General features: G+C 61.1%; 54 protein-coding genes, 1 other RNA gene and 1 pseudogene. 20 read left to right on the forward strand and 36 right to left on the reverse strand.

Features of this window, described 5'->3' with window-relative positions:
* Positions 1-249: 249 nt before the first annotated feature.
* Positions 250-1,305, reverse strand: a complete 1,056-nt coding sequence (locus tag FBY02_RS09705) for a haloacid dehalogenase-like hydrolase (protein WP_144926573.1) — start codon at positions 1,303-1,305, stop codon at positions 250-252.
* 241 nt (positions 1,306-1,546) lie between these two features.
* Between FBY02_RS09705 and FBY02_RS09710 the strand changes: the two genes are divergently transcribed.
* Positions 1,547-2,938 carry an L-cystine transporter gene (locus FBY02_RS09710; RefSeq protein ID WP_144926578.1) on the forward strand — a complete coding sequence of 464 codons (1,392 nt, stop codon included), beginning with the start codon at positions 1,547-1,549 and terminating at the stop codon, positions 2,936-2,938.
* 108 nt (positions 2,939-3,046) lie between these two features.
* Here FBY02_RS09710 and FBY02_RS09715 read toward each other — a convergent pair whose 3' ends face one another.
* A complete protein-coding gene (locus FBY02_RS09715; RefSeq protein ID WP_144926581.1) occupies positions 3,047-3,559 on the reverse strand; it encodes a dihydrofolate reductase in 513 nt (170 codons plus the stop codon).
* Between the two features lie 95 nt (positions 3,560-3,654).
* Between FBY02_RS09715 and FBY02_RS09720 the strand changes: the two genes are divergently transcribed.
* Together FBY02_RS09720 and FBY02_RS09725 are read left to right on the forward strand one after the other, a co-directional pair.
* Positions 3,655-5,022 (forward strand): DUF2868 domain-containing protein, encoded by a 1,368-nt coding sequence (locus tag FBY02_RS09720; RefSeq protein ID WP_144927021.1) that lies wholly within the window; start codon positions 3,655-3,657, stop codon positions 5,020-5,022.
* Positions 5,015-6,388, forward strand: coding sequence for a GTPase/DUF3482 domain-containing protein (locus tag FBY02_RS09725; RefSeq protein WP_144926583.1), 1,374 nt, complete (start codon positions 5,015-5,017; stop codon positions 6,386-6,388). Before FBY02_RS09720 ends, FBY02_RS09725 begins: the two co-directional genes overlap by 8 nt.
* A 42-nt stretch (positions 6,389-6,430) precedes the next feature.
* On the opposite strand, the gene FBY02_RS09730 is transcribed toward FBY02_RS09725, so the two are convergent.
* Both FBY02_RS09730 and FBY02_RS09735 read right to left on the reverse strand, forming a co-directional pair.
* The gene (locus tag FBY02_RS09730; RefSeq protein ID WP_144926586.1) at positions 6,431-6,910 is read right to left on the reverse strand and encodes a DUF523 domain-containing protein; all 480 of its coding nucleotides are present in this window, start codon (positions 6,908-6,910) and stop codon (positions 6,431-6,433) included.
* A 2-nt stretch (positions 6,911-6,912) separates the two neighbouring features.
* A complete protein-coding gene (locus FBY02_RS09735) occupies positions 6,913-7,545 on the reverse strand; it encodes a 2OG-Fe(II) oxygenase (protein ID WP_144926589.1) in 633 nt (210 codons plus the stop codon).
* Between the two features lie 140 nt (positions 7,546-7,685).
* On the opposite strand from FBY02_RS09735, the gene FBY02_RS09740 reads away from it, so the two are divergent.
* Entirely contained in the window at positions 7,686-8,429 is a 744-nt protein-coding gene (locus tag FBY02_RS09740; protein ID WP_144926592.1) for a DUF2059 domain-containing protein, read from the forward strand.
* A 127-nt stretch (positions 8,430-8,556) separates the two neighbouring features.
* Here FBY02_RS09740 and FBY02_RS09745 read toward each other — a convergent pair whose 3' ends face one another.
* On the reverse strand, positions 8,557-9,504 hold the full coding sequence (locus FBY02_RS09745; RefSeq protein ID WP_144926595.1) for an alpha/beta hydrolase: 948 nt from the start codon (positions 9,502-9,504) through the stop codon (positions 8,557-8,559).
* Between the two features lie 107 nt (positions 9,505-9,611).
* On the opposite strand from FBY02_RS09745, the gene FBY02_RS09750 reads away from it, so the two are divergent.
* From FBY02_RS09750 to FBY02_RS09760, 3 genes are all read left to right on the forward strand, one after another.
* Positions 9,612-10,196 (forward strand): DUF6436 domain-containing protein, encoded by a 585-nt coding sequence (locus FBY02_RS09750; protein ID WP_144926598.1) that lies wholly within the window; start codon positions 9,612-9,614, stop codon positions 10,194-10,196.
* Positions 10,197-10,205: 9 nt separating this feature from the next.
* Positions 10,206-12,614, forward strand: coding sequence for a penicillin acylase family protein (locus FBY02_RS09755; protein WP_144926601.1), 2,409 nt, complete (start codon positions 10,206-10,208; stop codon positions 12,612-12,614).
* Positions 12,615-12,716: 102 nt separating this feature from the next.
* Positions 12,717-13,058, forward strand: a complete 342-nt coding sequence (locus tag FBY02_RS09760; protein WP_144926604.1) for a carboxymuconolactone decarboxylase family protein — start codon at positions 12,717-12,719, stop codon at positions 13,056-13,058.
* Position 13,059: 1 nt separating this feature from the next.
* Here the strand turns inward: FBY02_RS09760 and FBY02_RS09765 are convergent, their stop codons facing one another.
* Positions 13,060-14,025: a GlxA family transcriptional regulator gene (locus tag FBY02_RS09765; protein WP_144926608.1), complete on the reverse strand. Its 966-nt coding sequence runs from the start codon at positions 14,023-14,025 to the stop codon at positions 13,060-13,062.
* A 192-nt stretch (positions 14,026-14,217) separates the two neighbouring features.
* On the opposite strand from FBY02_RS09765, the gene FBY02_RS09770 reads away from it, so the two are divergent.
* The gene (locus tag FBY02_RS09770) at positions 14,218-14,865 is read left to right on the forward strand and encodes an HD domain-containing protein (protein ID WP_144926611.1); all 648 of its coding nucleotides are present in this window, start codon (positions 14,218-14,220) and stop codon (positions 14,863-14,865) included.
* A gap of 207 nt (positions 14,866-15,072) precedes the next feature.
* Here FBY02_RS09770 and FBY02_RS09780 read toward each other — a convergent pair whose 3' ends face one another.
* The 7 genes from FBY02_RS09780 to FBY02_RS09810 all read right to left on the reverse strand — a co-directional run bounded on the left by FBY02_RS09780 (position 15,073) and on the right by FBY02_RS09810 (position 23,420).
* Positions 15,073-15,960, reverse strand: coding sequence for an ABC transporter permease subunit (locus tag FBY02_RS09780; RefSeq protein ID WP_144926614.1), 888 nt, complete (start codon positions 15,958-15,960; stop codon positions 15,073-15,075).
* Complete coding sequence (locus tag FBY02_RS09785) at positions 15,957-16,877, reverse strand: ABC transporter permease subunit (RefSeq protein ID WP_144926617.1); 921 nt, start codon at positions 16,875-16,877, stop codon at positions 15,957-15,959. The genes FBY02_RS09780 and FBY02_RS09785 overlap by 4 nt, the downstream gene beginning before the upstream one ends.
* The gene (locus FBY02_RS09790) at positions 16,874-18,016 is read right to left on the reverse strand and encodes an ABC transporter ATP-binding protein (protein ID WP_041021471.1); all 1,143 of its coding nucleotides are present in this window, start codon (positions 18,014-18,016) and stop codon (positions 16,874-16,876) included. Before FBY02_RS09790 ends, FBY02_RS09785 begins: the two co-directional genes overlap by 4 nt.
* A gap of 60 nt (positions 18,017-18,076) precedes the next feature.
* Entirely contained in the window at positions 18,077-19,174 is a 1,098-nt protein-coding gene (locus tag FBY02_RS09795) for a polyamine ABC transporter substrate-binding protein (protein WP_144926619.1), read from the reverse strand.
* A gap of 184 nt (positions 19,175-19,358) precedes the next feature.
* On the reverse strand, positions 19,359-20,456 hold the full coding sequence (locus tag FBY02_RS09800) for a polyamine ABC transporter substrate-binding protein (RefSeq protein ID WP_041021473.1): 1,098 nt from the start codon (positions 20,454-20,456) through the stop codon (positions 19,359-19,361).
* Between the two features lie 181 nt (positions 20,457-20,637).
* Complete coding sequence (locus tag FBY02_RS09805) at positions 20,638-22,002, reverse strand: aspartate aminotransferase family protein (RefSeq protein WP_144926622.1); 1,365 nt, start codon at positions 22,000-22,002, stop codon at positions 20,638-20,640.
* Positions 22,003-22,061: 59 nt separating this feature from the next.
* Complete coding sequence (locus FBY02_RS09810; protein WP_024780478.1) at positions 22,062-23,420, reverse strand: glutamine synthetase family protein; 1,359 nt, start codon at positions 23,418-23,420, stop codon at positions 22,062-22,064.
* Between the two features lie 616 nt (positions 23,421-24,036).
* On the opposite strand from FBY02_RS09810, the gene FBY02_RS09815 reads away from it, so the two are divergent.
* Together FBY02_RS09815 and FBY02_RS09820 are read left to right on the forward strand one after the other, a co-directional pair.
* Positions 24,037-25,413: a glutamine synthetase family protein gene (locus tag FBY02_RS09815; protein WP_144926625.1), complete on the forward strand. Its 1,377-nt coding sequence runs from the start codon at positions 24,037-24,039 to the stop codon at positions 25,411-25,413.
* A gap of 225 nt (positions 25,414-25,638) precedes the next feature.
* The gene (locus tag FBY02_RS09820; protein ID WP_144926628.1) at positions 25,639-26,274 is read left to right on the forward strand and encodes a TetR/AcrR family transcriptional regulator; all 636 of its coding nucleotides are present in this window, start codon (positions 25,639-25,641) and stop codon (positions 26,272-26,274) included.
* Between the two features lie 3 nt (positions 26,275-26,277).
* On the opposite strand, the gene FBY02_RS09825 is transcribed toward FBY02_RS09820, so the two are convergent.
* From FBY02_RS09825 to FBY02_RS09865, 9 genes are all read right to left on the reverse strand, one after another.
* Positions 26,278-27,492: a type II toxin-antitoxin system HipA family toxin gene (locus tag FBY02_RS09825; RefSeq protein WP_144926631.1), complete on the reverse strand. Its 1,215-nt coding sequence runs from the start codon at positions 27,490-27,492 to the stop codon at positions 26,278-26,280.
* On the reverse strand, positions 27,492-27,809 hold the full coding sequence (locus FBY02_RS09830; RefSeq protein WP_256662506.1) for a transcriptional regulator: 318 nt from the start codon (positions 27,807-27,809) through the stop codon (positions 27,492-27,494). Before FBY02_RS09830 ends, FBY02_RS09825 begins: the two co-directional genes overlap by 1 nt.
* A gap of 213 nt (positions 27,810-28,022) precedes the next feature.
* Positions 28,023-28,238, reverse strand: a complete 216-nt coding sequence (locus FBY02_RS09835) for a molybdopterin-binding protein (protein WP_024780485.1) — start codon at positions 28,236-28,238, stop codon at positions 28,023-28,025.
* A 90-nt stretch (positions 28,239-28,328) separates the two neighbouring features.
* Positions 28,329-29,135, reverse strand: coding sequence for an aliphatic sulfonates ABC transporter ATP-binding protein (gene ssuB / locus FBY02_RS09840; protein WP_144926634.1), 807 nt, complete (start codon positions 29,133-29,135; stop codon positions 28,329-28,331).
* Positions 29,132-29,914 (reverse strand): aliphatic sulfonate ABC transporter permease SsuC, encoded by a 783-nt coding sequence (ssuC, locus tag FBY02_RS09845; protein WP_144926636.1) that lies wholly within the window; start codon positions 29,912-29,914, stop codon positions 29,132-29,134. Before ssuC ends, ssuB begins: the two co-directional genes overlap by 4 nt.
* A 7-nt stretch (positions 29,915-29,921) precedes the next feature.
* Positions 29,922-31,070, reverse strand: a complete 1,149-nt coding sequence (gene ssuD, locus FBY02_RS09850) for an FMNH2-dependent alkanesulfonate monooxygenase (protein WP_144926639.1) — start codon at positions 31,068-31,070, stop codon at positions 29,922-29,924.
* Between the two features lie 25 nt (positions 31,071-31,095).
* Positions 31,096-32,061, reverse strand: coding sequence for a sulfonate ABC transporter substrate-binding protein (locus FBY02_RS09855; protein WP_144926642.1), 966 nt, complete (start codon positions 32,059-32,061; stop codon positions 31,096-31,098).
* Between the two features lie 90 nt (positions 32,062-32,151).
* The gene (gene ssuE / locus FBY02_RS09860; RefSeq protein WP_144926645.1) at positions 32,152-32,745 is read right to left on the reverse strand and encodes an NADPH-dependent FMN reductase; all 594 of its coding nucleotides are present in this window, start codon (positions 32,743-32,745) and stop codon (positions 32,152-32,154) included.
* A gap of 317 nt (positions 32,746-33,062) precedes the next feature.
* The gene (locus tag FBY02_RS09865) at positions 33,063-33,701 is read right to left on the reverse strand and encodes a peroxiredoxin (RefSeq protein WP_144926648.1); all 639 of its coding nucleotides are present in this window, start codon (positions 33,699-33,701) and stop codon (positions 33,063-33,065) included.
* A 331-nt stretch (positions 33,702-34,032) separates the two neighbouring features.
* On the opposite strand from FBY02_RS09865, the pseudogene FBY02_RS28580 reads away from it, so the two are divergent.
* Positions 34,033-34,116, forward strand: a pseudogene (locus FBY02_RS28580) (nucleotidyltransferase domain-containing protein); the annotation flags it as partial.
* 65 nt (positions 34,117-34,181) lie between these two features.
* Here FBY02_RS28580 and FBY02_RS09875 read toward each other — a convergent pair.
* The 3 genes from FBY02_RS09875 to argE form a co-directional block, all read right to left on the reverse strand.
* Positions 34,182-35,501, reverse strand: a complete 1,320-nt coding sequence (locus FBY02_RS09875; protein WP_144926651.1) for an OprD family porin — start codon at positions 35,499-35,501, stop codon at positions 34,182-34,184.
* A 485-nt stretch (positions 35,502-35,986) separates the two neighbouring features.
* Positions 35,987-37,285, reverse strand: a complete 1,299-nt coding sequence (gene argA / locus FBY02_RS09880) for an amino-acid N-acetyltransferase (protein WP_041024457.1) — start codon at positions 37,283-37,285, stop codon at positions 35,987-35,989.
* Between the two features lie 132 nt (positions 37,286-37,417).
* The gene (gene argE, locus FBY02_RS09885) at positions 37,418-38,578 is read right to left on the reverse strand and encodes an acetylornithine deacetylase (protein ID WP_144926654.1); all 1,161 of its coding nucleotides are present in this window, start codon (positions 38,576-38,578) and stop codon (positions 37,418-37,420) included.
* Between the two features lie 318 nt (positions 38,579-38,896).
* Between argE and FBY02_RS09890 the strand changes: the two genes are divergently transcribed.
* Complete coding sequence (locus tag FBY02_RS09890) at positions 38,897-40,264, forward strand: inorganic triphosphatase (RefSeq protein ID WP_144926656.1); 1,368 nt, start codon at positions 38,897-38,899, stop codon at positions 40,262-40,264.
* A 114-nt stretch (positions 40,265-40,378) separates the two neighbouring features.
* Here the strand turns inward: FBY02_RS09890 and FBY02_RS09895 are convergent, their stop codons facing one another.
* Positions 40,379-40,849 carry an Lrp/AsnC family transcriptional regulator gene (locus FBY02_RS09895; RefSeq protein WP_144926659.1) on the reverse strand — a complete coding sequence of 157 codons (471 nt, stop codon included), beginning with the start codon at positions 40,847-40,849 and terminating at the stop codon, positions 40,379-40,381.
* 125 nt (positions 40,850-40,974) lie between these two features.
* Here FBY02_RS09895 and FBY02_RS09900 point away from each other — a divergent pair, with 125 nt between their 5' ends.
* The 3 genes from FBY02_RS09900 to FBY02_RS09910 all read left to right on the forward strand — a co-directional run bounded on the left by FBY02_RS09900 (position 40,975) and on the right by FBY02_RS09910 (position 43,639).
* Positions 40,975-41,304: a hypothetical protein gene (locus FBY02_RS09900; protein WP_144926662.1), complete on the forward strand. Its 330-nt coding sequence runs from the start codon at positions 40,975-40,977 to the stop codon at positions 41,302-41,304.
* A gap of 145 nt (positions 41,305-41,449) precedes the next feature.
* Positions 41,450-43,234: a GspE/PulE family protein gene (locus FBY02_RS09905; RefSeq protein WP_144926665.1), complete on the forward strand. Its 1,785-nt coding sequence runs from the start codon at positions 41,450-41,452 to the stop codon at positions 43,232-43,234.
* Between the two features lie 84 nt (positions 43,235-43,318).
* A complete protein-coding gene (locus tag FBY02_RS09910; protein WP_173668678.1) occupies positions 43,319-43,639 on the forward strand; it encodes a DUF2388 domain-containing protein in 321 nt (106 codons plus the stop codon).
* A gap of 162 nt (positions 43,640-43,801) precedes the next feature.
* Here the strand turns inward: FBY02_RS09910 and gcvH are convergent, their stop codons facing one another.
* The 8 genes from gcvH to FBY02_RS09950 all read right to left on the reverse strand — a co-directional run bounded on the left by gcvH (position 43,802) and on the right by FBY02_RS09950 (position 52,894).
* The gene (gene gcvH, locus FBY02_RS09915) at positions 43,802-44,188 is read right to left on the reverse strand and encodes a glycine cleavage system protein GcvH (RefSeq protein ID WP_144926668.1); all 387 of its coding nucleotides are present in this window, start codon (positions 44,186-44,188) and stop codon (positions 43,802-43,804) included.
* Positions 44,189-44,240: 52 nt separating this feature from the next.
* Complete coding sequence (gcvT, locus tag FBY02_RS09920; RefSeq protein ID WP_144926671.1) at positions 44,241-45,323, reverse strand: glycine cleavage system aminomethyltransferase GcvT; 1,083 nt, start codon at positions 45,321-45,323, stop codon at positions 44,241-44,243.
* A gap of 317 nt (positions 45,324-45,640) precedes the next feature.
* Positions 45,641-47,257, reverse strand: a complete 1,617-nt coding sequence (locus tag FBY02_RS09925) for an iron ABC transporter permease (protein ID WP_144926674.1) — start codon at positions 47,255-47,257, stop codon at positions 45,641-45,643.
* Positions 47,258-47,352: 95 nt separating this feature from the next.
* Positions 47,353-48,357, reverse strand: a complete 1,005-nt coding sequence (locus tag FBY02_RS09930; RefSeq protein ID WP_144926677.1) for an extracellular solute-binding protein — start codon at positions 48,355-48,357, stop codon at positions 47,353-47,355.
* Positions 48,358-48,510: 153 nt separating this feature from the next.
* Complete coding sequence (locus FBY02_RS09935) at positions 48,511-49,728, reverse strand: 2-octaprenyl-3-methyl-6-methoxy-1,4-benzoquinol hydroxylase (RefSeq protein ID WP_178112057.1); 1,218 nt, start codon at positions 49,726-49,728, stop codon at positions 48,511-48,513.
* 67 nt (positions 49,729-49,795) lie between these two features.
* A complete protein-coding gene (gene ubiH, locus FBY02_RS09940; RefSeq protein ID WP_144926682.1) occupies positions 49,796-50,983 on the reverse strand; it encodes a 2-octaprenyl-6-methoxyphenyl hydroxylase in 1,188 nt (395 codons plus the stop codon).
* Positions 50,980-52,314, reverse strand: coding sequence for a Xaa-Pro aminopeptidase (gene pepP / locus FBY02_RS09945; protein WP_144926685.1), 1,335 nt, complete (start codon positions 52,312-52,314; stop codon positions 50,980-50,982). The genes ubiH and pepP overlap by 4 nt, the downstream gene beginning before the upstream one ends.
* Before the next feature lie 25 nt (positions 52,315-52,339).
* On the reverse strand, positions 52,340-52,894 hold the full coding sequence (locus tag FBY02_RS09950; protein ID WP_144926688.1) for a YecA family protein: 555 nt from the start codon (positions 52,892-52,894) through the stop codon (positions 52,340-52,342).
* A gap of 128 nt (positions 52,895-53,022) precedes the next feature.
* Between FBY02_RS09950 and FBY02_RS09955 the strand changes: the two genes are divergently transcribed.
* The 4 genes from FBY02_RS09955 (at position 53,023) to FBY02_RS09970 (ending at position 54,478) form a co-directional block, all read left to right on the forward strand.
* Positions 53,023-53,232, forward strand: coding sequence for a TIGR02449 family protein (locus FBY02_RS09955; RefSeq protein WP_003177365.1), 210 nt, complete (start codon positions 53,023-53,025; stop codon positions 53,230-53,232).
* On the forward strand, positions 53,229-53,546 hold the full coding sequence (locus FBY02_RS09960) for a cell division protein ZapA (RefSeq protein ID WP_144926691.1): 318 nt from the start codon (positions 53,229-53,231) through the stop codon (positions 53,544-53,546). The genes FBY02_RS09955 and FBY02_RS09960 overlap by 4 nt, the downstream gene beginning before the upstream one ends.
* 30 nt (positions 53,547-53,576) lie before the next feature.
* A non-coding RNA gene (gene ssrS / locus FBY02_RS09965) (6S RNA) lies at positions 53,577-53,756 on the forward strand.
* Positions 53,757-53,872: 116 nt separating this feature from the next.
* Complete coding sequence (locus tag FBY02_RS09970; RefSeq protein ID WP_144926694.1) at positions 53,873-54,478, forward strand: 5-formyltetrahydrofolate cyclo-ligase; 606 nt, start codon at positions 53,873-53,875, stop codon at positions 54,476-54,478.
* Positions 54,479-54,513: 35 nt separating this feature from the next.
* Here FBY02_RS09970 and FBY02_RS28090 read toward each other — a convergent pair whose 3' ends face one another.
* The gene (locus tag FBY02_RS28090; RefSeq protein ID WP_162843591.1) at positions 54,514-54,660 is read right to left on the reverse strand and encodes a hypothetical protein; all 147 of its coding nucleotides are present in this window, start codon (positions 54,658-54,660) and stop codon (positions 54,514-54,516) included.
* A 194-nt stretch (positions 54,661-54,854) separates the two neighbouring features.
* Between FBY02_RS28090 and FBY02_RS09975 the strand changes: the two genes are divergently transcribed.
* On the forward strand, positions 54,855-55,307 hold the full coding sequence (locus FBY02_RS09975) for an EVE domain-containing protein (protein WP_144926697.1): 453 nt from the start codon (positions 54,855-54,857) through the stop codon (positions 55,305-55,307).
* A gap of 115 nt (positions 55,308-55,422) precedes the next feature.
* On the opposite strand, the gene FBY02_RS09980 is transcribed toward FBY02_RS09975, so the two are convergent.
* Entirely contained in the window at positions 55,423-55,839 is a 417-nt protein-coding gene (locus tag FBY02_RS09980; RefSeq protein ID WP_144926700.1) for a flagellar basal body-associated protein FliL, read from the reverse strand.
* Between the last annotated feature and the right edge of the window lie 92 nt (positions 55,840-55,931).

Below are 55,931 nucleotides of genomic sequence, written 5' to 3' on the forward strand. Positions count from 1 at the left end.
CCGTCCAAGGCCAGGGCGGCCGAGGACAGTGAAGATTTCCAAAACTCGGTATCCGGTAGATCGTAAGGCCGCTCCGCTTAAGTGAACAGCATTACCGCAAATGCGGGGCTTTTTATTGCCTGATATTTCTTGGCAAATGGTGATCAACTGTGGAAGCGAGCCTGCTCGCGATGGCGGTGCATCAGTTGCATCGATGTGCCTGACACACCGTTATCGCGAGCAGGCTCGCTCCCACAGGGGTTACTGGGCTTACTGAATATCCTCAGGCTTGACGATCACCCAATTCTTGTCCGCCGTAACCGGCAGCCCTTCCTTGGCCTGGGCGGCAGCGTGCTTGGCCATCATGCCGTTGATCTGGGTCATGTACTTGTCCTTGCGGTTGACCCACAGGTGGATACCGCCCTTGGCCACATCCACGTCGTGGAACAGCATGTAGCCGTCACTGCTCGGCGTGTCGCCGCCCACCAGGACCGGTTTTTTCCACTCATCGATATAGGTCAGGATCGCCGCATGCTTGCCGGCCATCCAGGTTGCCGGAGTCCACAGGTAAGGCGTGTACTCCAGGTCCAGGTTGGCCTTCTCGTCATACTTGCCGGCGGTGATCTGCTTGCGAGCGGTAGTCAGCTCGCCGGTCTTGCGATCCTTGAGCAGCGTGGTCACGCCGATGACGTTCTGCGGCTTGAGGTTGTAGCCGTATTTCGGATCGGCGGCGACCATGCGCACCAGCTCTTCCGACGCCGCGGTCATGACATAGACCTCGATGCCGTTTTCCATCAGCTTGTTGTACAGCTCGGTCTGACCGGTGAAGACTTTTGGCGGGTTGACGTTGTAGTTGACTACCTTGTCGCCGTCGTAATACGTGGTCGGTACAGGCTTGCCAGACGCCATCAGCTCGTCGACGTAGCCCTTGAGCTCCTTGAGCGTGAAGCCGGAGAACACCTGGGCCACCCATGGGTAGCAGACCATGTCATCCACTTCGCAAAGGCGGTAGTAGTAACTGAACAGGCTTTCCTTGTGATCGGCCGTGTCCTTGAATGGAATCAGCTTCAGGGAGGGATCGAGGGTTTCCCGGGTGATGAGGCCCTTGTTCTCCATGAACGGCAACAACGACTCTTCCAGGTCGTAGCGGTAACTGGTGTTGTCCATGTCGAACACCGCGAAGTTACCTTTGTTGGCGTTGGCCGCGATCATCGCATCCAGTGCCTTGGCCTGTTCCGCCGGCCAGTGCTTGAGTTCGGTGGCAAGTGCCTGGCCGGCGAGACCAAGGCTCAGGGCGACAGCGAGAAAACGAGGTACGAGCTTCATCGGCATTTCTCCCAGGTTCAAAGAATCCGACGCTAACAAATGCGCGTGACAGTCCTCGCCTGTCCGCGACCGCTTGCGTCTCGAAAACGCCAGCGACGTACCTGCAAACGCCAAGTCCTTATTCCATAAACGACATTCAACATGCTTTTTTAGTATTAATTCATTATTTTTCAGGCTGTTAGGCTTCCTTGCTCGCGGTCGCGGCTTCAGGCGACTGGCAAGTCTTAACGGAGCTTTTTTGATGAATCTGCCGCTGATCCTCAATCTGCTGGTATTCCTCGCCTTGCTGTTCGGCCTGGCGCAAACCCGTCATCGCAACTGGAGCCTGGCGAAAAAAGTGCTGCTGGCGCTGGTGCTGGGCGTGGCATTCGGGATTGCCCTGCATACGGTCCATGGCGCCGGCAGCCCGGTGCTCAAGGCCTCCATTGGCTGGTTCGACCTGGTGGGCAACGGCTATGTGCAGTTGCTGCAAATGATCGTGATCCCGCTGGTCTTCGCCTCGATTCTCAGCGCCGTGGCCCGGCTGCATAACGCCTCGTCCCTGGGCAGGATCAGCTTCCTGACCATCGGCACATTGCTGTTCACCACCGCCATCGCGGCGCTGATCGGTATCGGTTTGACCAACCTGTTTGGCCTCACTGCCGAAGGGCTTGTTGCCGGCACCCAGGAGCTGGCGCGGCTACAAGTGATCCAGAGCGATTACGCCGGCAAGGTCGCCGACCTGAACATTGCGCAACTGCTGCTCTCGTTCATTCCGCAGAATCCCTTCGCCGACCTGGCCCGGGCCAAGCCGACCTCAATCATCAGCGTAGTGATTTTCGCGGCCTTCCTGGGTGTCGCGGCGCTGCAACTGCTCAAGGATGACGTCGAGAAAGGCCAGAAGGTGGTCAACGCCATCGACACCCTGCAAAGCTGGATCACGCGCCTGGTGCGCCTGGTGATGAAGCTGACGCCGTATGGTGTGCTGGCGTTGATGACCAAGGTCGTGGCCGGCTCCAACCTGCAGGACATCATCAAGCTGGGCAGTTTCGTGGTGGTTTCGTACCTGGGACTGGGCCTGATGTTCGTGGTTCACGGCCTGCTGGTGTCCGCCGCCGGGATCAACCCTCTGCGTTTTTTCCGCAAGATCTGGCCGGTGCTGACCTTTGCCTTCACCAGCCGCTCCAGTGCCGCGACCATCCCCCTGAGCATCGAAGCCCAGACCCGCCGCCTTGGGATCCCGCGTTCCATTGCCAGTTTCAGTGCCTCGTTCGGCGCCACCATCGGCCAGAACGGTTGCGCCGGCCTCTACCCCGCCATGCTGGCCGTGATGGTTGCGCCAACGGTGGGCATCAACCCGTTGGATCCGGTGTGGATCGCAACCCTGGTTGCCATCGTGACCTTGAGCTCCGCCGGTGTAGCCGGCGTCGGTGGTGGTGCGACGTTCGCCGCGTTGATCGTGCTGCCGGCCATGGACTTGCCGGTTTCACTGGTGGCGTTGCTGATTTCCGTCGAGCCGCTGATCGACATGGGTCGGACGGCATTGAACGTCAGCGGCTCGATCACCGCCGGGGCGATTACCAGCCAGATGATGCAGCAGACCGACAAGGCCTTGCTGGATGCGCAGGAGCATACTGAGTTGGCGCATGCCTGATAGACCGCTACGCGAGCAGGCTCGCACACATTGGATCTGCGGTGAACACGGCAATCGCTGTCACCGCCAGACCCTGTGGGAGCGAGCCTGCTCGCGATACTTTTGCTGTTAAAGCTTTTCCCAAACCTCAAAGCTGTAGGCCGGCTTATCCCCTTCCGCCGGGTTCGGCTGGTTCGAAACCAGTTCCCACTGGCTCGAATCAAACTCCGGAAACCACGCATCTCCTTCCGGGCTCAGTGCCACACGGGTCAGGTAAAGCCGATCAGCCTGCTCCAGGGCCTGGGCATACAGCTGGGCACCGCCGATCAGCATCAGCTCATCGCCCCCCTGCCCCAGCGCCCACGCCTCGGCCCGTTCCACCGCGGCCTCCAGCGAGGAAAAGACTTCAGCGCCTTCGAGCACCAGCCCCGGCTGACGACTGACCACGATGTTCAAACGCCCCGGCAGTGGCCGACCGAGTGAGTCCCAGGTTTTGCGACCCATGATGATCGGCTTGCCCAGGGTGGTGGCCTTGAAATACTTGAAATCCCCCGGCAAATGCCAGGGCATGCTGTTATCGACGCCGATCACACGGTTTTCACCGAGGGCTGCGATCAGGCTTAAGGGGAGAGTTTTTTTCATGGTGCCGAGGATAGCAGAGGCTCGGCGTACCCTGACAGGCGCCCAGCGGTTATCCTCAACGCTCATTTGCAACGGAAGCGCACGTGACTGCTCCCCTGACTGAACTGCAGAACTTCTGGCTGACCGAGACGATACGCCTGCGTGAAGAACACGCAGGGCCGCTCCAAGACCAGGAAGCCAATCGCCTGGCCCGCGCGGCGGGCGGCGATCTATCGACCCGTATTCACCGTCGCGCCCACTGGCTGGCCGAGCGCGACGGCCTCATCGAAGCCCTGCGCCATTGGCTGCAAGGGGCACGCCTGGCACTGATCGTATTGACCGTCTTCGCCATCCTTAGCGGCGCCGGCCTGGGGTTTGCCGCCCTTGGCGACGGTCGAACGCCCGTCAACGTGTTCTGGGCCCTCGGCAGCCTCTTGGGGCTCAACCTGATCCTGCTCATCGGCTGGGCTCTGGGCCTGATATTCGCAGGGGAACAAGGCGCGACGCTGGGACGCCTGTGGCTGTGGCTCAGCGAAAAACTCGCCCGCGATGCCAAGGCCGCCCAACTGGCGCCGGCCTTGCTGCTCTTGCTGCAACGACACAAGCTCAATCGCTGGGCCCTCGGCATGCTGGTCAATGGCCTGTGGCTGCTGGCGATGTTCAGTGCGCTGGTCATCGTACTGCTGCTGATGGCGACCCGACGCTATGGCTTCGTCTGGGAAACCACCCTTCTCGGTGGCGAAACCTTCGTCACCCTGACCCGTACCCTGGGCGCGTTGCCGGCGCTGTTGGGGTTCAGTGTTCCTACCGTCGAGATGATTCGCGCCAGCGGTGATGGCGCCCTGAACATCGAAAGCGCCCGTCAGGCCTGGGCTGCGTGGCTGGTGGGCGTGGTGCTGGTGTATGGTGTACTGCCGCGCCTGGGCCTGGCGCTGCTGTGCCTGTGGCGTTGGCGGCGCGGCCGCGCCACCCTGCGTCTGGATTTGAACCTGCCGGGCTACGCGCAACTGCGCGAACACCTGATGCCCAGCAGCGAACGGTTGGGGGTCAACGACGCCGCACCTGGGCAATTGCATCAGATTGAGCAGCCGGCTGGCACGATGGTCAGCGCGGGGGCGCTGCTGGTGGCCATCGAGCTGGACGAACGGCCCTGGCCGCCGAAGTTGCCGGATTCAGTAAAAAACGCCGGCGTCCTCGACAGCCGCGAGTCACGTCACAAACTCCTCGAACAGCTGTCGCGCTTTCCTCCGGCGCGCCTGGCGATTGCCTGCGATCCACGACGCTCACCGGACCGCGGCAGCCTGGCATTGATCGCCGAACTGGCCCGCAGCGCCAGTGCTACCCGCGTCTGGCTGTTACAGGCCCCCCCCGGCGAGGCCCTGGATGCCGAGCGCCTGGGGGACTGGCACAACGCACTGCAACAGTTGCAACTACCCTTCGCCGACTGTGCGCCCTTGAACTGGCTGGAGAGCGGCCATGACTGAGCCCATGAAGCCGCTGAAACTGGCCGTGGTCGGCCACACCAATGTCGGCAAGACTTCGCTGCTGCGCACCCTGACCCGGGACGTCGGCTTTGGCGAAGTGTCCCATCGCCCGAGTACCACCCGGCACGTCGAAGGCGCGCGTTTGTCGGTGGACGGCGAAGCGCTGCTGGAGCTGTACGACACGCCTGGCCTGGAGGACGCCATCGCGTTGCTCGACTACCTCGAACGCCTGGAGCGTCCGGGTGAACGTCTGGACGGCCCGGCGCGCCTGGCCCGTTTCCTGGAGGGCAGCGAGGCGCGACAGCGCTTCGAGCAGGAAGCCAAAGTGCTGCGGCAACTGCTTGCCAGCGATGCCGGGCTCTACGTGATCGATGCCCGAGAGCCGGTGCTGGCCAAGTACCGCGATGAACTGGAAGTCCTCGCCAGTTGCGGCAAACCGCTGCTGCCGGTGCTGAATTTCGTCAGCAGTGCCCAGCACCGCGAACCCGACTGGCGCGAGGCCCTGGCCCGCTTGGGGCTGCACGCCCTGGTGCGTTTCGACAGCGTTGCCCCGCCCGAGGATGGCGAGCGGCGCCTGTACGAAAGCCTCGCGCTGTTGTTGGAAAATGCGCGCGGCCAACTGGAACGGCTGATCGCCGATCAACAGGCCCAACGCCTGGCTCGCCAACATAGCGCAGCGCGCTTGATCGCCGAGTTGCTGATCGATTGCGCCGCCTGCCGACGCAGCGTGACCAGCGACGCCGAGCTGGAGCGCCAGGCCATCAGCGAGCTGCGCAACGCGGTGCGCCAACGGGAACAGCGCTGCGTCGAGGCCCTGCTCAAGCTCTACGCCTTCCGTCCCCAGGACGCCGCGGCCAGTGATCTACCGCTGCTCGATGGACGCTGGGGCGATGACCTGTTCAACCCGGCAACCCTCAAACAACTGGGCGTACAGGTCGGTGGCGGAATCGCGGCCGGGGCGGCAGCCGGGGCGGGTGTGGATTTGCTGGTGGGCGGCCTGACCCTCGGTGCCGCCGCCCTGGTCGGTGCCATTGCCGGCGGCGCGCTGCAAACCGCCCGCGGCTATGGCAACCGGTTGATGGGCAAGCTCAAGGGCCAGCGGGAACTGACGGTAGACGATAGCGTGCTGCGCCTGCTGGCCCTGCGCCAACGGCAACTGCTGCAAGCCCTGAACCAGCGCGGCCATGCGGCGCTGGACAGCATTCGAATCGACACACCCCAGGACAAGGGCTGGCGAGAGGGCAAACTGCCGGAAACGTTGAACAAGGCCCGGGCGTATCCGCAGTGGTCATCGCTCAACGCCCATCCAAGGTTGAGTCAGGCCGAGCGGCAGGAGCAGATCGAGCAGTTGGCCGCGCAGCTCTGAAACGACACAACCCCCTGTGGCGAGGGGGAGATCAGCAGTTGATCAAAGCTTGAGCGCCGCCGCAGCCTCAGCCAACTCCAACTCGCTGAACACCCGCACTCCGTGACGCCTGAGCAACGCCGCCGTCACGCCTTCGCCAGGAACCTTCACACCGCCGAACGTCCCATCATAAGTCAGCAGATTGCCGCAGGACGGGCTGTTGGCCTTGAGCACGGCGATCCGGATACCGTGTTCACGCACCAGCTCCAGGGCCTGGTACGCCCCCGACAGGAACTGCGCACTCACGTCCTCCCCCTCGGTGGTCATCACTGCCGTCTGGCCATCGAGTACTTGTGCGCCCTGTCCGCCGGGAATTTCCGCCGCCGCCCGAGGCGTGGGCAAGCCGCCGGCGACTTCCGGACACAGCGGCACGACGCGGCCTTCATCGACCCACTGCTGGAGGCGCTCGAACGGCCCGCTGGCAGCACCGTCATAACGCACGCGATGTCCGAGCGGGCAACGACTGACCAGAATTTTTTCCATGCTCAGAACAACTCGTTGCCACGGCGTCGGAACCAGCCGGTCAAGGACAGGCGGTCCCGCGTAGCCGGCAGCACTTCATGGGGGATGTTTCCCGACAGGAATACCACCAGGCAGCCACCGGTGGGCACCACGTCCTGCTCCCTTCCTTCATCCAGGTACATGCGCAGCTGCCCGCCATGCTCCGGCAACCAGCCGTCATTGAGGTAGAGCACCGCCGACACCATGCGCCGGTCGTCGTCACGGAAGCGGTCGACGTGCTTGAGGTAGAACGCACCGGGCGGGTACAGGGCGAAGTGGCTTTCGAAATCCTCCAGGCCCAGGAAGAGCCCACGGTTCAATGCCTCGCGCAGGCTGTCCATCAGCCCCAGGTAACGGTCGCAGGCCTCGGCCTGGCCGGGTTCGATCCACTGGATGCGATCACCCCGTATGCCTTCGCGGATCTCCGAAGACAAGCCGCGCCCGACCGCAGCCGGGGCCAGTTCGCCTTCGGCGGCACGCTGGCGACACTCGGCCGCCAGGGCACGGGTCAGCGCCTCCGGCAGGAAGATGTTCTGCTGCGACCAGCCGCGCTCGGCCAGGTCATCGACGATGCGTAACAGCAACGGGTGATCAGATGGTATTTGCATGGCGCGCATAGTATGCCTGTACCCGCAGAACCGACAACGCCACGCAGCGGGTTTGCAACGCCAGGTGGCACCACGGTACGAACTTGATACGAATTCTCGACAAGTTCCCGCCCCCCACGGAGAATAGTCGGCTGCTGACAGGAGTCCCTATGCGTCGTTTGCTTTTCTCACTGTTGATGTTCTGCGTTTTGCCCGCCTGGGCAGACAGCTACGACCAGTTGTACAAGGTCGCCGGCTGGCCGGAACAGCGGGCGCATTTCAACGATGCCCTGAGCGCCGCGCAGCAGCGTTACCAGAACAGCCTGCCGCCGGCGGTGTTCCAGGCCCTGGTGAACAATAGCAATCAGCGTTTCGCCCCCCAGGCCATGGACCAGCGGGCCGAAGCGCAGATGCGCAGGAATCTTCGTGATCCGAACCCGGCCCTGGCATTTTTCCAGTCGCCCCTGGGACGCAAGGTGGTGGCTGCCGAGCTGTTGGCGACCCGGCGCGATCAATTGGCAAAGAACGCCAAGGGCCTGCCCAAGATGCAGGCCAGCGACAACCGCCTGCTGATCATCGGCCACCTGGCCCAGGCCCTGCCCGCCCGCGAGGCTGGTGCCGAAGTCAGCCTGGCCATTGCTGGCGTGGCGGCCGACAGCCTGAGCTCGATGATCCCCGGCCTGCTGGGCGGCGGCCAGGCCCAGGGTATGCTGAACGGCCAGCGCCAACGGCTGATGGATCAGATCGGCGCCGACCTGAACAACACACTGCTGTACGTCTACCGTGACCTGACCGATACCGAACTGGAGGAGTTTGCCACGTTTGCCGAATCGGCCGAGGGCCAGGCTTACTATCAGGCAGCCCTGGCGGCGATCCGGGCGGGGTTGGCGGTGGGGCAGAATCTCGGGCAATAGATCTTCAGCGTCTGAAGTACCACCATCGCGAGCAGGCTCGCTCCCACAGGGGCTGAGTGAACTCAAATATCTCGGCCGATCTCAATTCAATGTGGAAGCGAGCCTGCTCGCGATGGCGCTTGTGCGGTCACCGCCGGATCCGGCTCATCCGCTTGGTCAGAAACCCAAACATCTCCTGACGCAACGCCAGCGCTTCGTTCGCCAGGTGATGCCGGCCCTCGGGCAGCATCAGCACCTGGGGCCGGTCGAATTTGCCGTGCAGCACCTGCAGATTGTGTTTCCAATCCACCGTCATGTCTGCCTGCCCCTGCACGATCAAGGGCCGGCGCGGGCTGCTCGGGGCGGCTTCGATACGCTTGATCCATCGCCCCAATGCGCCCACCCAGGCGGTAGGCAGGCGCAGCGGTTGCAACGGGTCGGCTTGCAGGAATGGCAGGAACTGCGGATCGGTGGAGTTTTCGCTGAAACGCCGGGCGATGCCGGTCACGAAGGGCTTGAGCAGGTAATAACTCAGCCGCGACCAGCCCCAGGCCCGGGGACGCACCAGGGGCGATAACAGGATGACCTGGCCCTGGGCCGGGCTGCTCGCCCCTTGGTTGAGCACATGATCGACCACGATTGCGCCACCGGTACTTTGCCCACAGAGGTGCCAGGGCTGCGGCAGGTCCAGCTTCCCGGCCTCGGCCAGCAGCCCCTGCAGCGTGGCCTGGTACTCGGCGAAATCGCCGATGCTGGCGCGCTCGCCGCTGGACAGTCCATGGCCCGGCAGGTCACAGGCGATCACCGCGAACTGCTGCTTCAGCGCCCATTCGATCAAGTACCGGTAGAGTCCCATGTGATCGTAGTAACCGTGGAACACGAACAGTGTTGCCACGGCTTTTTCCGGCCACCAGACCTGAGCGACCAACTCATACCCATCGATCTCGAAACGCCCGAGACCCTTGCGCAAGGTCCGCTGGGGAAAATCCAAGCCATAGAATTGTTGATAGGCCTGCGCCTGCTCAGACAGCGGTTGCCACTGGGCCAACGGTTGCAGGCTGGCACGCAAGTGATCGGGGTCGAAAGTGGCAGGCATCGATATTTCCAGGCAAATGCACAAGGCGCGAAACAGACTTTGTAGACCTGCGATATTCATCTGTCGCGACAGGCATGGCAAGCTACGCGGCTTCAGAGGATGAATCCATGCGCCCGTCCCACCGCACAACCCTGCTTGCCGGTCTGCTTGCCCTTGGCTGCGCGGCCGTGTTGTGGGTCGCCTATGACTGGTTCCAGGGACGTTTCCTGCGCGCTTTCAGCCAACACACGGCAGTATTTTCCGGCGACCCCCTGCGCCTGCCGCCCGAGCTGGCCGGGCCCGGCCCGATCCGCCTCGTGCACTTCTGGGATCCGGCCTGCCCGTGCAACGTCGGCAATCAGCAGCACCTGTCCGAACTGGTCGATAAATATGCACCGCAGGGTGTCGAGTTCTATGCGGTACAGAAAAGCGGCACTCAAGGCCAGCTACCGGCCACGCTGAGCAGCCTCAAGCCGCTTCCGGCATTGCCCGGCTCGGAGCAGATTCCCGCCAGCCCGGCCGTGGCGATCTGGAATCGCACCGGCGAACTGGCCTACTTTGGCCCCTACAGCGAAGGCCTGACCTGCAATTCGAGCAACAGTTTCATCGAACCGATTCTCGAGGCCCTGAACGTGGGGCGCGCCGTCAATGCAACCCACACGATGGCGGTGGGCTGTTATTGTCCATGGAGCAGGGACGCATCATCCGAATAAGGGAACACCATGAAACGCAGCCTCGTCGCACTCCTGTCGTTGGTCGTCACCGCCATCATCGTCACCGGCGGTTACCTCTACAGCAAGCAGCCCACCCGCCAGGGCACGGTGCAGTTGCAGGGGCTGCAAGGCTCGGTGACTGTGCGCTACGACGAGCGCGGCGTACCCCATATCCGCGCCGAGAACGAAGCCGACCTGTACCGTGCACTCGGTTACGTGCATGCCCAGGATCGGCTGTTCCAGATGGAAGTCATGCGCCGCCTCGCCCGTGGCGAGCTGGCCGAGGTGCTGGGACCGAAACTGCTCGACACCGACAAACTGATGCGCAGCCTGCGTATCCGCGAGCGCGCCGCCCGCTACGTGGCGGAACAGGACCCACAATCCCCGGCCTGGATCGCGATGCAGGCGTATCTCGACGGTATCAACCGCTACCAGGAAAGCCACGCCCGGCCGGTGGAGTTCGATGTCCTGGGCATTCCCAAGCGCCCGTTCACCGCCGAAGACACAGTGAGCATCACCGGTTACATGGCCTACAGCTTCGCTGCCGCCTTTCGTACCGAACCGCTGCTGACCTACGTGCGCGATCAACTGGGCACCGACTACCTGAATATTTTCGATCTCGACTGGCAGCCCAAGGGTGTGCTGGGCGAGCACCGCAAAACCGCCCTGCCCTTGGCCGATGCCGACTGGAAAGGTCTCGACGCCCTGGCCCGCTTGAGCGAACAAGCCCTGGTCGGAAGCGGCCTGCCACAATTCGAAGGCAGCAACGCCTGGGTCGTCGCCGGCAGCCATACCCGCAGCGGCAAACCTTTGTTGGCGGGGGACCCGCACATCCGCTTTTCCGCTCCCTCGGTGTGGTACGAGGCCCACCTTTCGGCACCGGGGTTCGAACTCTACGGGCACTACCAGGCGTTGTTGCCGTTTGCGACGCTAGGCATGAACAAGGATTTCGGCTGGAGCATCACCATGTTCCAGAACGACGACCTGGACCTGATTGCCGAGAAGGTCAACCCGGACAACCCCGAACAGGTCTGGTATCGCGATCAATGGGTGGACATGACCCGCAGCGAACAGCAGATCGCGGTAAAAGGCCAGGCGCCGGTGACGCTGGTGCTGCGCCAGTCGCCCCACGGCCCGATCGTCAACGATGTGCTCGGCGCCAATGCCGGCCACACACCGATTGCCATGTGGTGGGGTTTCCTGGAAAGCCGCAATCCGATCCTCGAGGCCTTCTACCAGCTCAACCGTGCCGACACATTGGCCAAGGCCCGCGGAGCATCGGCCAAGATCCATGCACCGGGGCTGAATGTCGTCTGGGCCAATGCCAAGGGCGATATCGGCTGGTGGGCCGCCGCCCAGCTGCCCAAGCGCCCGGCGGGAGTGAAACCCGGCTTCCTGCTCGATGGCAGCAGCCCAGAGGCGGAGAAGGAAGGCTTCTACCCTTTCAGTAACAATCCCCAGGAGGAGAATCCGGCCCGCGGCTACATCGTTTCGGCGAATTTCCAGCCGGTTTCACCCGGCGGTATCGAGATTCCGGGCTACTACAACCTCCCAGACCGTGGGCAGCAACTCAATCTCCAGCTCAGCGACAAACAGGCAAAGTGGGACATCGAAACCACCCGCAAGCTGCAATTGGGCACCACCACCGCCTATGGCCCGCGCTTGCTGGCACCTTTGCTGCCGGTGTTGAGGGACGTGGTCAGCGACCCGCAGGAACGCAAGTGGGTGGAACAACTGGCGCAATGGCAGGGCGATTACCCTCTGGATTCCGTCAGCGCCACGCTGTTCAACCAGTTCCTGTTCAACCTGGCGGATGCCACCCTGCACGATGAACTGGGGGACGGTTTTTTCGACACTGCCCTGTCCACCCGAGTGATTGACGCCGCACTGCCGCGCCTGGCCGCCTCGGCGGATTCGCCCTGGTGGGACGATCGCACGACCCTGGGCAAGGAAAGCCGTAGCGACATCGTCAAAACAGCCTGGAGCAAGAGCCTGGCGCACCTGAAGGCCACCTTTGGTGACGATGCCATGCAATGGCAATGGGGCAATGCCCATACCCTCACACATGGGCACCCATTGGGCATGCAAAAGCCGTTGGACCGGATCTTCAATGTCGGCCCATTCGCCGCACCCGGCACCCATGAAGTGCCCAACAATCTTTCCGCCAGGATCGGCCCGGCTCCCTGGCCGGTCACCTACGGCCCGTCCACCCGGCGCATCATCGATTTCGCCGACCCGACCCACAGCGTCACCATCAACCCGGTCGGCCAGAGCGGCGTGCCGTTCGACAAGTATTACGCCGATCAGGCCGAGGCCTACATCGAGGGTTTGTATCACCAGGCGCACCTGGCCGAGGAAGAAGTGACCGCCAACACCCATGACACCCTGAAGCTGTTGCCGGCCAGGACAACGCCCTGAGTCGGCGGCATTCATTTTTTTCCGTCACCGACAGGCTTGATTGTCATTGTTGGTCAAGACTACAGGGGTTTCTCTTCGTCCACCCCCAATGGAGTCATTGCGATGTTCAATAACTGGTCCGAACTGCTGCCCATCATCAAGAGCGCCTTTGGTGCCCTGGGCAAGAGCAACCCGAAAATGGTCAAGGCCTACATGGCCCTGGATGAAGCGGCTGCCGAGAACGACGTGCTCGATGCCAAGACCCGGGAGCTGATTTCCATCGCCGTGGCGATCACGACCCGCTGCGACGGTTGCATCGGCGTGCACACCGACGCCGCTATCAAAGCCGGTGCCACCCGCGAAGAAATCGCCGCGACCCTGGCCACGGCGGTGTCATTGAATGCCGGCGCAGCGTACATCTACTCGCTGCGAGCGCTGGAGGCCCATGACATGCTGAAGAAATGAACTAAGCAATTGCTGCGAAATTGAGCCTGAACTGTTGCGGCGTCACCCCCAATCTGCGATTGAAGACGTTGCGCATGTGCTGGGCATCGCGAAAGCCACATTGCCAGGCCACGGTCTTGAGCGGGGCCTGGGTGCTTTCCAGCATTACGCGGGCTGCGTCTACCCGGGCCCGCTCGACGAATTCCGCCGGGGTGACCTTGGCTTCCCGAGTGAACACCCGGGAAAAGTTGCGCTGGCTCATGTTCGCGGCATTGGCCAGATTGGCGAGACCCAAGTCACCGTTCAGGTTTGCCAGCACATAGTTCTGGACCTGGGCCACGGCGGACGTCGGCGTGGCGTGGGGAACGAGAAAAGGACTGAACTGCGATTGCCCGCCTGAACGCTGGGTAAATACCACCAGCCGCTTGGCTACGCTCAGAGCCACGTCCGCTCCATGATCCTGCGCCAACAGGAACAACGCCAGGTCGATCCCTGCGGTGACCCCGGCCGAGGTATAGAGCGCGCCGTCCTGCACGTACAGGCGATCTGCTTCGACCCGGGTCGAGGGACACAACTGCGCCAGCGCCCCGGCATCGCCCCAATGGGTGGTGACGGTCCGCCCCTCCAGCAACCCGGCCCGGGCGAGCATGAACGCGCCGTTGCAGATCGAGCCAAAGCGCCGTGCCCGCCCACAGGCGCCACGCAACCAGACATCGAACGTCGCACCGAAATCCATGAACGGCAAATGCGGCCCGCCCGCCACCAGCAGCAGGTCGTACGCCTGTCTAGCTTCACTGAATTGACGATGGGCATTGAGGGACAGACCGTTGGAACAGGTAACTGCTCCCGGCTCGATCCCAATGACCTCAAGCCGATAATGCTCCTCTGGGGGGAGGAACCGATTGGCCTCGCAGAACACATCCATGGGTCCGCTCACGTCCAGCGACTGGACGCCAGCGAACACCACGACCGCAACCGTTTTTTCCATGGACGCCTGCTTGCCTTCGAGTTGAACGGGAACACAGCCTACGCTAGCCAATCCATCAGCAGGACGCCACTTGGCACGAAACCAAGGCTTATTGGCATGGATCGCAGCCATGGAGAAATTGTTGCGCTGCATCCCCGCGATCAGACTTGTGCCCTCGGCGCCGCCCTGGCGCATCGTCAAGAGGAGAACAGCATGAACAGCATCGCCGGCATCGCCGGCATCAAGATCCCCGACAGCGCCCTTGCCCGCGCCACTACCGAATACATCCGCGACGTCGAATCCGATCTGCTGTATCACCATTCCCGCCGGGTGTTTCTGTTCGGAGCCTTGAGCGGCCAGCGTCGGCAACTGGCCTACGACCCGGAGCTGCTATACGTCGGTGCGATGTTCCATGACATTGGCTTGATGGAAGGCCATCGCAGCGACGATGAGCGCTTTGAAGTGGATGGTGCAAATGCTGCCGCAGCGTTTCTCAAACCCTATGGGTTGAGCGATGACGATATCGAACAGGTGTGGCTGTCCATCGCCCTGCATACCACGCCGGGCATACCGAAACACCTGCGTCCCACCGTCGCCCTGGTGACCGCCGGGGTGGAGATGGATGTACTGGGCATGGACTATGCCGCCTTCCCGGCAGCGCAGCGTGAAGCGGTGGTGCATGCCCACCCACGTGGAGAGGAATTCAAGGAGTGCATCATCTGCGCATTCGCCAACGGCTTGCGGCATCGCCCGCAGACCACCTTTGGCAACGTGAAGACCGACGTACTGGTGGACCAGGAGCCGGGGTTCAAGCCGATGAACTTCGTGGAAATCATCCGCACATCCCCCTGGAATTCGTAACCGCCCACTTTTGCATTGACTGCCACACCGCTTTCGCGGGCAAGCCCGCTCCCACATTGGATTTGCGGCTGTCTACAGTTTTGTGAGTCATCCAAAAAACCTGTGGGAGCGGGCTTGCTCACGAAGGCGGACTGACATTCAACATTTTCGTCGGCTGTCACATCGCTATCGCAAGCAAGCTCGTTCCCACGGTGGAGCTGTGTCGGGTCAGACCGGTGCGGTCTCGGCCCGGCGTACTTCCGGCTGCTTCCAGGAATCGGCGGCGCTTTCTTCGATGGCTTGCTGAATCGCCCGCTTGCGATTTTCTTCAGCGCGACGGCTGAAGTACCAGACCAGGAAGGTCACCAGCGACACCACCAGCAGGATCAGGCTCGCCACGGCATTGATCTCCGGCTTCACGCCCAGGCGCACCGCCGAGAACACTTCCATCGGCAAGGTCGTCGAACCCGGGCCCGACACGAAGCTTGCCAGTACCAGGTCGTCCAGGGACAACGCGAACGACATCATGCCCCCCGCCGCCAGCGATGGCGCGATCATCGGGATGGTGACCAGGATGAACACCTTCCACGGCCGTGCACCGAGGTCCATGGCCGCCTCTTCGATGGACAGGTCCAGCTCACGCAAGCGTGACGAGACCACCACCGCCACATAGGCCGCGCAGAACGTAGTGTGGGCAATCCAGATCGTGACGATGCCACGCTCCTGGGGCCAGCCGATCATCTGTGCCATGGCCACGAACAGCAGCAACAGCGACAGACCGGTGATCACTTCCGGCATCACCAGCGGCGCTGTGACCAGGCCACCAAACAGCGTGCGTCCCTTGAAACGGGTAATGCGGGTCAGCACGAAGGCCGCCAGCGTCCCCAGGGCCACCGCGGCGACCGCCGTATAGCAGGCGATTTCCAGCGAGCGCACCACCGAGCCCATCAGCTGGGTGTTGTCCAGCAGGCCGACGTACCACTTGATCGACCAACCGCCCCACACCGTCACCAGCTTCGAGGCGTTGAACGAATAGATCACCAGGATCAGCATCGGTGCGTAGATGAACGACAAACCCAGCACCAGCATCAGGCTTGAAAAACTGAAGCGCTTCATTCCTTGCCCTCCATTTCTTTGGCCTGACTGCGGTTGAACAGGATGATCGGTACGATCAGGATCGCCAGCATCACCACCGCCAGGGCGGACGCCACCGGCCAGTCACGGTTATTGAAGAATTCCTGCCACAGCACTTTACCGATCATCAGGGTTTCCGGACCGCCCAGCAATTCCGGGATCACGAACTCGCCCACCACTGGAATGAATACCAGCATGCAACCGGCGATGATGCCGTTCTTGGACAGCGGCACGGTGATTTTCCAGAAGCTGTTGAAGGTGCTCGAACCCAGGTCGGAGGCGGCTTCCAGCAGGCTTGGGTCATGTTTTACCAGGTTGGCGTACAGCGGCAGGATCATGAACGGGAGGTACGAATAGACCACGCCGATATAGACCGCCAGGTTGGTGTTGAGGATCTGCAGCGGTTCGCTGATCCAGCCCATGCTCATCAGGAAGCCGTTGAGCAGGCCGTTGTTGCTGAGGATGCCCATCCACGCGTAGACGCGGATCAGGATCGCGGTCCAGGTGGGCATCATGATCAGCAGCACCAGCACCGTCTGCGTCTCTTTGCGGGCATTGGCGATGGCATAGGCCATCGGGTAGCCGATCAGCAGGCACAGGGCGGTGCTGATCAGGGCCATCTTCAACGAGCCCAGATAGGCAGCGATGTACAGCTCGTCCTCGCTGAGCATTGCGTAGTTGGCGAGGTTGAGCAGCAGCTGCAGCTTCTGGTCGACGTAGCTGTAGATCTCGGTGTACGGCGGAATGGCCACGTCGGCTTCGGCGAAGCTGATCTTCAGGACAATGAAGAACGGCAGCATGAAGAACAGGAACAGCCAGATGAAGGGCACCCCGATGACCAGTTGACGGCCACCGGGCGTTATTCGATCCAGTCGGCGTTTGAGTTTGCGCATGTTCATGAGCGAAGCACCACGCCGCTGTCGTCTTCCCACCAGACGAACACCTGGTCGCCCCAGGTCGGCCGCTGACCACGGCGCTCGGCGTTGGCGACGAAAGATTGCACCAGCTTGCCGCTCGGCAATTCGACGTAGAACACCGAATGGCCGCCCAGGTAGGCGATGTCATGGACCTTGCCGCTGGACCAGTTGTGCTCGCAGGTCGGTTGTTCGACGGTCACCAGCAGTTTTTCCGGGCGAATGGCATAGGTCACCGACTTGTCCTGCACCGAGGTACTGATACCGTGGCCGACGTAGATGTTGCGGTCCAGGTCCTTGCAGGTCAGCACCGCGTGGCCTTCTGCGTCGTCCACCACTTCGGTCTCGAAGATGTTGACGTTGCCGATGAACTCGCAGACCAGGCGGCTGGTCGGGGTTTCGTAGATATCGATCGGGCTGCCGATCTGGGCGATCCAGCCCAGGTGCATGATCGCGATACGCTCGGCCATGGTCATGGCCTCTTCCTGGTCGTGGGTCACCATGACGCAGGTCACGCCAACCCGCTCGATGATCTCCACCAGCTCCAGCTGCATCTGCGAGCGCAGTTTTTTATCCAGCGCGCCCATCGGCTCATCGAGCAACAGCAGCTTCGGCCGCTTGGCCAGGGAACGGGCCAGGGCCACACGCTGGCGCTGGCCGCCGGAGAGCTGGTGCGGCTTGCGCTTGGCGTACTGGCTCATCTGCACCAGCTTGAGCATCTCCGCCACGCGGGCGTCAATGTCGGCTTTCGGAATCTTGTCCTGTTGCAAGCCGAAGGCGATGTTCTGCGCCACGGTCATATGCGGGAACAAGGCGTAGGACTGGAACATCATGTTGATCGGCCGCTCATAGGGCGGCATGTCGGTGATGTCCTCGCCGTCGAGGAAAATCCGCCCCTCCGTGGGCCGCTCGAAGCCGGCAAGCATGCGCAGCAAGGTGGATTTGCCCGAACCCGAACCGCCGAGCAAGGCGAAGATCTCGCCTTTCTTGATTTCCAGGGACACATCGTCCACGGCAATCGTCTCGTCGAACTTCTTCGTGACCCGGTCGATTTTGACCAGCACCTGCTTGGGTGTCTGGTCGCCCTCGAGGGCTTTCTTATAGGCGCCGGAGGCAACAGCCATTTACGAAACTCCCACAGAATTTACAGCTCGCCCCATACGGACGAACCTTGGTTAGAGCGGTTATTTACCCGACTTGACCTTGGTCCAGCTGCGGGTCATCAGTCGTTGGATCTTGGGCGGCAACTCGGAGTTGACGTAGAGCTTGTCGACGACTGCTTGCGGTGGGTAAACCGCCTCGTCGGTACGGACTTTCTGATCCATCAGCTCGCCAGCCTTTGGGTTCGGGTTGGCATAACCGACGGTGTCGCTGACCTGGGCGATAACCTCAGGCTTGAGCAAGTAGTTGATGAAGGCATGGGCTTGCTTGATGTTGGTGGCATCACGTGGGATCGCCAGCATGTCGAACCAGAGATTGCCGCCTTCCTTGGGGATCACGTAGGCGATCTCGACGCCCTTGCCGGCCTCGCTGGCACGTGAACGGGCCTGGAAGATGTCGCCGGAGAAACCGGCCGCCACGCAGATCTCACCATTGGCCAGGTCGGAGATGTACTTGGAGGAATTGAAGTAGGTCACGTAAGGCCGGATCTTGAGGAGCTGGGCCTCGGCCTTCTTGTAGTCTTCGGGGTCTTCGCTGTTGGGATTCAAGCCCAGGTAATTGAGCATCGCCGGGATCATTTCGTCCCCCGAATCGAGGAACGAGACGCCGCAACTGGAGAGCTTCTTGATGTTTTCCGGCTCGAACAGCATGGCCCACGAATCGATCTTGTCGACTCCCAGGACGGCCTTGACCTTCTCGACGTTGTAGCCGATACCGTTGGTGCCCCACAGGTACGGTACGGCGTACTGGTTGCCCGGATCGTTACGCTCCAGGCGCTTGAGCAGCGCGGGATCGAGATTGGCATAGTTGGGCAACTGGGCCTTGTCGAGCTTCTGGAAGGCCCCGGCCTTGATCTGCTTGCCCAGGAAGTGGTTGGACGGCACGACCACGTCGTAACCGGTACGACCGGCCAGCAACTTGCCTTCCAGGGTTTCATTGGAATCGAACACGTCGTAGACCGGCTTGATTCCGGTGGCTTTTTCGAAATCAGCCAGGGTGGTCTCGCCGATATAGTCCGACCAGTTATAAATATGCACGGTGGAAGCAGCCTGGACGCTGACCGCGAGCGTCAGGCCTGCACCAACCAGCAAAGCATTGCGTAACAAAGAAAAGACTGGCACGTGGAGGTCCTCTTAAATAGTCGGGCCCAAGTTGCCCCCGCTGCCTGGTCGCGATGGACCCAGCAACAAAACCGGCGCGCAACTTACCCTCGATAAACCGATCCAGCAAAACTTTTAGTTATTTAATTGCTCCTGTTGCCGCCGCCACGATGACGGCGACAACCGGAAGATGCCTCAAGCCGGTTTATTTACCGGATTTGATCTTGGTCCAGCTGCGGGTCAGCAGCCGCTGGGTGGCCGGCGGCAAGTCGCTGATCGCGTAGAGCTTGGCCTTCACTTCGTCAGACGGATAGATGTTCGGGTCACCAGAGATTTCCTTGTCCACCAACGCCGTAGCAGCCTTGTTGCCGTTCGGGAAGCGCACGTTGTCGGTGATCTCGGCCATGATTTCCGGCTTCATTAGGAAGTTCATGTACTTGTAGGCAGCCTCGACGTTCTCGGCATCCTTTGGAATAGCGACCATGTCGTAGAACGAGCCGGCGCCTTCTTTTGGAATGGCGTAGGCCACCTTGACCTTGCCACCGGCTTCGGCCGCACGGGACTTGGACTGTTCGATATCACCCGAGTACCCCACGGCTACGCAGATGTTGCCGTTAGCCAGGTCAGAGATGTACTTGGACGAATGGAAGTAGCTGATCGAAGGACGGATCTTGAGGAACAGCGCCTCGGCGTCAGCCAGTTGCTTCTTGTCCTGACTGTCGGTCGGGTAGCCCAGGTAGTGCAACGCCACCGGGATCATTTCGGTCGGCGAATCGAGGAAGCTCACACCGCAGCCCTTGAGCTTGGCGATGTTTTCCGGCTTGAGCAGCGTGTCCCACGAGTCGATCTTGTCGACGCCCAGTGCGGCCTTGACCTTCTCTGGGTTGTAGCCGATGCCGATGGTGCCCCACATATAAGGGAAGGCGTGCTGGTTGCCCTTGTCGCTGGCATCGCCCACGGCCTTGAGCAGGTCGGTGTCGAGGTTCTTCCAGTTCGGCAACTTGGACTTATCAAGCGGCTGGTAGACGCCGGCCTTGATCTGCTTGGCCAGGAAGTTGTTCGACGGCACCACGATGTCGTAACCCGACTTGCCGGCCAGCAACTTGGCTTCCAGGGTCTCGTTGCTGTCGAACACGTCGTAGACCACCTTGATGCCCGACTCTTTCTCGAACTTGGCGACCGTGTCCGGTGCGATGTAGTCGGACCAGTTATAGACATGCAGCACTTTATCGTCCGCCTGAACGGCACTCGCCATCACGCCCATCAGGGACATGGCGAGGAGGGTCTTGCCAGCTATCTTCATACCTATTGCCTTCATGGATGATGCTCCAGTTATTCTTTTTAGCCACAGTTCAGTAGCCGGCTCGCGGGCAACTTGAACGGTCGGTAGTCTGGCAAGTTACAGGGCAGGCTTTCAACACAAGCCCGACCTTTTGTTCAGACTGGGCGAGGCCCTTGGAAGCGCCTCGCACAGAGCCTAGCACTTAGCCTTGCAACGCACTGAGGGTCAGGTCCAGGCACTGCCGTGCCTTGGACACCAGTTCATCCACCTCGGCCTTGCTGATCACCAGCGGCGGCGCAATGATCATGGTGTCGCCCACGGCACGCATGATCAGTCCGTTGTCGAAGCAGAACTGCCGGCAGATCATGCCCACACCCTTGCCTTCGTAGCGCTGGCGCGTGGCTTTGTCCCGGACCAGTTCGATTGCCCCCAGCAGCCCGACACCGCGCACCTCACCCACCAGCGGGTGGTCGTTCAGTTCCCTCAGGCGTTTCTGCAAATAGGGTGCCGTTTCGCTGTGGACCCGCTCGATAATCTTTTCTTCACGCAGGATACGGATGTTTTCCAGGGCCACCGCCGCCGCCACCGGGTGGCCGGAGTAGGTGAAGCCGTGGTTGAAGTCGCCGCCTTCGTTGAGCACCGCGACCACGTCGTCACGCACGATCAGGCCGCCCATGGGGATGTAACCGGAGGTCAGCCCCTTGGCGATGGTCATCAGGTGCGGCTTCAAACCGTAGAAGTCGGTACCGAACCACTCACCGGTGCGACCAAAACCGCAGATCACTTCGTCGGCCACGAACAGGATGTCGTACTTGGCGAGGATCTCCTTCATACGTGGCCAGTAGCTGTCCGGCGGCACGATCACCCCGCCCGCGCCCTGGATCGGTTCGGCAATGAAGGCCCCGACGTTGTCCACGCCGATCTCCAGGATCTTCTCTTCCAGTTGATTGGCCGCCCATACACCGAACTCCTCGGGGCTCATGTTGCCGCCTTCGCCGTACCAGTAAGGCTGGGCGATGTGGACGATTCCCGGGATCGGCAGGTCGCCCTGCTCGTGCATATAAGTCATGCCGCCCAGGCTCGCGCCGGCCACGGTGGAACCGTGATAACCGTTCTTGCGGCTGATGATGACTTTCTTGTTCGGCTGGCCCTTGATCGCCCAGTAGTGGCGGACCATGCGCAGCATGGTGTCGTTGCCTTCGGAGCCGGAGCCGGTGAAAAACACATGGTTCATGCCTTCAGGGGCGATGTCGGCGATGGCCTTGGACAACTCCAGCGCCGGCGGGTGGGCGGTCTGGAAGAACAGGTTGTAGTACGGCAACTCGCGCATCTGCTGGCTGGCGGCGTCGGCCAGCTCATCGCGGCCGTAGCCGACGGCCACGCACCACAGGCCAGCCATGCCATCGAGAATCTTGTTGCCTTCACTGTCCCAGAGATAGACGCCCTTGGCGCGGGTAATGATGCGCGGGCCTTTCTCTTTGAGTTGCTTGAAATCGCTGAACGGGGCCAGATGATGATCGCTGCTCAAGGCCTGCCATTCACGGGTTTGCGGGTTGTTGCGGGTCATGCGAATTCTCCTTTATATCGGTGGGGGCGAGGCTGCCGGAGGCAACCTCACCCGGCGCCTCAGACGGCAAAGAGCAGGAATTCCCGCTCCCACGAACTGATGACGCGCTTGAAGTTTTCATGCTCGGCCCGCTTGACTGCGACGTAGCCCGTGATGAATTTCTTGCCCAGGTACTTCTCGATGGTGCTGCTGTTTTCCATGCGCTCCAAGGCGTCTTCGATGGTCAGCGGCAGGCGCAGGTTGCGCCGTTCGTAGCCACGACCCACCACCGGCGCACTGGGGTTGATGCCCTCGACCATGCCGATGAAGCCGCACAACAGGCTGGCGGCAATCGCCAGGTACGGGTTGGCGTCGGCGCCCGGCAAGCGGTTTTCCACCCGACGGTTCTGCGGCCCGGCATCCGGCACCCGCAGGCCGACAGTACGGTTCTCTTCGCCCCACTCCACGTTCACCGGTGCCGAGGTGTCCGGCAGGAAGCGGCGGAACGAGTTGACGTTGGGGGCGAACAGCGGCAGCAGCTCGGGAATGAATTTCTGCAGGCCACCGATGTGGTGCAGGAACAGCTCGCTCATCGTCCCGTCTTCATTGGAGAAAACGTTCTTGCCGGTCTCCTTGTCAATGATGCTCTGGTGCAGGTGCATCGCACTGCCGGGCTCGCCGGTCATGGGCTTGGCCATGAAGGTCGCGGCGACGTTGTGCTTGAGCGCCGCCTCGCGCATGGTGCGCTTGAACACCAGGATCTGGTCGGCGAGGGACAGCGCATCGCCGTGACGGAAATTGATTTCCATCTGCGCCGTACCGTCTTCGTGAATCAGGGTATCGAGGTCCAGCTCCTGCAATTCGCACCAGTCGTAGACGTCTTCGAACAAAGGATCGAATTCGTTGGCCGCCTCGATGGAGAATGACTGGCGTCCGGTTTCCGGGCGACCGGAACGGCCTACGGGCGGTTGCAGCGGGAAATCAGGGTCGTCGCTGCGCTTGGTCAGGTAGAACTCCATTTCCGGCGCGACGATCGGTTGCCAACCCTTGTCGGCATAGAGCTTGAGCACCTTCTTGAGCACGTTGCGCGGCGACAGCTCGATGGGGTTGCCCTGCTTGTCGTAGGAGTCGTGGATCACCTGGGCGGTGGGCTCGATGGCCCAGGGCACGAGGAACACTGCGTTTTCGTCCGGGCGGCACATCATGTCGATGTCGGCAGGGTCGAGCAGTTCGTAATAGATGTCGTCTTCGACATAGTCGCCCGTAACGGTCTGGAGCAGGACGCTCTCGGGCAGGCGCATGCCTTTTTCGGCAATGAACTTGTTGGTCGGCGAGATCTTGCCCCGGGTGATGCCGGTCAGGTCGCCAATCATGCATTCGACTTCTGTGATCTTATGGTTTTTCAACCAATCGGTGAGCTGGTCGAGGTTGTTACTCATAAATGCCTCTAGGCGTGAGTTTCCTGGCTGCTTTCAGTAGCCAGGCGTTGTTTGACGCATCGGCGTCGCGTTGTGTTGCCCTTGCCCGACAATCGGCCGGAAAAAGGTTCTAAAGTTGAAGGAGAGCCGCGAAAGAGAGATTCGTCCAGGGCGTCCAGAATATTGGACGACGATGACGACTGATCCGCCGGGAGAGACATCAGCATGGGCAAGCGCCTGGCGGCCCTCATCGTGGCCGGGGAGCGGGTGTCATCAGTGATGCGATGAGCGTTGCGACAAGCATGCCAACCGATCTGCTGGAACCGTTGGTGAGGCCGTTGGTACGGCAGGCGAGACATGAAGCACCCCGGTATTATTGCTGTTATGGGTTTGAATCGAGCTTAGCCTTGTTCATTTTTTTACACAACACCCCCGTAAAAAATACAACACGGCCCGCTCAAGCTTGCGGGCGGCAAGTCCCTCAAAGGGAAAAAAACGCCCCAAACTGCCTCAAAAAAGCCCCCCAGGTGCTTTTTTAGGGCAAAAAAGGCCCTGCTTGACTTCGGCATGCCGTTCGGGTTGACTGGCTTTCGAAGAGATCAATGATTGATATTTTTAACAACAAAGGTGTTGCATCATGTCGGTACCCCCGCGTGCCGTTCAGCTTAACGAAGCGAACGCGTTCCTTAAGGAACATCCTGAGGTTCTGTACGTTGACCTTCTGATTGCGGATATGAATGGTGTGGTGCGCGGCAAGCGCATCGAACGCACCAGCCTCCACAAGGTTTACGAGAAAGGCATCAACCTGCCGGCCTCCCTGTTTGCCCTGGATATCAATGGCTCGACGGTGGAAAGCACCGGCCTGGGCCTGGACATCGGCGACGCCGATCGGATCTGCTATCCAATCCCTGGCACCCTTTCCAACGAACCCTGGCAGAAGCGCCCTACCGCGCAACTGCTGATGACCATGCACGAACTGGAAGGCGAGCCTTTCTTCGCCGACCCTCGCGAAGTCCTGCGCCAGGTCGTGACCAAGTTCGACGAACTGGGCCTGACCATCTGCGCGGCATTCGAGCTGGAGTTCTACCTGATCGACCAGGAGAACGTGAACGGTCGTCCACAGCCGCCCCGCTCGCCGATCTCCGGTAAACGCCCGCACTCGACCCAGGTCTACCTGATCGACGACCTGGACGAATACGTCGACTGTCTCCAGGACATCCTGGAAGGCGCCAAGGAGCAAGGCATTCCCGCCGACGCCATCGTCAAGGAAAGTGCCCCGGCGCAGTTCGAAGTGAACCTGCACCACGTGGCCGACCCGATCAAGGCTTGCGACTATGCGGTACTACTCAAGCGCCTGATCAAGAACATCGCCTACGACCATGAAATGGACACCACCTTCATGGCCAAGCCGTATCCCGGCCAGGCAGGCAATGGTCTGCACGTTCACATTTCGATTCTGGACAAGGATGGCAGGAATATCTTTGCCAGCGAGGATCCCGAGCAGAACGCCGCGCTGCGCCACGCGATCGGCGGTGTGCTCGAGACCCTGCCTGCGCAAATGGCGTTTCTCTGCCCGAACGTGAACTCTTACCGTCGTTTCGGCGCACAGTTCTATGTGCCGAACTCGCCGACCTGGGGCCTGGACAACCGTACCGTGGCCCTGCGCGTACCCACCGGTTCCGCCGATGCCGTGCGCCTGGAGCACCGCGTGGCCGGCGCCGATGCCAACCCGTACCTGCTGATGGCCGCCGTACTGGCGGGCGTGCATCATGGCCTGGTCAACAAGATCGAGCCGGGCGCACCGGTGGAAGGCAACAGCTACGAGCAGAACGAGCAGAGCCTGCCGAACAACTTGCGCGATGCCCTGCGCGAGCTGGACGACAGCGAAGTCATGGCCAAGTACATCGATCCGAAGTACATCGATATCTTCGTGGCCTGCAAGGAAAGCGAGCTGGAGGAGTTCGAACACTCCATCTCCGATCTTGAGTACAACTGGTACCTGCATACCGTTTAAGCGGTTGCAGTAAAGAGAACGCCGCAGGCCTTAGCGGGCTGCGGCGTTTTTTATGGCCGCCTTCGGCGGATCGCGAGCAAGCTCGCTCCCACAGAATATTGAGTGCCCCCAATTTTGTGGCCTCCCCGCAGATCCCATGTGGGAGCGAGCCTGCTCGCGATGGCGGCCGGGCAGACAACCTACCTCCCGGCTCGTACAATGCGCGCAATCCCGCAGGAGCCATCCATGACACGCACCGCCACGCCTCGCAAACCCCGCGCACGCAGCCAGGCCCGGATCGACTCGATCCTTGATGCCGCCCGCACGCTGCTGGCGGCCGAAGGCGTGGCCAGCCTGTCGATCTACAGCGTGGCCGAGCGCGCCGAGATCCCGCCCTCCTCCGTGTATCACTTTTTCGCCAGCGTGCCTGCGCTGCTCGAAGCGCTCACCGCCGACGTCCACGCCGCCTTCCGCGCCTGCCTCCAGGCACCGATCGATCATGACGCGCTGCATCATTGGCACGACCTGTCACGACTGGTGGAACAACGCATGCTGACGATCTACGACCAGGACGCCGCCGCACGCCAGTTGATTCTGGCCCAGCATGGCCTGACCGAAGTCACCCAGGCCGACCGCCAGCACGATCTTGAGCTCAGTGACTTGATGCACAAAGTCTTCGCCCGACATTTCGAACTGCCGCCACTGCCCACCGACGTCGACGTCTTCGCCCTCGCAATGGAGCTCGGCGACCGGGTCTATGCCCGCTCGGTGCAACAACACGGCCAAATCACCCCACGCCTGGCCGAAGAAGGCATGCGGGTGTTCGATGCCTACCTGGGGTTGTACCTGCCGCCGTATTTGCCCAAGCGCGAAGCGGTCTGATCCTCAGCCTTTCATACGTATAGCGCCCATCGCGCTTAGAGCGAGGTCCAGTTCAGCGCCATCCAGGTGGCGACCGTAATGGGCGCCAAGCTCACCTTCCCAACCCATTACTTCGTCCAAGAGGCTGGCTGCCTGCTCAGGCATCAAAGCAAAGTGCATACAGTGGCTGAGCAGATTTTCCCGGGTGATGACTCGTCCGTGCCGACCGACCGCCATCGAAAGATAAGGCGGCGAAGAACCATCGAGTCCTGGCACTACGTCGTACATCGGCGCCAACCGCCATCGCCCTTTGAGCCAAAGGATTGCATGATTTTTTGGGTGATCATCGTCATTGCCAACCAAAGCGTTAAAACACATGCGCTTGAATAGTTCACGCAGGTCGTCATCCGGTACTCCGCGTCGCTTCATTTCATTGGCAAGGCCAGCATAAACCCAGGCGCTTCGATCATTGGATTGCCAATCGGCATCCAGCAATGTCAGCCCACTCAACATCGGTATACGGCGTCCGGCTTCGGCGATCGGAAAACGGTCGAATCGTTTGACCAGCAATGTCGAGGGTGTACCGGCGTATAACGCAGTTTTCGCGACATTCAGCCCCTTGAGCGCCGCAAACGTCATGCAGGCATGCTCCATGGCCGGAACATCACAGGTGTCATAGCGATCCCGGGGTTTGGCCAGGATGAACACACCCTCATCCTGCAACGTTCGCTTCGGTCTTGCGCCCCCCAGAGAGGAGCGTTGCTTACGCAGCTGGAGGGTCCTGATCGCCTCATCATCTAGCTGGTTATCGAAGATGGCATCCGTCGCCTCGATAAATGCAGCGAGGCCTTTCAAGGAAGGCAACGCCTCCTGGCCGACACCATGGGGTGGATGACGAGTTGCGCCAGCCATCAGGTTGCCCGCGCGATCGTTGTTCGGCGACTTGAGTAAATACTCGACCGGGTTTAGATCCGTTCGATGAAGGTCCCGCAAAACGCGTTCCCCCCAACCATCAGGCATTGCATCGTTGATGAAACCGGGTACGCCACGGTTAGTGGTGATGCCAGCAAAGGGCTGGGCACGAAGTGGATAACGGATCGGGTCGGGTACCCAGGTATGGCCGGCGACATAGTCGGGGTCGTAAATAAACTCTCCCTGACCATTGTCGATGCTCAACCGGCCCAGTGTATGAACCTCTCCAGTTTCGGGATTTTCCACATAGATGTATGCCCTGGGCATCAGAAGTCCCCTTTGGCACCGGCCAGCCGCACGCGGGCTTTGCGGGGTGCTTGAACGGACGCAAGGGATGAAGCTTCGATCTGCTGGCGGCTCTGAAACACTTCCTGAGTCAACCCCAATTGCCACAGCACTAGCATGAATGAGCGCAGTTCCACGGACGGGTCACCGGCCTCGATCTTGCGTACCGTCCTTTCCGAAATGGTCAGTGACGCGGCGAGATCTTTCTGTCGCTGTCGATTTTGCAGGCGTCGGCTTTTCACCAGCGCCCCAATGGCGTGAAGGCTGTCGGCACACTCGATGGGGAAAAACTCGTTCATAAACGGCGCTCAAAAGCTGCTAAGGCATTCTAAAGCGAACTATAGCACCGCTTAAATTCAATAAACGTTAAAAATTTTCAGGATCAGCATCCTTATAAGTCTCTTTAAACCTTATAAAACGCTTTTAAATGCCGCTGAAGGACGTTCCCACGCTCTGCGTGGGAACGAGCCCCAAAAGGCCAACGCCATTCGGGGCATCGGCTGGAGCAGCGCTCACAACTTGGCGATCGACACCTCCGTGGATTTGACGAAAGCGATTACTTCGCTGCCGATCGCCAGTTCCAGCTCCTTGACCGAACGGGTGGTGATGACCGAAGTGACGATGCCGGAGGCGGTCTGAACGTCGATTTCCGATAGTACGTCACCTTCGACGATTTCCTTGATGATGCCTTTGAACTGGTTGCGCACGTTGATGGCTTTGATGGTCATACGATTTCTCCTGGGTCGAAATGAGCTGCGAGCTGCAAGCTGCAAGTAAAAGCACGCGCCTCTTCTTGTAGCTTGCCGCTTGAAGCTGCTTTATTGCGCCCAGCGCAATTGCGTGGGCAAGGGTGAAACAGGTTCGGGTTCCGGCGGTTGGCCAGGTAGGGACAGCACGCGGTTGAGGACTTCGGTCTCCAGGGTCGCCAGGCGATGGGAACCGCGAATCCGCGGGCGTGGCAGATCGATGGGCAGGTCGAGACCGATCCGGCCGTCTTCGATCAGGATCACCCGGTCGGCGATGGCCACCGCTTCGCTGACGTCGTGGGTGACCAGCAGCACGGTAAAGCCGTGTTGCTGCCACAGGCGTTCGATCAGTTGCTGCATTTCAATACGGGTCAGGGCGTCGAGCGCGCCCAAGGGTTCGTCGAGCAACAACAGGCGCGGCCGATGAATCAACGCGCGGGCCAGGGCCACCCGCTGTTTCTGGCCGCCGGACAACGCCGCCGGCCACTCATCGGCGCGGTCGGCCAGGCCTACGGCGTCCAGCGCCTGCAATGCCTGGGCTCGCCAGTTGCCTTTGAGCCCCAGGCCGACGTTGTCGATGATTTTCTTCCAGGGCAACAGGCGCGCCTCCTGGAACATCAGGCGGGTGTCCTTTTGCGCGGCGTTCAAAGGCGCGGAGCCTGCCAGCAATTGACCATCCGAGGGTTGATCGAGACCAGCCAGCAAGCGCAGCAAGGTGCTTTTGCCGCAACCGCTACGACCGACCACGGCCACGAACTGTCCGGCCGGGATGTGCAGGTCGATATCCCGCAACACCTGGCGTGAACCGAAGGTTTTCTGCAGTTTGCGCACCGCCAGCGGAATGCCTTGCAGCAGGCGCGGGGGTTGTTGGGCGGTCATGCGACACCTCCCTTGTTGACCTGATACGCCGGATGCCAGCGCAGCCACACCCGCTCAAGTCCACGAGCGGCAAGGTCGGCCAGCTTGCCAAGCACGGCGTACAGCAGAATCGCCAGCACCACCACGTCGGTCTGTAGGAACTCCCGGGCATTCATCGCCAGGTAGCCAATGCCGGAGCTGGCGGAGATGGTTTCCGCAACGATCAGCGTCAACCACATGAAACCCAGCGCAAACCGTACCCCCACCAGGATCGAAGGCAACGCGCCCGGCAGGATCACCTGGCGAAACAGGCTGAAGCCGGACAAACCGTAACTGCGGGACATTTCCACCAGCGTCGGATCGACATTGCGGATGCCGTGGTAAGTGTTGAGGTAGATCGGAAACAGCGTGCCAAGCGCCACCAGGAAAATCTTCGCCGACTCATCGATGCCGAACCACAGGATCACCAGCGGAATCAATGCCAGGTGCGGCACGTTGCGCACCATCTGCACCGAACTGTCCAGCAGACGCTCGCCCCATTTCGACAGACCGGTGATGAAGCCCAGCACCAACCCGATACTCCCGCCGAGCAGAAAACCGACCGTTGCCCGCCACCCGCTGATTGCCAGGTGGGTCCAGATTTCACCGCTGCGCACCAGATTGACCCCGGCCTCGATCACGGCCACCGGGGCGGGCAGGATCCGCGTGGACAACCAGCCCGCCGAAACCGCCAGTTGCCACACCGCCAGCAACAGTAGCGGCAGTGCCCAGGGTGTCAGGTTGTGGATAAATTTCTTCATGGCCGCCTCAGCTCTGGGATGCGGCTTTGGGGAGAATGTCATTGGCGACCATCTCCCCGAATGGGCTGACATAGCCCTGGCCCTTCGGCAGCTCCGGGCGCTCAACGTCCAGGTGCGGGAACAACAGCTCCGCCACGCGGTACGACTCTTCGAGATGTGGATAACCGGAAAAAATAAAGGTGTCGATCCCCAGTTCGGCGTACTCCTTGACCCGCGCAGCCACCGTCGGGCCATCGCCCACCAGCGCCGTACCGGCACCACCACGCACCAGTCCGACACCGGCCCAGAGGTTGGGGCTGACTTCCAGCTTGTCACGCCGCCCCCCATGCAACGCGGCCATGCGTTGCTGGCCCACCGAATCGAAGCGCGCCAGGGAAGCCTGGGCGCGGGCGATGGTGTCGTCGTCCAGGTGGGAGATCAGCCGATTGGCGGCTTGCCAGGCTTCGGCATTGGTTTCACGCACGATCACATGTAAACGTATGCCGAAACGCACGGTACGGCCGAGCTTCGCGGCTTTGGCACGCACCTGTCGGATTTTTTCCGCCACGGCGGCGGGCGGCTCGCCCCAGGTCAGCACCATCTCCACCTGCTCGGCAGCGAGGTCCTGGGCCGCCTCAGACGAACCGCCGAAATACAGCGGCGGACGCGGTTGCTGGATGGGCGGATAGAGCAGCTTGGCCCCCTTCACACTAATGTGTTCGCCGTCGTAGTCGACGGTCTCGCCTTCCAGCACACGACGCCAGATGCGTGTGAATTCCACCGAAGCCTGATAACGCGCCTCATGATCCAGGAACAGGCCATCACCGGCCAGCTCTTCCGGATCACCACCGGTCACCAGGTTGAACAGTGCTCGGCCGCCGGACAACCGGTCCAGGGTCGCCGCCTGACGCGCCGCTACCGTCGGGGAAATGATCCCGGGACGCAGGGCAACGAGGAATTTCAAACGCTGGGTTACCGGAATCAACGATGCGGCCACCAGCCAGGAGTCCTCGCAGGAGCGTCCGGTGGGAATCAACACGCCGCCGAAACCCAGCCGATCCGCCGCCTGGGCAATCTGTTGCAGGTAACCGTGATCAACGGCACGGGCGCCTTCGACGGTGCCCAGATAATGGCCGTCGCCGTGAGTAGGCAGGAACCAGAAAATATTGAGGCTCATGGAGTGGTCTCCTAAGGAAATCGGATTACTGCGCGTTCGCAACGGCCGCCGGCGGCGTCCAGATCACGTCCCGGATGCTCAGGGGCTTGGGAATCAGCTTGAGTTGGTAGAAGGTGTCGGCAATCTTCTGCTGTGCCGCGACCACTTCCGGCGTGAGGAACAGGGCCCCGAACCCCTGGCGCTTCATCGACGTCAGGGTGATCGGCTCAGGCAGGCCGAGCAGTGGCGACACTTGTCGGGTCACGTCTTCGGGGTTGGCCTTGGACCATTCCCCCACCGCGCGAACTTCCTCCACCAGGGCGCTGATGACCTGGGGATTTTTCTGCGCATAGGTTCGGGTAGCGAGGTAGAACTGGTGGTTGTCGACGATACCTTTGCCATCGCGCAGGGTGCGCGCCTGCAGTTGTTGTTCGGCGGCAGCCTGGTATGGATCCCAGATCACCCAGGCGTCGACACTGCCCCGCTCGAACGCGGCACGGGCGTCGGCCGGCGGCAGGAATACGGTCTGGACCTCGTTATATGCGAGGCCGGCATCCTCCAGCGCTCGCACCAACAGGTAATGGACATTGGAGCCTTTGTTCAGCGCGACTTTCTTGCCCTTGAGGTCCTGTACCGACTGGATCGGCGAGTCCTTGGGCACCAGGATGGCCTCACTGTTAGGGGCCGGCGGTTCGTAGGCGACGTAGAGCAGATCGGCCCCGGCCGCCTGGGCGAACACCGGTGGGGTTTCTCCCGTGACACCAAAATCGATGGAGCCGACGTTCAGGCCTTCAAGCAATTGCGGGCCGCCCGGGAACTCGGTCCATTGCACGTCCACGCCTTGGGCGGCGAGGCGTTTTTCCAGCGTACCCTTGGCCTTGAGCAGGACCAGGGTGCCATATTTCTGATAACCGATCCGCAAGGTCTCGGCTTGAGCCTGGGTAATGACGCCGAAGGACACAGCCGCAGCAAACAGAGCGACCAGCCCGCGACGCAAAATGACAGAGCGCATGGCGCTTCTCCTTTTTGCTGTGGGGTTTGGCTGCACCTGCTGGGCCGTTGGCGGCTGAGTAAGGTGAGTTGAATCAGGGTATATCGGGGTTCAAATGCTCCAGCGAGCACTCAACAGGCGTTCGTTCAATAGGCTTGGCTCCAACGGCTTTGGGCGACGGGCCATGGCGCTGTAAAACTGTTCCAGCGCCTCATCCAGCCGTTGCTCCAGTGCCGGCACCAACTGTGCTTGGGCGCTGCCTTCGCCATAGGCGATCTGGCTGTCTTCGGCAAAGATTCCCTGGAGCAATTCCTGAGCCTTGAGCGCTGACAGCACCGGCTTGAGGGCATAATCCACCGCCAGCATGTGGGCAATACTGCCGCCAGTCGCCATGGGCAGCACCACCTTATGGCTCAAGGCCCGCTCGGGCAGCAGATCCAACACGGTCTTCAACGCGCCGGAAAAAGATGCCTTGTAGACAGGTGTGGCGATCAGCAGCCCGTCGGCATTCTCGATCTGTTGGAGCAGATCGATGATCTTCGGGCTGTCGAAGCGGGCATGGAGCAGATCTTCGGCCGGAAAATCGCGCACCCGATAGCTCACCACTTCCACACCGTGCTGTTGCAACCAGCGCTGCGAGCGCTCCAGCAGTACCCCGGAGCGGGAACGCTGGCTGGGACTGCCACCGAGTGAGACGACCAACATACCTGCCATTCCTTTAACGTTCTGTGCGATTCGCTGTGGGCGATCTCGCTGGATGGGTCAAACCATAGCAGCGCCTTCATATATCCATAAATCATATTTATTCATTTAGTTATTCAATATAGAAATATGCGATCAACTTTCTTCAAGGCATGAAAAAAGGCCGTCGAAACGGCCGGAATCCCTTTGGACACGGCTTCCCTTTGTGGGAGTGGGCTTGCTCGCGAAGGCGGTGTATCGGACGACATTGGTTAACCTGAAACGCCGCCTTCGCGAGCAAGCCCGCTCCCACAGAAAAGAGTATTTTGGCTGACCTTGCGTCAGCGATTGGGCTGTGGAGTCAGGCGCAAGTACGGCTTCACTGCGCGATAACCCCTGGGGAAACGCTGCTTGAGCTCTTCCTCATCCTTGAGCGATGGCACGATCACCACTTCATCACCGTCCTGCCAGTTGGCGGGCGTGGCGACCTTGTGGTTGTCGGTCAGTTGCAAGGAGTCGATCACCCGCAGGATTTCGTTGAAATTGCGTCCGGTGCTGGCCGGATAGGTAATGGTGAGGCGAATCTTCTTGTTCGGGTCGATCACGAACAGTGAACGCACGGTCAATGTGTCGCTGGCATTGGGGTGGACCAGGTCGTACAGGTCCGACACCTTGCGATCGGCGTCAGCCAGAATCGGGAAGTTGACGACGGTATTCTGGGTTTCGTTGATGTCCTCGATCCATTTGTGGTGCGAGTCCACCGGATCGACCGAGAGGGCAATGGCCTTGACGCCGCGCTTGGCGAATTCATCCTTGAGCTTGGCGGTGAGGCCCAGCTCAGTGGTGCAGACCGGCGTAAAGTCCGCCGGGTGAGAAAACAGCACGCCCCAGCTATTGCCGAGCCACTCGTGGAAGCGGATTCTGCCGGCGCTGGATTCCTGTTCGAAGTCGGGGGCGATGTCGCCCAGTCTGAGGCTCATGATGTGGCTCCTGGATGAGATCTTGTGGAGCCTGACTGTGCCTCGGTTCCGGCGGTTTTAAAAAGAATGAATATCGATCTCGCTAGATTTTTTGTGAATATAAAAAACTGTTCACTGGCCTGGACGTACTTAGGGGTCCAGGATTCTCGACGAGGTTTCGAGAAGGCCTCGAGTTGCTGTAAAGAGGAGAAGTTCGAGGAGGGCTACAGGGGTGGGCCTGACTCGAAACGTAAAGCCCCGCCCGGCGTTATCGGGCGGGGCTTTTTTGTTTTGTATTCACATTATGGAAATTATTGCCGCGATTTCAGGACGAACGGCTAGGATAGGCAGCCTGAACACTCAAGCCTTGCTGACGTATCTGCAAAGCCATCTGCCTGATTTATTGGCAGTGTACCTGTTCGGCAGCCATGCACAGGACCCGGAAAACGCAAAAGCCCCGTCCGGCGTGTGCCGGACGGGGCTTTTTTTCGGCTCTACGTCTTACATGAAGTTGTAAGTGTAGTTGAAGATCAGACGGGTCTGATCCTGGCTGTCGCCCACACCGCTGCTGCGGTAGGTACCCTGACGCAGGGTAGTGCCGAAGCCTTTCAATGCGCCTTGCTGGATCACGTAATCCACACGCATGTCGCGTTCCCACTCGGAGTAATCGCTTCCACCAGAGGCGGTTTTGACATCGTCGCCACGCAGGTAGGAAATCGATGCTTTCAGACCCGGAACGCCAGCCGAGGCGAAGTCATACGAGTACTGGCCGAACGTGGTGTTTTCACCGGCGCGGACAAAACCGTTGATCATGCTGTCGGTGAACAGGTAGAAGCTCGCACCGCCGGCCCCTTCAGGACGACCGTTGCTGTTAACCACGTTGCCCTGGTTCAGGTAGACGAAGCCGCCGTCATCACCGACTTGTTGGTGACCCAACAGGAAGGCGCTACCACCCAGGGTGTAGGTGAACATGGCGCTCCAGGTCTTGTTATCGACCTCGCCAGCGTGCTTGGCGTAGCCACCGTTGTTGTTGAAGCGGTAGCCGGCGTCGCCGTTACGGCCATCCGAACTGCTGTCGAAGTAACGCAGGTCAGTCTTGAACGATTGGCCTTCGCTGATCGGGAAAACGTGTACGGCACCCAGGAAGTGCTGTTTGTAGTAATCCTGCAGGTTGGCGTAGTAGTACTGCAGGGTCAGGTCTTTGGTGACCTTCCAGTCAGCACCGCCAAAACGGAACTGGTTGCTGTCCTCGGTGCCGCCCGCTACTGCCAGGCCAGTGCTGTTGCTCGATGCACGACCTGTGGCGTGTTCCAACTGACCAGCGTTGAAAGTGACATTGTCGATTTCCTTGGAGGTGATGGTGCCACCTTCAAAGGTCTGCGGCAGCAGACGGCTGTCGTTGGCGACCAGGATTGGCAGGTTCGGTGCCAATGCACCACCTACGTGAGCCTCGGTCTTGGAGAACAGCGCCTTGACGTTGCCCGACAAACGGCTCCAGTCATGTACCGCCGCACCATCGGTATCGCTTGGCATATAGGAACCGTTGTTACGGCCCCTGCCTCCATCGAGACGAATACCCACCAGCGCCTGGGCATCGATACCGAAACCCACGACACCTTGCGTGAAGCCAGACTTGTAGTCGAATTTGAGGCCGGTGCCTGTTTCGCGCAGGTCCTCGCTGCCCGTTTCATGGTTATCGTTATTGAAGTAAAGCGTACGAGAACTGACCGACGCCTTGCTGTCTTCGATAAAACCGGCGGCGCCTGCCTGCTGCGCCAGAACCCCAACGGCCACAGCCAGGGCCAAGGTGGACTTGTTCATGCTTCGCTCCTCTCGTTTTCTAATTCTTGTGTTTCTTTGGTTCCGGATCGAACGTCCGGAATCCGCGGATGCGCGATTAGCGCCAGACCGTGACCGACAAGTCAATCGTAACCATTTATGACTACGACCAAGGTCTAACCCCACGACACCGGGCGGAAGAATAATGGATTATTTATAATTCCAAAAAGAATTGTTTCATAAGTTTTCAGTCGATTTGGACATATGGGTGCCATCACGCTTTTTCACGGCAGACCTGACATATCGGCCAGCCTGGGAATTTACTGAATGGGTATTTTTATGCACTTTTTCAGGGCAAAAAATTTAGACATCGGGGCTCGTCGTACAAGCCTCGATCTCTCTACCTCAATGCGTCCGGAGCAGCATAGACCATAATCGTGAAGGTTTTGAGACAGACACTTCATTGTCTGAAATCAAAAAGAGTGCGCCCCATTGCACAGCAATGGGGCGCACAGGATTACCGGAACCTACAGGGCTTTCTCGAAGATCTTCGAGTTACGCTGATAGTTGTACAACGACGCCCGGGCAGCCGGCAGACGTTCAACGCTGCTGGGCTCGAAGCCGCGCTCGCGGAACCAGTGGGCGGTACGGGTGGTGAGCACGAACAGGGTTTTGAGCCCTTTGGCGCGGGCACGGGTCTCGATCCGCTCCAGCAGCTCGTCACCCCGGCCACCGTGGCGGTATTCCGGGTTCACCGCCAGGCAGGCCAGCTCCCCGGCGTCCGAATCGGCAATCTGGTACAGCGCCGCGCAAGCGATGATCATGCCCTCGCGCTCGACCACGCTGAATTGCTCGATTTCCCGCTCCAGCACTTCGCGGGAGCGACGCACCAGGATGCCCTGCTCTTCCAGCGGGCTGATCAGGTCCAGCAAGCCACCGACGTCTTCGATGGCCGCTTCGCGTACCACTTCGAATTGTTCCTGGGCGACCAAAGTACCGCTGCCATCCCGGGTGAACAGCTCGGCCAGCAGCGCACCATCTTCGGCGTAGCTGACAATATGACTGCGAGCCACGCCGCCCCGGCAAGCCTGGGCGGCAGCATCCAACAGTTCGGCCTGATAGTCGCTGCCCAGACGCTGCATATGGGCCGGCACCTGCTGTGGGCGCAACTCGCGCACCAGACGCCCGTCCTCGCCGATCAAGCCCTGCTCGGCACCGAACAACAGCAGTTTGTCGGCCGCCAGGTCGATGGCGGCCCGGGTGGCGACATCCTCACAGGCGAGGTTGAAGATTTCTCCGGTTGGCGAATAGCCCAACGGTGACAGGAGGACAATGGAGCGCTCGTCCAGCAAGCGGTTGATACCCTTGCGGTCGACCCGGCGCACTTCGCCGGTGTGGTGATAGTCCACGCCTTCCAGCACGCCGATAGGCCTTGCGGTAACCAGGTTGCCGCTCGCAACCCGCAACCGCGAGCCCTGCATCGGTGAGGAAGCCATGTCCATCGACAGGCGCGCCTCGATGGCAATGCGCAACTGGCCAACCGCATCGATCACGCATTCCAGGGTCGCGGCATCGGTGATGCGCATGCCGTGGTGATAATGCGGGGTCAGCCCTCGTGCGGCGAGACGGGTTTCGATCTGCGGGCGTGAACCATGGACCAGCACCAGCCGCACACCGAGACTGTGCAGCAGCACCAGGTCATGGACGATGTTGCCGAAATTTGGGTGTTCCACCCCGTCGCCGGGCAGCATGACGATGAAGGTGCAGTCGCGGTGGGCATTGATATAGGGCGAAGCGTGACGAAGCCAATTGACGTATTCGGGCATGAACCTGGACCTGTAATAAATAACAGCCGAAAAAAGACGAAACGGAACGCACAGCAGGCTGATGGTTATCGTCGGAACAGGCTTGGCGACACGCGCGCTCTCCTCTTGAACATGGGCCCGGATAAGGGCGATCTAGTAGCCGGCGGTGGCCGGTGTCAGGCAATAGTGTTCGATCAACTGCCGTAACAATTGCACGGTAGGTTGCAGACGTGACATTTCAAGGTGCTCGCCCGGCTGGTGGGCGCAGGCGATATCGCCAGGGCCCAGTACCAGGGTTTCGCAACCAAGGCGCTGAAGATAAGGCGCTTCGGTGCCGAATGCCACTGCTTCGGCACGGTGGCCGGTGAGTCGCTCGGCCACGCGGACCAGTTCGGCGTCCTCCGGCTGCTCGAATGGCGGTACCTCGGGGAACAGCGGCGCATAGTCGATCCTGACCTTGTGCCGCTCGGCGATGGGGTTGAGCTTCTGCTGGATCGCCGCCCGCAACACCTGCGGATCCATGCCCGGCAAGGGACGCAGGTCGAACTCCATGGAGCATTGGCCGCAGATCCGGTTGGGATTGTCGCCACCGTGGATGCAACCGAAGTTCAGGGTCGGTTGCGGCACCGTGAACTGAGGGTTGCGGAACTCACGCTGCCATTGCAGGCGCAGGCCGCGCAGTTCGCCCATGGCGTCGTGCATGGCTTCGAGCGCGCTGTGGCCCAGGCAGGGGTCCGAGGAATGGCCGCTGCGCCCGAGAATGTCGATGCGTTCCATCATCACGCCTTTGTGCAGGCGAATCGGCCGCAGGCCGGTCGGCTCACCGATGACGGCAGCGCGCCCCAAGGGACGTCCGGCCTCGGCCAGCGCACGGGCACCGGCCATGGAGCTTTCCTCGTCGCAAGTGGCGAGGATCAGCAACGGCTGCTTGAACGGCTGGTCCAGCAGTGGCTTGAGCGCTTCGATGGCCAGGGCGAAAAAGCCTTTCATGTCGCAACTGCCCAGCCCGACCCAGCGCCCATCGACTTCGGTGAGCTTCAGCGGATCGGTCTGCCACAGTGCACCGTCGAACGGCACCGTGTCGCTGTGCCCGGCCAGCACCAGGCCACCGGGGCCGCTGCCGAAGCTCGCCAGCAGGTTGAATTTGCCGGGGCTGACCTGCTGGATATCACAGGAAAACCCGAGGTCGCCAAGCCAGCCCGCCAGCAGTTCGATCACGGTGCTGTTGGACTGGTCCAGCGCAGGCTGCGTGCAACTGACCGAAGGCGCGGCGATCAGGGCAGCGAACTGATCTTTCATGGACGGCAAAGGCATCGCTGGCTCCGGACTCACAAATTGACAACCATCATAGAACCATCCGGTGCTGGTGTCCTGTATCACAAATACTGCTCTTTTCTAACGGTGTCTGTTGCCGTCATGCTGCGTTACCGCTCCTCGCCATAGCAGGCTATGACTCGTCGCGGCGCCTTGCCTGACGACAACAACCTCTCGTCAAAAAAGGAGCGTATTTGCGAAACAGGACACCAGGAATAAACCGCCGCGGCGCGTAGGACGGAGGACTCCTGTACACTGCACGGCCTTGGCAGCCACACCTTCCCCCGGCTGCGCACCCGATCCCTGGATTTTCCGGCCATGCAGAAAGAAACCGAAATCAAACTCCGCGTCAGCCGCGAGACCCTGGCAGCCTTGCGCGAGCATCCGCTGCTGAAAAAACGCAACAAAGGCGGCTGGGAACGCCGAGAGCTGATGAACCAGTATTTCGACACGCCCGAGCGTGACCTGGCCCGGGCCAAGGTCGCCCTGCGCCTGCGCCGCGATGGCGAAGAGGTGATCCAGACCCTCAAGACCCGTGGCCAGAGCATCGCCGGCCTGTCCGAGCGCAACGAATATGACTGGCACCTGCCCAAAGCCAAGCTCGACCTGAAGAAACTCGACGGTGAATGCTGGCCCGAGGCCTTGGCCGAACTGGACAAGAAAACCCTCAAGGCCATCTTCACCACCGATTTCGTCCGCGAGCGCGCCGAAATCGCCTGGGGCCGTGGCAAAAGCAAAGTGGTCATCGAAGCCGCGCTGGACCTGGGCCATGTCGTGGTCGGCAAGCAGAAAGAAGAAATCTGCGAGCTGGAGCTGGAGCTGCGCGAAGGCGAACCCGCCGCGCTGCTGGAACTGGCCGCCGAACTGGCCGCGACCCTGCCCTTGATGCCCTGCGATATCAGCAAGGCCGAACGTGGCTACCGCCTGCACGATGCAAGCAGCTACGCCCTGAGCCTGCCCACCCCGCAATTGACCGCCGAGATGCCACTGGACGACGCCTTCGCCGCGCTGAGCTGGCATTTGCTGGCGAGCAGCCAGCGCCTGGCCGAACAATATCGCTTCAATGGCCATTGGCGCCTGCTGTTGGATTGGGTGGAAAACCTCGCCGAACTGCGGGCCTTGCTCAGCAGCCTCGGCCAGGCGGCACCGCGTCAATCGACCCACGACTTGCGCGCTGCCTTGGACGCCCTGCTGGAAGACTGGCGTCCACTGGTCCAGGCCGGCCTGGACGACGAAGATGTGCGCAAGGCCGCTCCGGAGCAGTTTCTTGAAGAACTGCAGGACCCACGCTGGGGTCTGTTTTCCCTGAACGCTTCGCGCTGGCTGCTGGCTCGCAGCTGGACGACCGAGCGCAACACCCGCGGCAACCGCCAGGGCGCGGCGCAACTCAATAGTTGGCTGCCACGGCTGCTGGGCGAGGAAGCCTCATCCCTGCAGTTACAACGCTACCAGCAGCAACCGGAAGACCTGGCCGAACAGCTGCCGCGCATCGAGCGCATCCAGGTCTGGCTGCACCATGCCCGTGCGGTGCTGGATATTCCGGAGATGGACCGTCTCTATGGCGAGCTGAACAAACTGGCACAACTGGCCAACGAGCCCATTACCGACGAAGCCCTGGATGCGCGCAAGCATCAGGCAATTGCGGTGTACCAGAATCGGGCCTGGAAGATGTTGTTGCGTCTGTAATGCCGCCATCGCGAGCCGGTTCGCTCCCACATCTTGATCGGGTTGGTCGCACATCCTGCGACACCCAAAATCCAGTGTGGGAGCGGGCTTGCTCGCGAAGAGGCCGGCACAGAATCAGCGCACCACCGGCAAACTCGTCGTGGACTTGATCTCTGAAAGCGCCACGATCGAGTTCACTTCCTGTATCCCCGGCACCAGTGACAGCCTCTCGAAAAAGAATCGCTCATAGGCCTCGATGTCTGCCGTAACGATGCGCAGCAGGAAATCCACCGACCCCATCAGCACATAACATTCCAGGACTTCGGGAAAACCGCGAATCGCCTCGGTGAATTCGGTGAAGTTCGAACGACCGTGGGCGTTGAGTTTGATTTCGGCGAAGATCTGCGTATTGAGTCCGATTTTCTTGCGATCGAGCAACGTCACCTGACCGCGAATGATCCCCTCCTCCTTCATCCGCTGGATCCGTCGCCAGCACGGCGACTGGGACAGACCGACCTGTTCGGCGATCTGTGCGCTGGACAACGAAGCGTCCTCTTGAAGCAACGCCAGTATCCTGCGGTCGTAGCCATCCAGTTCGCTATGCATAAATAAACCCGAAAATCATCAAGTAAAGAATAAAATTATTCGCCTTGGCAGCTGATACGTGCATCTTAGAGAAGAAATTCCCGCTCGTGCATGTAAACATTTCTCTCTATTCAAGGAGACCGTCCATGCCCTCATTCGAAGCCGTCGCCCCGCGCGCCGATGTCTGGCATACCGCCAACGCCCATTGCCGCGTGCAATACCGGTTACTGGCCGAAGCCGAAGCCGATCTGCTCTGCCGGGCCCTTAACCTGTTCGCCCTGCAGGGCCTGATGCCAGAGCAGGTCCACGTCGAACGCCACAATGAGCTGCTGACGATGGAGATCCTTATCGAAGGGCTGAGCTGGCACCGTGCCCAGGTGCTTGCGGAAAAGTTACGCAACCTGATCAGCGTGTGCTCGGTGGATCTGCAACGCCCCGATATTGCGTGGTCTGCGCCGATCCAGGCGACGGCTTGAGGGGTAGCAGGCAAGAATTCGAAACGCATTGGTCGGGTAGTGGCCCAACGGTTCATAAGGTCGAGACTATTCTTTTGCAGACCGACTCGGGGCGCGCAAGCGTCTGTATCGCGGCTTTGCTGCAATTGTCCAATAGGAAACCCGCATGTCCACCAAACACGCCACTCAGGACCGCTGGCTGGACCTCAATGAGCTGCTGCGTCAACTGGTCGCCCAAGGCTTCATCAGCCAGGACTCGGCCGAAACCGCGCTCAATGCCCGGCGACGCCACAACACCAACAGCCAGTTGCATCCGCTGGAGTTCATCGCCAACCAGCATCTGGATGACCTCAGCCGTCCCGGCAAGCGCCTGGACCTGGAGAGCCTGACGCTGTGGTTGTCCCAGCAGGCGGGCCAACCGTACATGCGCATCGACCCGCTGAAGATCAACGTCGCGGCCGTTACGCCACTCATGTCCTACGCCTTCGCCCAGCGCCACAAGATCCTGGCGGTGGCAGTCGATCACGATGCCGTCACCGTCGCCAGCGCCCAACCGTACGTCAGCAGCTGGGAGTCGGACCTGACCCATGTGCTCAAGCTGCCGATCAAGCGGGTGGTCGCCAACCCCGTGGACATCCAGCGCCTGAGCGTGGAGTTCTATCGCCTCGCCAAATCGGTCAGTGGCGCCACCACGACCGAACAGCAACCGAGCAACCTCAGCAACTTCGAACAGCTGCTCAACCTCGGCGCCAGCGACCAGGAGCCGGACGCCAACGACGCGCATATCGTCAACATCGTCGACTGGCTGTTCCAGTACGCCTTCCAGCAACGCGCCAGTGATATCCACATCGAGCCTCGTCGCGAGCAGGGCACCGTGCGGTTTCGCATCGACGGGGTATTGCATACCGTCTATCAGTTCCCGCCCCAGGTGACGATGGCGATCATCAGCCGCCTGAAGAACCTGGGACGGATGAACGTCGCGGAAAAACGCAAGCCCCAGGACGGCCGGGTCAAGACCAAGACCCCGGACGGCAACGAAGTGGAGTTGCGCCTGTCGACATTGCCCACGGCGTTCGGCGAGAAAATGGTCATGCGGATCTTCGATCCCGAAGTCCTGCTCAAGGATTTCGACCAGTTGGGTTTCTCCACCGACGACCTGCGTCGCTGGCAGGACATGACGCGCCAGCCCAACGGCATCATCCTGGTGACCGGCCCTACCGGCTCCGGCAAGACCACCACCCTCTACACCACCCTCAAGAAACTGGCGACGCCGGAGGTGAACCTCTGCACCATCGAGGACCCGATCGAGATGGTCGAGTCGTCCTTCAACCAGATGCAGGTACAGCACAACATCGACCTGAGTTTCGCCGCAGGCGTGCGCGCGCTCATGCGACAGGACCCGGACATCATCATGATCGGCGAAATCCGTGACCTGGAAACCGCCGAGATGGCGATCCAGGCGGCGCTCACCGGACACCTTGTACTCTCGACGCTGCATACCAACGATGCACCGAGCGCCATCAGTCGCCTGCTTGAGCTCGGCGTGCCCCACTATCTGATCAAGGCCACAGTCCTCGGGATCATGGCCCAGCGCCTGGTGCGCACGCTGTGTCCTCACTGCAAGGCGCCCCTGGCCCTGGACGAAGAGGACTGGCAGACCTTGACCCGGCCCTGGCAGGCCCCATTGCCGAGCAACGCCCAACAAGCCGTCGGTTGCCTGGAATGTCGTGATACCGGTTACCGTGGCCGCGCCGGGGTGTACGAAATTCTCCAGCTGAGTGACAGCATCAAGGGGTTGATCCATGCCGACACCGACCTGCTGGCAGTACGCCGCCAGGCCTTCAAGGAAGGCATGCGCAGCTTGCGCCTGTCCGGCGCACAGAAAATCGCCGCCGGGCTGACCACTGTAGAGGAAGTGTTGCGGGTAACACCGCAAAGCGAGCACAAGTGAGCCCGATGACGCGTGGGCAACAGGTCACGGAACTGAATACAGGCGCAGGTAATCCAAAGTCATAGTTAACCCAGTGGAGTCACCATCATGCGTCTCAAACTTGCTGTCGCTACCCTAGCCTTGCTGTCTCTTCCTGTTGGCTCGGCAATGGCCGACACGTTTTGGCGTAACGTCATCTCGTCCGGTGCAACCACCGGTTCCACCTATCTGACTTTCAAGGATCACAAACTGATCGTTGCCGCTCAGGACGACGCCGGCAGCTTTGTCGCCAGTGACGGCAACATCCGCGGCCCGTACCTGGAAGCCGCGATGCAGAAGGTCCGGGCCGATAACCCAGGCTTGCAGGCCACCGACATGGAACTGGCCAACGCGATCCTGGCGAAAAACGCGGTCGCCCAGGACTGATCCAATCCCATGAAAAATGCCGCTCAATGGAGCGGCATTTTTTTGCCTGGCAAATAACTTCCTGTGGGAGCGAGCCTGCTCGCGATACCGGTAGGTCAGCAATATTCATGCTGACTGACACGCCGCCATCGCGAGCAGGCTCGCTCCCACATCAGCTGTTCGTCACTCGCCGATGGTAGCCTTGTAGCTAGCCGCATCAAGCAACTTGCCGAGGTCAGCATCGGCACTGGAAGGCTTGAGCTTGAAGATCCAGGCGTTGTACGGCTCGGAGTTCAGCAGTTCCGGCGAACCGGTCAGCTCTTCGTTGACAGCGATCACTACGCCGTCGACTGGGGCATAGATATCCGAAGCAGCCTTTACCGACTCCACCACGCCCGCCACGTCAGAGGCTTTAAGATCCTTACCGATCTCCGGCAAATCGACAAATACCACGTCACCCAGCGCTTCCTGAGCATGATCGGAAATGCCCACGATGACGTTACCGTCAGCGTCCAACTTCGCCCACTCATGACTTTCGGCAAAACGCAGTTCGGCAGGGATATCACTCATATTCTGTGTCCTCAAGAGAAAGTGTCAGCGGCCAGCGGCCCGCCGTGAACGGTTAAATCAGGGTTTTACCATGGCGGACGAAGGTCGGTTTGACCACCCGTACCGGGTACCACTTACCACGAATTTCCACCTCGGCTCGGTCGGCGGTAGCCGTCGGAACACGCGCCAGGGCGATTGACTTGCTAAGCGTAGGAGAAAAACTGCCACTGGTGATCTCACCTTCGCCCACATCGGCGATACGAACCACCTGATGGGCGCGCAAGACGCCACGCTCTTCCAGCACCAGCCCAACCAGTTTGTGTTGCACGCCGCCCGCCAACTCGGCTTCCAGCGCACTGCGGCCGATGAATTGGCGGCTCGCCGGCTCCCAGGCGATGCTCCAGGCCATGTTCGAGGCCAACGGGGAAATATCCTGGTGGATATCCTGACCATAGAGGTTCATGCCGGCTTCCAAGCGCAAGGTATCGCGAGCACCAAGGCCAATGGGCGAAATGCCCGCCCCCACCAGATCATTGAAAAAGCTCGGCGCCTCGTGGGCGGGCAGGACAATCTCCAGGCCGTCCTCACCGGTGTAGCCCGTGCGCGCGATGAACCAGTCACCGTCGACACGGCCTTCGAAGGGCTTGAGCTGCTGGATCAACTGGCCGCGCGATTGCGAGACCAGCTCGGCAATCTTGTGCCGGGCCTGGGGCCCTTGGATGGCCAGCATCGCCAGTTCGGGACGTTCGCGCAGTTGCACCTCGTATTCCCCGAGCTGCGCCTGCATCCAGGCCAGATCCTGGTCCCGGGTGGAGGCGTTGAAGACCAGTCGGTAACCGTCGTCGACGCGGTAGACAATTATGTCGTCGACGATGCCGCCCTGCTCGTTGAGCATGGCGCTGTAGAGGGCACTTCCCGTGTCCTGCAAGCGATCGACGTCGTTGGCGAGCAAGTGCTGCAGCCAGGCCTTGGCCTGGGTACCGGCAACATCGATCACCGTCATGTGGGATACATCGAACACACCGCAATCGCGACGCACCTGATGGTGCTCCTCGACTTGCGAGCCGTAATGCAGAGGCATATCCCAACCGCCAAAATCGACCATCTTCGCGCCGAGGGCGAGATGAAGGTCATACAGAGGCGTACGCTGTCCCATGGGTTTCTCCTTCCGGGCTTGGCGAAGGTGCGGATGGACACTGCGTAGCGCGAGCGTCTGGAAAAAGGAGTTTTCTGACGCTCTCAGTTGTCCGGTCCGACAGACGGACCGCACCGAATGCCGCGCATTGTAGCCGCATGAGGTAGGACTGGCACCTAGTGTTCTGTCTCGGAAATAAGCTGTTCACTGTTGGCGGCGTCTTGGGCGCCCGGCCGGCGTTGCCACTCCTCGCCATAGCCCTGCTATGACTCGTCGCGGCGCCTTGTCCGGACACCCAAGCCACTCGCCAAAAGAGAACGTATTTCCGAGACAGGACACTAGCTGTTTCGATGGGCCGAACGTCGTATCAATCCGATGACCGGCAACAACCCCACCAGTACCAACGTCAGCGCCGGCAGCGCGGCCCGGGCCCACTCCCCTTCGCTGGTCATCTCGAAAATCCGCACCGCCAGCGTGTCCCAGCCGAACGGGCGCATCAGCAAGGTCGCGGGCATTTCCTTGAGCACGTCGACGAACACCAGCAACACGGCGCTCAGGGTGCCGGGCAGCAGCAACGGCAGATACACCTTGAAAAACATTCGCGGCCCACTGACACCGAGACTGCGTGCGGCTTCAGGCAACGATGGGCGGATTCGTCCAAGGCTGCTTTCCAGGGGGCCGTACGCCACGGCCAGGAAACGCACCAGATAGGCCAGCAGCAGGGCCGACAGGCTGCCCAGCAGCAAGGGCTTGCCCGCGCCACCGAGCAAGGTCGACAGAGGGATAACCAGCTCACGGTCCAGATAGCTGAACGCAAGCATGATCGACACCGCCAGCACCGAACCCGGCAAGGCATACCCCAAGTTCGCAAGCCCCACGCCGGCGCGAATAGCCCGGGTCGGGGCCAGGCGCCGGGCGAAGGCCAGCAACAACGCCACGCAAACGGTGACAAGCGCCGCCAGCCCCCCCAGGTAAAGGGTGTGGACAATCAACCCGGCATAGCGCTCATCCAGATCGAAACGGCCTCGTTGCCAAAACCACACCACCAGTTGCAGAACCGGGATGACAAATGCGCAGACGAATACCAGCAGGCACCAACCGCTGGCCGCTGCTGCCTTGAGACCGCGCAAGGTATACAAAGCCTTGACCCTGGGTCGTTCGTTACTGGCTCGCTGGGCACCCCGGGCCCGGCGTTCGCCGTAGAGCACCAGCATCACCGCCAGCAACAACAGGCTGGCCAGTTGGGCAGCACTGGATAGGCTGAAGAAGCCGTACCAGGTCTTGTAGATGGCAGTGGTGAAGGTGTCGAAGTTGAACACCGACACCGCTCCGAAATCCGCCAGGGTTTCCATCAACGCCAGCGCCACACCCGCCCCAATGGCCGGCCGGGCCATCGGCAATGCCACGCGCCAGAACGCCTGCCACGGCGATTGTCCAAGTACCCGTGCCGCTTCCATCAAGCCCTTGCCCTGGGCCAGGAACGCACTGCGCGCCAGCAGGTACACGTAGGGATAAAAGACCAGGACCAGCACCAGGATCACCCCGCCGGTGGAACGGACCCGGGGCATGCGCAGACCGCTGCCGAACCAGTCCCGCAGCAGGGTTTGCACCGGACCGGCAAAGTCCAGCAGGCCCACGAAAACAAACGCCAGCACGTAGGCCGGGATCGCGAACGGCAGCATCAATGCCCAGTCGAGCCAACGACGGCCCGGGAACTCACACAGACTGGTGAGCCAGGCAAGACTGACACCCAGCACCGTCACACCTGAACCCACACCCACGATCAGCGTCACGGTGTTGCCCAACAGACGCGGCATCTGGGTGTCCCACAGGTGGGACCAGATCTGCGGGTCGATGCTTTGCCAGGACAGCAGCAGCACGCTCAAGGGCAACAGGACCAGCGCGGCGACGGCGAAGACCAGGGGGTACCAGCGGCGTTGGGCGGGATGGGTCAAGGAAGGTGCTCGTTCAAATGATGCATGGGCAGGCTCACACAAAACCTGTGGCGAGGGGATTTATCCCCTCGCCACAGGGAACCTCGCCCCGTATGTCAATTCCAACCCGCCCGGTCCATCATACGAATGGCTTCGGCCTGGCGCTTGCCCGCCACCTCCACCGGCAGCGTGTCGGCCTTGAACTTGCCCCAGGCTGCGACTTCCTTTGACGGCTCCACTTTGGGATTGGCCGGAAACTCCTGGTTCACGTCGGCAAAGATACTTTGCGCCTCGGGCGTGGTCATCCACTCCACCAGTTTCTTCGCCGCCTCCGGGTGCGGTGCGTGCCGGGTCAGGCCGATGCCCGACAGGTTGATGTGCCCCCCCCGGTCGGCCTGGTTCGGCCAGAATAGCTTCACTTTCAGGTCCGGCTTCTGCTGGTGCAGACGGCCGTAATAATAGGTGTTGACGATACCGACATCGCATTGCCCGGCATTGATCGCCTCAAGCAGCGCGGTGTCGTCGGAGAACACGTCGGTGGATAGGTTCCGGACCCAGCCCTTGAGGATCTTCTCGGCTTTTTCCGCACCATGGGTTTCGATCAGGGTGGCGGTCAGGGACTGGTTGTAAACTTTCTTCGAAGTGCGCAGGCACAGACGACCTTCCCATTGGTCGTCTGCCAGGGCTTCGTAGGTGGTCAGCTCGTCGGGTTTGACCCGGTCGGTGGAGTAGGCAATGGTCCGTGCCCGCAGGCTCAAGCCGGTCCAGGCATGGGAAGAGGCACGGTATTGGGAGGGGATGTTGGCGTCGATCACCGGGGAGGTGAATGGCTGGAGAATCCCCATCTGCTCGGCCTGCCAAAGATTGCCGGCGTCCACGGTAAGCAACAGGTCGGCGGTGGCATTTTCACCTTCGGCCTTGATGCGCTGCATCAACGGCGCTTCCTTGTCGGTAATGAACTTCACCGATACACCGGTCTTTTGGGTGTAGGCATCGAAGACCGGCTTGATCAGCTCATCGATGCGCGAGGAGTAGACCACCACCTCATCGGCGGCCTGCGCGGCAGTGGAGCCGATCAGGGTCAGGGCGAGGGCGGACAGCAGGCGCTTGGGTGCCAACATGGAAGCGGTCTCTCGATGGGTGAACGAGCGCAAATGATAAAGACTCACATTTGGCAGCTCAATCAAACAGTGGGTGGAGACATTTCCAAATGTTGCTGTCGTGGGGAATGGGATGGCTGCTCGCGATGAGGCCATAAGCCCAAGGCCAAAATCTCAAGCCTTGGCCAGATCCGGCAGATCCCCGATCAACCCCAGCGCCTCGCGCACGAACAACGCCTTGGCCTCGGGCAGGCGGTCCACCAGCTTCAACCCGGTATTGCGCAACCAGCGTACCGGCAATGGATCGGCCTGGAACAGCCGCTCGAAACCTTCCATCGCTGCCATCAGCGCCAGGTTATGGGGCATGCGCCGCCGCTCGTAGCGGCTCAGCACCTTGACGTCCGCCAGCCGCTCGCCTCGTGCGGCGGCCTGCAGCAGCACTTCGGCCAGCACCGCCGCATCAAGGAAACCCAGGTTCACGCCCTGCCCGGCCAGCGGGTGAATGGTGTGGGCCGCATCGCCGATCAAGGCCAGGCCTTCGGCCACGTAGCGTTTGGCGTGGCGCTGGCGCAAGGGTACGCACAGGCGCGGATCGGCGCTGAGGACCTGGCCGAGCCGGCCTTCAAAGGCCCGCTCCAGCTCGGTGCAGAAACCGCCGTCATCCAGCGCCATCAAGCGCTGCGCCTCGCCAGGGGTCGTGGACCAGACAATCGAACACCAATCGTGCCGGCCGTCGCGCTCCAGGGGCAGGAAAGCCAGCGGACCGTTGTCGGTGAAGCGCTGCCACGCCGTCATTCGATGGGGTTTGGTACTGCGCACGCTGGTGACGATGGCATGGTGCAGGTAATCCCACTCGCGGGTGGCGACCCCCGTCAGGCGGCGCACGGCGGAATTCGCGCCATCGGCGGCGATGACCAGCGGTGCCCGCAGGGTGCGACCATCGGCCAGGGTCAGCAGCCAGTCATCGCCGGAGCGGCGCATCTGCTCGAGTCGCGCGTTGGCGAGCAGACCCAGGTCGCAATCATGCAACCGGTCCAGCAATGCATCCTGCACCACACGGTTTTCAACGATATGCCCCAGGGTGTCGGCATGCAGGCTTTCGGCGGAAAAATGAATCTGTCCGGTGCCGCTGCCATCCCAGACGTGCATGTCGGTGTAGGGACTGGCGCGGCGGGTGGCGATGCCATCCCAGACGCCAAGGCGTTCGAGGATCCGCTGGCTGGCCGTCGACAAGGCACTGACCCGGGGTTCGAATGCCGCCTGGGAATCGAAGGGTTTGACGCTCATCGGGCTGCCGTCGAGCAACAACACCTGCAAGCCACTGCTCTGCAACGCCAGCGCAAGGGCGCTGCCGACCATACCGGCGCCGACAATCAGCAGATCTGCACGCAATTCCATGCTTTATGCCTGTTTTGCGGGCGACATGAGCCGCCCATGAAAAGAATATTCAATCCCATGCCTACACATCGGGCCGGGTCCCAAGGCCCATGGCCTGACGGGCGAACCAGCGCTTGGCGGGGGGCAACGCGTCGAGACCGAGCAAGCCGAGGTTACGGGCCACCGACACCAGTGGCAGGCGACTGCTGAACAGCCGCGTGACCTGGTCGGAGAAACCCACCGTCAAGACCTGGTCCATCCGCTGGCGCTCGCGATAGGCTTGCAGCACGGCAAAATCCCCCGGGGCGCTTTCACTGTCCAGCAAGGCATCGGCCAGAGCCTGGGCGTCGCGCAGCGACAGGTTGAAGCCCTGCCCGGCAATCGGATGCAAGCTGTGGGCGGCATTGCCCAGAATCGCCAGATGCGGGCGCACCTGCTCCTCGGCCTCCACCAGCGCCAAGGGGTACAGATGTCGCACGCCCACCTGTTTCAAGGCACCCAGGCGATAGCCGAACACACTCTGCAATTCGCTGAGGAAACTGCGCTCGTCGAGGTCCGCCAGCCGCTGTGCATCCATGCCCTGACGGGTCCAGACCAGGGCGCAGCGATTCTCCGGCAGCGGCAGCAAGGCCATCGGGCCGTCATCGGTGAAGCGCTCGAAGGCCATGCCGTCGTGGGCTTCACCGGGAGTGATGTTGGCAATCAACGCGCTCTGGTCATACGGTCGATGGCGTACACCGACGCCCAACTGTTCCCGAAGACCGGAACGGCCGCCGTCGGCCAGCACCGCCAGGTCGCACTCCAAGAGCGTTTCGTCATCCAGGGTCAGGCGATAACCGCCCTCCTGCGGCTCCATCCGAGTGACTTGCGCCGGGCAACGCCAACTGACCACGTCCTTGTCCAGGCCTTGCCACAGGCACTGACCAAGCCAGGCGTTTTCCACTACATAGCCCAGGGCCGGGACACCTTCCTCGCTGGCCGACAGCCTCGCCGTGGAAAACCGTCCCCGATCGGACACATGGATCTGCTTGATAGGCTCGGCACGCTGGGATATTTCCTGCCAGCGTCCCAGGCGCTGATAGATTTGCCGGGAGCCAAAGGACAACGCCGAGGACCGGGCATCGTAGCTCGGTTGCCAGGCATGGCCAGGGGCGAAGGGCTCGATCAGGACGATCTTCCAGCCCCGGGCCTTGGCACCCGCTTGCAGGGCCAGTGCCAGGCTCGCACCGACCAGGCCACCGCCAATGATGGCCAGAGTGACCCGACTCATGCCACTTGTTCCCGTGCATCGGCCATCAGGGCCTCGATTTCAGCGACGGTCTTGGGCACGCCCCGGGTCAGGATCTCACAACCGCTTCTGGTCACCACCACATCATCCTCGATACGCACACCTATGCCGCGCCATTTTTTCGCTACGCTGCGGTTGTTTGGAGCAATGTAGATGCCCGGCTCCACAGTCAGTGTCATGCCGACTTCCAGCACCCGCCATTCACCGCCGACGCGGTATTCGCCCACATCGTGCACATCCATGCCCAGCCAGTGGCCAGCGCGGTGCATGTAGAACGCCCGGTAGGCTTCGCTGGCGATCAACTCGTCCACCTCACCCTCCAACAGCCCAAGGCGCACCAGCCCCTCGGTAATGACCTGGACCGTCGCCTCATGGGCCTGGTTCCAGTGCTTGTCCGGCGCGATCTCGGCAAACGCCGCTTCCTGGGCCGCCAGCACCAGCTCGTAGATCGCCTTCTGCTCGGGGGAAAACCGGCCGTTGACCGGCCAGGTCCGCGTGATGTCGCTGGCGTAGCAGTCGATTTCACAACCGGCGTCGATCAGCACCAGATCGCCATCCTTGAGCAGCGCGTCGTTCTGCTGGTAATGCAGGATGCAGCTATTGCGGCCCGCCGCGACAATCGAGCCATAGGCCGGCATTTTCGCCCCGCCCTTGCGGAACTCGTAATCCAGCTCGGCTTCCAGGCTGTACTCGTAGAGCCCGGGCCGCGCCGCCTGCATCGCCCGGACATGCGCCTGGGCGGAGATCCGCGCCGCTTCACGCATGACCTTCACTTCCGCCGCCGATTTATACAGGCGCATGTCGTGCAGCAAATGATCCAGGGCAACGAATTCGTTCGGCGGCTGGGCGCCGAGGTTGGCCTTGGAGCGAATCACGTTGATCCACTCCATGAGGTGCCGGTCGAATTCCGGGTTGCTGCCCATGGCCGAATACACCCGGTCGCGGCCTTCGATCAGGCCCGGCAGGATGTCGTCGATGTCGGTGATGGGAAATGCGTCGTCGGCGCCGTAATCCCGGATCGCGCCTTCCTGCCCGGCGCGCAGGCCATCCCACAACTCACGCTCGGCGTTGCGCTCGCGGCAGAACAGGATGTATTCGCCATGGGCCCGTCCAGGCATCAACACGATCACCGCCTGCGGCTCGGGAAAGCCGCTGAGGTATTGGAAGTCGCTGTCCTGACGGTAGACATGCTCGACGTCGCGGTTGCGGATCGCAACGGCGGCGGCGGGCAGGATTGCGATACTGTTGGGCTCCATCTGCGCCATCAGGGCCTTTCGACGACGGCTGTATTCCGACTTCGGGATATGAATCATGGGCAGACGGTATTCCCTCTAAAATTCAATGCAAGGATGGCTTGGGGGCCGCTGCATCGGTTTTCCGGGTCTCGGTGAACAGCAGCAATGGCGCGACCCGCAGGTACTCCATCACTTCCATGTAGTCGCTTTCGCCGTCATCGGACTCTTCCAGTGCATCCTGGACCTGGGAAATCGCCGCCAGGTCCTGCAGCACTTCCTTCGCCTCCTCACTCAGCGCGTATTCGCGGCGGGTCAAGCCGAAGCCAGCGAGGAAGCCCTGGCACCACTGACCCAAGGCAGCAGCGCGCTCGGCCAGCGGCGCGTCGTCGGTGGGCAGCAGCAGGACCACGGTCATGTCATCGCTGGTCAGCTCGCCCTTGACCATTTCCTGCAAGCCGATGAGAGCGTTGCGGACGTTGTCAGCCGGCTCGCCTTCGAGCAGCTCGGCAGCGTCGGCCAGCCAGCCTTCGGCGTCGAAGCCGGCGCCCGCGCAGCTACGGCCGAGCAGCAGGCCATGCAGTTCGGCAGGCGATACGGGGTGGCCGCTGGTGCTCAGCAGGGTGGCGAAAGCTTGATACGGGGAATTCTGAATGGGCATGGGCAGCTAGGCGCCAGACGGCGCTATGTCTAGAATGGAGGCCTTGTATCCTACATCGACAGACTCGCCAAGACTATCAGAGGCTGTGCGACACACCTCCCCATCAGACACAATCTTCAGTGGACACAATGGAAGACACCGACCTGCAAGCGCTGATGGCCAGACTCGAATTGCTAATTGACCGGGTCGAGCAACTAAAGAGCCAGAACGGACTCTTATTAGCTCAGGAAAAAACCTGGCGCGAGGAACGCGCTCACCTCATTGAAAAAAACGAAATCGCCCGGCGTAAGGTCGAATCGATGATTTCGCGCCTCAAGGCCCTGGAGCAAGACTCATGAGTTCAAGCAATAGCGTTACCGTGCAGATCCTCGACAAAGAATATTCGATCATCTGCCCCCAGGAAGAGCGCAGCAACCTGGTGAGCGCCGCCCGTTACCTGGACGGCAAGATGCGCGAGATCCGCAGCAGCGGCAAAGTCATCGGCGCCGACCGCATCGCCGTGATGGCTGCCTTGAACATCACCCACGACCTGCTGCATCGCCAGGATACGCCGGATATGCAGGTCAGCGGCTCGACCCGTGAACAGGTGCGCGACCTGCTGGAACGGGTGGATCTGGTGCTGGCCACCGATCCGGACGTCAGCAAGGGCTGATTCGCGAAGCTGCCTGGGGTATACTTGCGTCACTCCCTGGGGTGCTTGCCAGTTGGTGATGTCCCTGAGCCGATACGCACAACCACGGGGGTTGCACGTTGGGGCCGGTGTGCATGTCCGCTTGACGGAAAGCCTTAACGCCTCCTGCAACTTCCACCTTGAACTCTCGGGTTCAAGGGCTAAGCCGGCAGCGGTTCATCCGGGGAGCCTGATTTCCAGACAATGCCAGTCTTCAAGACTGGCATTGTCGTGTCTGGCGCAGGCATTTCTGGCGACAACGTTTGCGGTTACGCTGTGCCATCCAAGCCAGACTCGAAGCATCGATCATGTCCGAACCCGCGTTGCTGCCCCGCCCCCAACTTCGACGCCTGCTGCGCCAGGCCCGTCGCGCCCTGACGCCCGCCCAACAACGACAAGCCGCCCAGGGACTCTACCGGCAATTGGCCCAACATCCGATGTTTCGCCGCGCCAGGCACATCGCCCTGTACCTGCCCAACGACGGCGAGATCGATCCACGCCTGCTGCTGCGCGCCGCCCAGCGCCGGGGCAAGGCTACTTACCTGCCAGTGCTCAGCCCATGGCCGCGGACCAAGATGGTTTTCCAACGCATCCGCCCCGGGGAACAACTACACCCCAATCGTTTTCGTATTCTCGAACCACGGATCGACCTCGCCCGGCAACGCAAGGTCTGGGCATTGGACCTGGTATTGCTACCGCTGGTAGGGTTCGATGATGTGGGCGGCCGACTGGGCATGGGAGGCGGATTCTATGACCGCAGCCTGGCGTACCTGGCGCGACGCAAGCTATGGCGCAAGCCGACGTTGCTGGGGCTGGCCCATGAATGCCAGAAAGTCGAAAGACTGGCGCAGGCGAGCTGGGATGTACCATTGCAAGGAACGGTCAGTGACAGGCATTGGTATATTGCAGGGTAGGCGCCGCGAAACTCAGCGGCGCCTGGAAGACAGTTTCAGCGTTTAAGCGGTGGCGCGGGTTGGGTGACATCCATCGGCGCCTCGGTCTTGCTGGCCCACAGGCTTTGGGCGTAACCCGTGGTCACGACACCCAGACCGAACAGAATGACCAGAATCCACAACAAATCCGGTTTGCGTTTCATCGATTGCCCCCCTCAAGGCATATCACACACGATGACAGCAGCGGTTTTCTTATTGGCCGTGCAGCAGCGTCAAGCTTGGAAGGCCGGCATTTTGCGACAACCTTGATCGTCACGCAAACGCTGGCGTCAACCGACCGTCGGTTTGTCATAAAATCGCTGAACTATTTTTAGCACACCGCCCAGGAGTAGAAGTCATGGCCTATTGGCTAATGAAATCCGAGCCCGACGAATTGTCCATCCAAGGCCTGGAAAAACTCGGCCAGGCCCGCTGGGACGGGGTCCGCAACTACCAGGCGCGCAATTTCCTGCGGGCCATGGCGCAGGGCGACAGCTTCTTTTTCTACCATTCCAGCTGTCCGGAGCCGGGCATTGCCGGCATCGGACAGATTGTCCGGACGGCCTACCCGGACCCGACGGCACTCGAGCCCGACAGCCACTACTTCGACCCGAAGGCCAGCCTGGATAAGAATCCCTGGACCGCGATCGATGTCGCCCATGTCGAAACCTTTCCCCGCGTGCTGAAACTCGACTACCTCAAACAACAGACCGCCCTGGCCGAGATGCCACTGGTGCAGAAGGGCTCACGACTGTCGGTGATGCCGGTGACGGCAGAGCAGTGGGCGGCGGTAGTTGCGTTGAAGCCGTAAAGATGCGGCGTTTCACACACCGCCTTCGCGAGCAAGCCCGCTCCCACAAGGACTGATGATGTTTCTTGTGGGAGCGGGCTTGCTCGCGAAGGGGCCCGCCCAGGTAATACATGCCTTACTGAATGATCAGGTTGTTGAACAACAGATCATCCACCATCGGCTTGCCGGTCTCATCGTTCATCACTTGCTGGGTCTGCTTCAACGCTTCCTGGCGCAACTTTTCCTTGGCTTCAAGGTTGTTCATGGTCTCGCTGGTCTGCTGGGCGAACAGCGCAACCAATTGGTTGCGAATCAGCGGTTCATTGGCCTTCACCGCCGCCGCAGCGGCATCGCCGGTCACGCGCAGGGCTACGTCGGCCTTATAGACCTTCAATTTCGCCGTGCCATCCAGACCGTAGTTACCCACGAAGGGCGGGCTCAGGGTGATGTAGCTGACCTTCGGCGCCTCCCCCTCTTTTGCTTCCTTGGCCTCTTCGGCCATCACTGCCGCAGGCAGCGACAGGGCCAGCATCAACACGATCCACGCTTTCACATTCGACTCCTCATCCGGTTTTGCGGCCCAGCATACCGACCCGCCGTTCAAGCACAAGCTTATGGCCGGCTATCAGGACGGGGCATGCTCGT

The sequence above is a fragment of the Pseudomonas sp. SJZ078 genome (assembly GCF_007828255.1).
Lineage (GTDB): Bacteria > Pseudomonadota > Gammaproteobacteria > Pseudomonadales > Pseudomonadaceae > Aquipseudomonas.

Excerpts from the sequence above, each read along its gene's own strand:
- FBY02_RS09835 (WP_024780485.1), bottom strand. The coding sequence starts at position 28,238 with ATGACCATCAAAGCCATCAACGTGCGCAACCAGTTCAAAGGCATCATC.
- FBY02_RS09820 (WP_144926628.1), top strand. The coding sequence starts at position 25,639 with ATGACACGCACCGCCACGCCTCGCAAACCCCGCGCACGCAGCCAGGCC.
- ssuE (WP_144926645.1), bottom strand. The coding sequence starts at position 32,745 with ATGTTGGTCGTCTCACTCGGTGGCAGTCCCAGCCAGCGTTCCCGCTCC.
- FBY02_RS09715 (WP_144926581.1), bottom strand. The coding sequence starts at position 3,559 with ATGAAAAAAACTCTCCCCTTAAGCCTGATCGCAGCCCTCGGTGAAAAC.
- FBY02_RS09765 (WP_144926608.1), bottom strand. The coding sequence starts at position 14,025 with ATGGAAAAAACGGTTGCGGTCGTGGTGTTCGCTGGCGTCCAGTCGCTG.
- argE (WP_144926654.1), bottom strand. The coding sequence starts at position 38,578 with ATGCCTTTGCCGTCCATGAAAGATCAGTTCGCTGCCCTGATCGCCGCG.
- ssuD (WP_144926639.1), bottom strand. The coding sequence starts at position 31,070 with ATGAGCCTCAATATTTTCTGGTTCCTGCCTACTCACGGCGACGGCCAT.
- ssuB (WP_144926634.1), bottom strand. The coding sequence starts at position 29,135 with ATGACCGCCCAACAACCCCCGCGCCTGCTGCAAGGCATTCCGCTGGCG.
- FBY02_RS09770 (WP_144926611.1), top strand. The coding sequence starts at position 14,218 with ATGAACAGCATCGCCGGCATCGCCGGCATCAAGATCCCCGACAGCGCC.
- ubiH (WP_144926682.1), bottom strand. The coding sequence starts at position 50,983 with ATGAGTCGGGTCACTCTGGCCATCATTGGCGGTGGCCTGGTCGGTGCG.
- FBY02_RS09740 (WP_144926592.1), top strand. The coding sequence starts at position 7,686 with ATGCGTCGTTTGCTTTTCTCACTGTTGATGTTCTGCGTTTTGCCCGCC.
- FBY02_RS09710 (WP_144926578.1), top strand. The coding sequence starts at position 1,547 with ATGAATCTGCCGCTGATCCTCAATCTGCTGGTATTCCTCGCCTTGCTG.
- FBY02_RS09760 (WP_144926604.1), top strand. The coding sequence starts at position 12,717 with ATGTTCAATAACTGGTCCGAACTGCTGCCCATCATCAAGAGCGCCTTT.
- FBY02_RS09725 (WP_144926583.1), top strand. The coding sequence starts at position 5,015 with ATGACTGAGCCCATGAAGCCGCTGAAACTGGCCGTGGTCGGCCACACC.
- FBY02_RS09855 (WP_144926642.1), bottom strand. The coding sequence starts at position 32,061 with ATGCGCTCTGTCATTTTGCGTCGCGGGCTGGTCGCTCTGTTTGCTGCG.
- FBY02_RS09865 (WP_144926648.1), bottom strand. The coding sequence starts at position 33,701 with ATGAGCCTCAGACTGGGCGACATCGCCCCCGACTTCGAACAGGAATCC.
- FBY02_RS09805 (WP_144926622.1), bottom strand. The coding sequence starts at position 22,002 with ATGACCCGCAACAACCCGCAAACCCGTGAATGGCAGGCCTTGAGCAGC.
- ssuC (WP_144926636.1), bottom strand. The coding sequence starts at position 29,914 with ATGAAGAAATTTATCCACAACCTGACACCCTGGGCACTGCCGCTACTG.
- FBY02_RS09890 (WP_144926656.1), top strand. The coding sequence starts at position 38,897 with ATGCAGAAAGAAACCGAAATCAAACTCCGCGTCAGCCGCGAGACCCTG.
- FBY02_RS09730 (WP_144926586.1), bottom strand. The coding sequence starts at position 6,910 with ATGGAAAAAATTCTGGTCAGTCGTTGCCCGCTCGGACATCGCGTGCGT.
- FBY02_RS09950 (WP_144926688.1), bottom strand. The coding sequence starts at position 52,894 with ATGCCCATTCAGAATTCCCCGTATCAAGCTTTCGCCACCCTGCTGAGC.
- FBY02_RS09930 (WP_144926677.1), bottom strand. The coding sequence starts at position 48,357 with ATGTTGGCACCCAAGCGCCTGCTGTCCGCCCTCGCCCTGACCCTGATC.
- FBY02_RS09905 (WP_144926665.1), top strand. The coding sequence starts at position 41,450 with ATGTCCACCAAACACGCCACTCAGGACCGCTGGCTGGACCTCAATGAG.
- FBY02_RS09900 (WP_144926662.1), top strand. The coding sequence starts at position 40,975 with ATGCCCTCATTCGAAGCCGTCGCCCCGCGCGCCGATGTCTGGCATACC.
- FBY02_RS09750 (WP_144926598.1), top strand. The coding sequence starts at position 9,612 with ATGCGCCCGTCCCACCGCACAACCCTGCTTGCCGGTCTGCTTGCCCTT.
- pepP (WP_144926685.1), bottom strand. The coding sequence starts at position 52,314 with ATGATTCATATCCCGAAGTCGGAATACAGCCGTCGTCGAAAGGCCCTG.
- FBY02_RS09825 (WP_144926631.1), bottom strand. The coding sequence starts at position 27,492 with ATGCCCAGGGCATACATCTATGTGGAAAATCCCGAAACTGGAGAGGTT.
- FBY02_RS09785 (WP_144926617.1), bottom strand. The coding sequence starts at position 16,877 with ATGAACATGCGCAAACTCAAACGCCGACTGGATCGAATAACGCCCGGT.
- FBY02_RS09780 (WP_144926614.1), bottom strand. The coding sequence starts at position 15,960 with ATGAAGCGCTTCAGTTTTTCAAGCCTGATGCTGGTGCTGGGTTTGTCG.
- gcvH (WP_144926668.1), bottom strand. The coding sequence starts at position 44,188 with ATGAGTGATATCCCTGCCGAACTGCGTTTTGCCGAAAGTCATGAGTGG.
- FBY02_RS09755 (WP_144926601.1), top strand. The coding sequence starts at position 10,206 with ATGAAACGCAGCCTCGTCGCACTCCTGTCGTTGGTCGTCACCGCCATC.
- FBY02_RS09705 (WP_144926573.1), bottom strand. The coding sequence starts at position 1,305 with ATGAAGCTCGTACCTCGTTTTCTCGCTGTCGCCCTGAGCCTTGGTCTC.
- FBY02_RS09875 (WP_144926651.1), bottom strand. The coding sequence starts at position 35,501 with ATGAACAAGTCCACCTTGGCCCTGGCTGTGGCCGTTGGGGTTCTGGCG.
- argA (WP_041024457.1), bottom strand. The coding sequence starts at position 37,285 with ATGCCCGAATACGTCAATTGGCTTCGTCACGCTTCGCCCTATATCAAT.
- FBY02_RS09745 (WP_144926595.1), bottom strand. The coding sequence starts at position 9,504 with ATGCCTGCCACTTTCGACCCCGATCACTTGCGTGCCAGCCTGCAACCG.
- FBY02_RS09815 (WP_144926625.1), top strand. The coding sequence starts at position 24,037 with ATGTCGGTACCCCCGCGTGCCGTTCAGCTTAACGAAGCGAACGCGTTC.
- gcvT (WP_144926671.1), bottom strand. The coding sequence starts at position 45,323 with ATGGGACAGCGTACGCCTCTGTATGACCTTCATCTCGCCCTCGGCGCG.
- FBY02_RS28090 (WP_162843591.1), bottom strand. The coding sequence starts at position 54,660 with ATGAAACGCAAACCGGATTTGTTGTGGATTCTGGTCATTCTGTTCGGT.
- FBY02_RS09790 (WP_041021471.1), bottom strand. The coding sequence starts at position 18,016 with ATGGCTGTTGCCTCCGGCGCCTATAAGAAAGCCCTCGAGGGCGACCAG.
- FBY02_RS09895 (WP_144926659.1), bottom strand. The coding sequence starts at position 40,849 with ATGCATAGCGAACTGGATGGCTACGACCGCAGGATACTGGCGTTGCTT.
- FBY02_RS09810 (WP_024780478.1), bottom strand. The coding sequence starts at position 23,420 with ATGAGTAACAACCTCGACCAGCTCACCGATTGGTTGAAAAACCATAAG.
- FBY02_RS09975 (WP_144926697.1), top strand. The coding sequence starts at position 54,855 with ATGGCCTATTGGCTAATGAAATCCGAGCCCGACGAATTGTCCATCCAA.
- FBY02_RS09960 (WP_144926691.1), top strand. The coding sequence starts at position 53,229 with ATGAGTTCAAGCAATAGCGTTACCGTGCAGATCCTCGACAAAGAATAT.
- FBY02_RS09830 (WP_256662506.1), bottom strand. The coding sequence starts at position 27,809 with ATGAACGAGTTTTTCCCCATCGAGTGTGCCGACAGCCTTCACGCCATT.
- FBY02_RS09955 (WP_003177365.1), top strand. The coding sequence starts at position 53,023 with ATGGAAGACACCGACCTGCAAGCGCTGATGGCCAGACTCGAATTGCTA.
- FBY02_RS09800 (WP_041021473.1), bottom strand. The coding sequence starts at position 20,456 with ATGAAGATAGCTGGCAAGACCCTCCTCGCCATGTCCCTGATGGGCGTG.
- FBY02_RS09970 (WP_144926694.1), top strand. The coding sequence starts at position 53,873 with ATGTCCGAACCCGCGTTGCTGCCCCGCCCCCAACTTCGACGCCTGCTG.
- FBY02_RS09735 (WP_144926589.1), bottom strand. The coding sequence starts at position 7,545 with ATGCGCGCCATGCAAATACCATCTGATCACCCGTTGCTGTTACGCATC.